Below are 55,934 nucleotides of genomic sequence, written 5' to 3'. Positions count from 1 at the left end.
TACGAGGCCGGCAGCGGGGTCACGATCGCCGCAGGCGTGCGCTATACCGATCTCCATGCGCGCTCGAATGCCTTCCGCAGCCAGGTTACCCCGACCCGCGAGGAAATCGAACCCTATCTGAAGCTGGTCAATGCCGGCGATTTCCTCTCGGATATTCCGGGAGCTTCCCGCGCAGCTTCTTGAGCACAGCGCCGACCTTCGACTATGTCTTCACCCGCGCGCAGGCGGCCGAACCCAACCCCGATCCCAACGGGCGCTCGACCCTGCTGCCCAATCTCCAGCGCGACTATGATTTCAGCGAAAAGACGCTCGCGGGCTATCTGATGGTGTCGGGCGAGGGCGAGCTGGCCGGAGTCCCATATAAGGCCAACGCTGGCGTGCGCATCGCATCGACCCGCCTGTCGGTCGACTCCTACGTCAATGTCGGTGCAGTCAGCACGCTGCGCAACGACAAGAACCGCTATACCAACGTGCTGCCCAGCGCGAACATCGCCTTCAACGTCACCGACGATTTCCTCGTCCGCGTGTCGGGTTCGCAGACGATGCAGCGTGCCTCGATCGCCGACCTTGCGCCCTCGACCTTTTTCAATGCGACCAATTTGTCGGTCACCGGCGGCAATGTGAATCTCGAGCCGCCGATCGCCACGCAGGCCGATATCAGCTTCGAATATTATACGGGGAAAAGCTCGCTGATCTCGGGCGCCGTATTCTACAAGGACGTCAAGAATTTTATCGCGAGCTTCGTCACCAGCGGAATCGACACGACGCTCGACCCGCAGGGCCGCGAACTGACCTTCTCGCGTCCCGAAAATCTGGCGAGCGCTAAGATCAAGGGGTTCGAGATCGGCATCCAGCAGTTTATGGATTTCCTGCCCTCGCCGCTCGACGGTTTCGGCGTGATCGCTAACTACACCTATTCGGATGCCGAGGATAATGCCGGTTTCCCGCTCGTCGCGGTGTCGAAGAACAGCTACAACCTCGTCGGCCTGTATGAAAAGGGCCCCTTTTCGGCGCGCATCGCCTATAATTACCGCGACGAGGCGGTGTTCGAGTTTTCGCAAGGGCGACCGAGCTTCATCGGCGCGCGATCGCAGCTCGACGCGCAGGTCGGGCTCGACATCACGAAAAATATCGCGCTGTCGCTGCAGGCGCAGAATCTGCTGCCCAAGAAATCGGCGACGAGCGAATATAGCAATTTCAACACAACGGCGCTCAACAGCTACGCGTTGTCCGAGCGGCGTTTTTCGGTCGGCGTGCGCGCGAAATTCTAAAGAGGTCCCGGCATGACGGCGCCCCGCGATTCATTGGTCGTGCGCCGTCATGCCAACGGGCCCGTAAGGAGTATGACGGGTGAAGCTTTCGGTTGATCGGCGCGCGCGCCGCGTTTCGGTTGTGGCGCTGGGCGCGGCGCTGATTTTTCCCACTCAGGCGCAGCCGGCGAAATTGCCCAAGATCCTGTCGGACCCGGCGACCGCGGCGGCGAACCCGCTGCCCGATTTCAGCTATGCGGGCTATGGCTTCGGCCTTGCACCTCTTCCCGCAGATGCTGGGACGGTCATCGAGGTCACCGACCATGGCGCGATCCCCGACGACGGGCTCGACGATAGCAAGGCCGTGCTCCGCGCGCTCGCAGCCGCCAATGCGGTGAAGGGCAAGGTCACGCTGCGTTTCCCAAAGGGGCGTACGCAGATCACCGAGGTACTGCGCATCACGCGCAGCGACATCATTCTCGACGGCGCGGGCGATGGGCCGGGCGGCAGCGAACTCTGGTTCCCGCGCCCGCTCAAGCTGATCGACAAGAGCCACGATTATGACGAATTGCGCGCCTATCTGGTGCGCGAAAAAAAACAGCAGGTCGAACCCGAGCATAATATCGATTATCTTTTCACCGAATATACGTGGGCGGGCGGGATGATCTTTGTTGCGCCCGAGGGCAGCCGCCCGGTCTCCTACGACGGGACGAAAGATGTCCGCGATCCGGTGCTCGCAAATGGCGTATCGGGCAGGCAGTTCGGCCGGACGCTGACGGTCGACAATGCGGCGAAGCTCAAGGTCGGCGATGTCGTGCAGCTGCAATGGTTTTCGATCGACGGACCGAAGAGCAAGATTCTCGTATCGCTATACGGCGACACCGACCTGCCGATCGGTTCGCACCATTGGACCTTCCCGAACCGGCCGGTGGTCGCGCAGGCGACGCGGATCGTGGCGATCCGGGGCAAGACGGTGACGCTCGGCGACCCCTTGCTCCACGATGTCCGGGCCGATCAGCCTGCGGTGATCGCCGATTGGCGGCACCTGACCAATGTCGGCATCCAGAATCTGCGACTGCAATTCCCAGAGGCGCCGGCGTTCGGCCATCATCTGGAACAAGGTTATAACGGCGTCTATATGACCGGCGTGTTCGACGGCTGGATTCGCGGGCTGACGATCGACCGGGCGGACAGCGGCATCCTCACCGACAATGCGGCAAGCCTGACGATCGCCGGCATCAGGACGACGGGCGACCGCCGTGCGCATTATTCGGTGCATGTCGGCGCGGTCCACAATGTGCTGGTCAAGGATCTGAAGGTCGAAAATCCGGTCGTCCACCCGGTCAGCATCAATACGCGCTCGACGCGGTCGGTGTTCCTGCGCTCGTTCGTCTACGCGCAAGCGGTCATCGACCAGCACAGTGGGTCGAACCACCAGAATCTGTTCGACCAGGTCGAACTGCACATCGACCCGAAGCCGGGTAAGGACGGCTGGCATTATCAGCTCTGGGTCGGCGGCGGCGCGCCATATTGGAAACCCGGGCACGGGCTCTACAACACGCTGTGGAACGCGAAGCTGGTGATGCCGGGTAGCGTGCCCCCCGATGCGGCGGTCGCGATCACGAGCGGACTCGAAGGTCCGGGCGAACGGATCGTCGGGCTGCACGCGAACCGCAAGATCAGCGTAAGCTATAATCCAGCGCCCTATATCGAGGGGACGGGGCACGCCGTTGACGCTGTGCCCTCGCTCTACGACTATCAGCTCGCGCGCCGGCGGCGCTAAGGATCAGCGCCTCGGCGGCGCGGCGACCGACTGGCGTTCGACGAAAGTCGAGGCAAGAACATTGTCGTCGTCGCTCCCGCCCTTGGCGCCGGGGCCCAGAAAATCGGGGACCAGCGTCTGCGCGGCGCGGATGCCCATCTCGCGGATCGGCCAGCGCACCGTGCTGAGCGCGGGCCAGATATGCGTTGCGGTTGGGCTGTCGTCGAAACCGATGATCGACAGTTCGCCGGGCACCTTGATGCCCTTGCCATGCGCGACGCTCATCACCCCCGCCGCCATCTCGTCGTTCGAGCAAAAGACCGCGGTCGGCGGCGCGGACAGCGATAGCAGTGCCTCGCCCGCCTCGATCCCGGCGGTGTAGCGATAGTTGCCCGGCGCGAAAAATTCGGCAGGAAGGTCGAGCCCCGCCTCGGCGAGCGCCTCGCGGAACCCCTCCTCTCGCTCCGCGGCCGAGCGGAAGCCGACGGGACCACGCACGAAGCCGATGCGGCGATGGCCGAGCGCGACCAGCCCGCGCACCGCTTCGGCGACGACTTCGCGGTCGTTTGACGAGATGCAATGTTTCGTATCGTCGATCCGCGCCGAGCCGATGCGGATATAGCGTACGCCGAGGTCCTCGCAGAGGGCCGCGAGATCGTCATTCTCCGAAATCGGCGGCAGCAGCATCGCGCCGATCGGACGCTGCTTTTCGAGGAAGGTGCGGACATCGTCGAGCATCTTGTCCGACCCGCGGTCGACCGGGCGGACGAGCAGCGCGAGGTCGCTGTCCTTGATCGCGTCAAGGACGCCGCGCTGGAAATTGAGCACTGTCTGCGCATTCGGATTGTCGTGGAGCAGCGCGATCAGGAAGTTGCGGCGAAAGGCAAGCGCGCGCGCCTGCGGATTGGGGACGAAGCCCAGCTGTTCGATCGCCTTTTCGACCGTCGCGCGCGTTTTCTCGGTCAGAAATTCCGAGCGGTTGATGACCCGGCTGACAGTCTTTTTCGAAACCCCGGCAAGCGCCGCCACGTCATTGATCGTCGGCTGCTTGCCCCCCGGCCCCTTGCCTGGCCCCTTGTCCTGTGACGCCATATTCCGTCTTTCCCCTGCAAGCCCCTGGCCAGGCTCGCGCTTTCCATGCTGATGGGCGCTCGATCAGCTAAAATCAACCGCCCGACGGGGGTGTCAACACCTCTTGACACCGGTTACCATCAAATCTAGCAAGGCCACAAGCCCGAAATCTTGAGCGAGGATGCCCCCATGTTTTCGAAGACCTATTACGCCACCCATCCCGTGATGATGGAGGAGGTGTCGAACGCCGAACTGCGCGATCGCTATCTGATCCAGAACCTGTTCCGTACAGGTGAGTGCGTCCTCAACTATACGCACGCCGACCGTTTCGTGATCGGCGGCGTTGCCATCGGCAGTGCGCCGGTCAAGCTGCCCGCCCAGACCGAGCCGCCTTCGGCCGCGGGCCACCCGTTCCTTGAACGCCGCGAACTCGCGATCGTCAATGTTTCGGCGGTGGAAGGCACCGTCACGGTCGACGGCGAAAGCTTCACGCTCGGCAACAAAGATTGCCTCTATGTGACGATGGGCGCCAAGGACGTCGAGTTCGCGGGCGAAGGCGCACGCTATTATCTGGCGTCGTGCCCCGCGCACAAGGCGTTCACGACGCGCAAGCTGGGTATCGCCGATGCCAATGCGCTCGACCGCGGCAGCCTCGCCGAATCGAACGAGCGCACAATTTACCAGCTCGTCATCCCCGGCGTGTGCGACAGCGCGCAGCTCGTGATGGGCCTCACCGTGCTCAAGGAAGGCAGCGTTTGGAACACGATGCCGCCGCACATCCACGAGCGCCGCAGCGAGATCTATTTCTATTTCGAGCTCGACAATGTCGACACCGACCGCGTCATGCACTTCATGGGAGAGGGCGAGGCGACGCGCCACATCGTCATGCAGAACGAGGAAGCGGTGATCTCGCCGCCCTGGTCGATCCACATGGGTGCGGGCACCAAATCCTATGCTTTCATCTGGGCGATGGCGGGCGAGAATCAGGATTATACCGACATGAACGTCCTCGATATCTGCCAGCTGAGCTAGAGCCGCCCTTGCCGCTTTCGTCATCCCGGACTTGATCCGGGATCCATTGGCGAAGGGAGTGCATCAGATCATGGACCCCGGATCAGGTCCGGGGTGACGAGGATAGACGAACGATGCAACTATTCGACCTGACAGGCAAAGTCGCGCTGGTCACCGGCGCCAACACCGGCATCGGACAGGGGATCGCGCTCGCGCTCGCCGGGGCGGGCGCCGATGTCGCCGCCGCAGGCCGCTCGCCCGCCGACGAAACCGTCGGCAAGGTTCGCGGGCTCGGCCGCCGGGCCAAGAATTTCGCCGCCGACCTGTCGAGCGTCGGCGCGGTGCAACCGCTCGTCGACGCGGTACTCGCCGAGTTCGGGCGCATCGACATCCTCGTCAACAACGCCGGCATCATCCGCCGCGCCGATGCGGTCGACTTCACCGAGGCCGATTGGGATGCGGTGATGGACACCAATCTGAAGACGCTCTTCTTCCTCTGCCAAGGCGTGGGCCGTCACATGATCGCGCGCGGTTCTGGCAAGATCATCAACATCGCCTCGATGCTGACCTTTCAGGGTGGCATTCGCGTGCCGAGCTATACTGCGTCGAAATCGGGGGTCGGCGGGCTTACCAAGCTGCTCGCGAACGAATGGGCGGCAAAGGGCGTGCAGGTCAATGCGATCGCGCCGGGTTATATCGCAACGAACAACACCGCCGCGCTTCAGGGCGACGAGACGCGCAACCGCCAGATCATGGAGCGCATCCCGGCGGGTCGCTGGGGCGATCCGGCCGACATCGGCGGCGCCGCGGTGTTCTTGGCGTCCTCGGCGTCGGACTATGTGCAGGGTCATATCCTCGCGGTCGATGGCGGCTGGCTGGCGCGATAACGATAATGGATCGCCCTCCGCGACAAAAAGGGGGTGAGCGGGGAGTGAAATGACCGAAGGCCGCCTTGTCTTTTTCGGCGAACTGCTGATCCGCCTGACCGCGCCCGGTAACGAGCTGCTCATGCAGTCGTCATCGTTGTCGCTCCACGTCGGCGGTGCCGAGGCGAATGTCGCGATCGGGCTCGCGCATCTGGGCCACGACTGCGCGATGATCAGCAAGGTTCCTTCGAACGCACTGGGCCGCGGTGCGGTGGCGGCGGTGCGCGGCGCGGGCGTCGATTGCACCGCCGTCACGCTTCATCGGGGGCGCATGGGCCTCTATTTCCTGAGCGTGGGCGCCGGGCTCCGGGCTTCGGAGATCGTCTATGATCGTACCGGGTCGAGCTTTGCGGCGACGGGACCCGAGGATTATGACTTCGATCGCCTGCTCGCGGGCGCCAGCCTGCTCCACCTCTCTGGAATCACCCCCGCGCTCGGTCCGCGTTCGGCCGACGCCGCGCTCGCCGCAGCGCGCGCGGCGAAGCGGCTCAGGGTGCCGATCAGCTTCGACGGCAATTACCGCGCGATGCTGTGGGAGGCGTGGGACAGCGACCCGCGTTCGGTTCTGACGGAATTGATCGGCAACGCCGACATTTTGTTCGGCAACCACCGCGACCTGTCGCTGGTGCTGGGCAAGGCGTTCAGCGGCGATGGCGAAGACCGGCGGCGCGAGGCAGCCGAGGCCGGTTTCGCGGCTTTTCCCGGCCTCCGGCTCATCGCATCGACCGCGCGGCACACCGTTACCGCCGACCATCACCGCATCGCGGCGCGCGTCGACCTTCGCGATGCTTGCCACCAGACCGCCGAAATCGACGTCACCGGCATCGTCGACCGGATCGGTGCCGGCGATGCCTTTGCTGCTGGGGTGCTGCACGCGTATCGCTCGGGCGGCGATGCCGGGGCGATGGCCCAAAGCGGCCTCGCTCTCACCTGCCTCAAACATTCGCTGCCGGGCGACGCGAGCCGTTTCGGGCAGACCGATATCGATGCGTTTCATGGCGGCGGGCTCGATGTCCGGCGATAGGTGGACGCGGCGGACGCGGCTGACCGCAGGCGCGGCTTCTACGGCGGCGCTTATTCGACCGGCAGCGTTACCGATCCCGCCGATGTCGGGGGTCCCGGCGTTTCGATCGCCGCCTTCAGCGACCCAAGACCGTCGGCCGCGTGGGTCGTGACGCGCTATAACTGGCCGTTGCGTCCGCGCGGCATTTGCGCCGCCGGGCCGACCGCACCGGGGAAAGGAAATTTGTCGTACATCTGATATCCGCTTGCTTTTGACACCGGTGTCTCTTACACCCTGCCGCGGAAGAGGGAAATGAGAAAGATGCTGGCGACAAGCGATCAACAGAATGTGGCGCGTGCATTGATCGACGCGCGTGCGGGAAAGACACCGCTTACCGCCTATCCCGGCGCGATGCCACAGACGATGGCCGACGCCTATGCGATCCAGGACAGCGCGATCGCCTATGATGGTCGCCGCATCGGCGGGTGGAAGGTCGGGCGAATCGCCCCCGACCTCGTCGATCGTTATGGCGGCAACCGCCTGACCGGACCGATCTTCGCCGACGAGATTTTCGATGGCGCCGACGAACCGGCGATGCCCGTCTATGCCGGCGGCTTTGCCGCGGCCGAGGCTGAGATACTTCTGTGCTTCGGCGACGTCGGCACAGGCGATTATGATATCGACAGCGTAAAGGGCTGTATCGCCGACGTCCGCACCGGCATCGAGATCGCAAGCTCGCCCTTTCCCGAAATCAACCGCCACGGTCCCGCGGTCACCGCGTCGGATTTTGGTAATAACAAGGGGCTGATCCTCGGCTCGTCGATCGCCGGCTGGCAGGACGCCGACCTGATCCGCATGCCGGTCGAAATGGCGATCGACGGCGAGACGGTGGGCGCGGCGACGATGGAGGCCATGCTCGACGGTCCGTTCGGATCGGCGCTGTTCCTGATCGAAATCCTGCGCGCGCGCGGTATCGCGATCCCGCCGGGGACCTGGGTGTCGGCGGGCGCGATCACCGGCATCCATGAAATCAGGCCCGGCCAACGCGCCGAAGCGCTGTTCGACGGAAAAATCCGCGTCGGCTGCTCGATCAAAAGCTACTAAAGCAAAATTACGGGAGAGGATTATGGCACAGGCATTCGCGGACGGAGGGACGGCGGCGCCGGTGCCGAAGTCGGGGCGTTACCGCTGGCTGATCGTCGCTGTGCTCTTTGCCGCGACCACGGTCAACTATATCGACCGCACCATGCTCGGCCTGCTCGCCCCGACGCTCGGGACTGAGCTGGGTTGGAGCGAGAATGACTATGGCAACATCGTCACCGCCTTCCAGGCCGCCTATGCCTTGGGCTTTCTTCTCATGGGCTGGCTGATCGACCGCTTCGGGCCCAAGGTCGGCTATGCGATCGCCATCTCGACCTGGACCGTCGGCCATATCGCACACGGTTTCGCGTCGTCGGTCGTCTCCTTCATGATGGCGCGGGTCATCCTTGGGGTTGGCGAGGCGGGGCATTTCCCGTCGGTCGTCCGCGCGTCGAGCGAATGGTTCCCGCAAAAGGAACGCTCCTACGCGATCGGCTGGGTCAACAGCGCGACGACGATCGGCGTGATCCTGACCGCGCCGACGATCGCGCTGTTCATGGTCTGGATGGGCTTCGACTGGCGCGAGACCTTCATCTACACAGGGGCTTTCGGGGTCCTGCTGCTGATTCTCTGGCTCTGGCTCTACAGCAACCCGCGCGAAAGCGGGAAGGTCAGCGACGCCGAACTCGCATGGATCGAGCATGATCCGCCCGAAAAGATCGAGCGCCTCGGCTGGGGCGCGATCGTCACCAAGCGCGAAGCCTGGGCCTATTCGATCGGCAAGTTCCTCACCGATCCGGTCTGGTTCCTGATGCTGTTCTGGCTGCCCAAATATTTCAGCACCACCTATGATGTCGATTTGAAGGTCGTCTTGCTGCCGATGATCATCATGTATCTGCTGTCCGACGTCGGCAGCATCCTCGGCGGCTGGGTGTCGTCGAAGCTGATCCAGTCGGGGCACAGCGTCAATTTCGCGCGCAAGGCGACGATGCTCGGCGCAGGCTGCTGCGTGCTGCCTTTGCTGTTCGTCTCGGGGCTCGACAATATGTGGCTCGCGGTGGTGCTGATTGGCATCGCGCTCGCCGGGCACCAGGCCTTTTCGTCGACGATCCTGTCGATCCCGCCCGACATGTTCCCGAAACGCGCGGTCGGTTCGGTGATCGGGCTCGGCGGTTTCATGGGCGGCGTTGGCGGCATGATCATGGCGAAATCGACCGGGCTCGTGCTCGACGCGACCGGTGGCAATTATACGCTCATCTTCGCCGCCTGCACCACCGTCTATTTCCTCGCGGTGTTCGCGGTCCATATCCTCAGCCCGCGCCTCGCGCCGGTCACCGTCGAAAGCGCAAAATAGCGCCATGCCGCGCCCGTTGCTGCTCTCCCCCGACCGCCTCTTTCCGTCCGATCCGGCGCAGCGCGACATCGCGCGCCGGCTCTACAGGGAGGTGGCCGGGCTGCCGATCGTCAGCCCGCACGGGCACACCGACCCGAGCTGGTTCGCGGGCAATGCGCCTTTCGGCAATGCGGCCGAGCTGCTGCTGCATCCCGATCACTATGTTTTCCGGATGCTCTATTCGCAGGGCATATCGCTGGACGCCCTCGGCATCCGGAACGCCGCGGCGGACCCGCGCGAGAGCTGGCGGCTGTTCGCGCAGAATTATCACCTGTTTCGCGGTACCCCGAGCCGCATGTGGATGGACTGGGTGTTCGCCGAAGCCTTCGGCTTCGAGGTGCAATTTTCGGCCGAGACGTCGGATCTCTATTACGACCGGATCACCGAAGCGCTCGCGACCGATGCCTTCCGCCCGCGCGCCTTGTTCGACCGTTTCGGGATCGAGGTGATCGCGACGACCGAAGGCCCGCTCGACACGCTCGAACATCATGCCGTGATCCGCGCCGCCAATGCCAGCGGCGAATGGGCGGGGCGCGTCATCACCGCCTATCGCCCCGACCCGGTGATCGATCCCGAGTTCGAAGGCTTTCGCGATAATCTGAAGCGCTTCTCCGATCTGTCGGGCGAAGACGCCTTCTCCTATGCCGGCTATCTCGCCGCGCACCGAGGTCGCCGCGCCTTCTTCGCCGAAATGGGCGCGACCTCGACCGATCATGGTCACCCCACCGCCGCGACCGCCGACCTGTCGGTCGCGGAGGCCGAGGCGCTGTTCGATCGTGTCACCGGCGCCGAAGTCAGCGCCGCCGATGCCGAGCTGTTCCGCGCGCATATGCTGACGGTGATGGCGGGGATGAGCCTCGATGACGGGCTGGTGATGCAGATCCACCCCGGCGCCTTCCGCAACCACAACCGCTGGCTGTTCACCCATTACGGCCGCGACAAGGGCGCCGATATCCCGACCGCGACCGACTATGTCCATGCGCTGCGCCCGTTGCTCGGACGCTATGGCAATGAAGCGGCGCTGACGATCATCCTCTTCACCCTCGACGAGACGAGCTATGCTCGCGAACTGGCGCCGCTCGCCGGCCATTATCCGGCGCTGAAGCTTGGCCCTGCGTGGTGGTTCCACGACAGCCCCGAAGGAATGCGGAGGTTCCGCAGCCAGATGACCGAGACCGCGGGCTTCTACAACACGGTGGGCTTCAACGACGACACGCGCGCTTTCCTGTCGATCCCCGCGCGCCACGACGTCGCGCGCCGCATCGACTGCGGCTTTCTGGCCGGGCTCGTCGCCGAGCACCGGATGGAAGAATGGGAGGCCGCCGAACTCGCGGCCGACCTCAGCTACAATCTCGCCAAGGCCGCGTACAAGCTGTGAGGCTGTCGGCTGAAGCGCCGATCCCGGCGTCGGTGCAGGCGCCGGGTTACGACCGCGCGGCGCAGGCGGCGGGTATCGTCCATATCGGCATCGGCGCGTTCCACCGCGCGCATCTGGCGGTCTATACCGACGATGCGATGGCCGCAGGCGACCGCGACTGGGGCATCATCGGCGTGTCGCTCCGCTCTCCCAACGTCGCCGCGCAGTTGAACCCGCAAGACGGGCTGTACACCGTCAGCGCGCGCAGCGCCGCAGGGACCGGGTTGCGCCTGATCGGCGCGGTGCAAAGAGTGCTCGTCGCGGCTGACGACCCGCAAGCCGTGATCGACGCCATCGCCGCGCCGACGACGCATATCGTCAGCTTCACCGTCACCGAGAAGGGCTATCTGCGTGGTCCCGACGGCGCGCTCGATCTGGATGCGGCCAAGGGCGTGTCGAGCCTCTATCGCTTCGTCGGCGCCGGACTTGCCACGCGCAAGGCGGCGGGCTTGCCGGGGCTGACCTTGCTCAGCTGCGACAATCTCGCGAACAATGGCACGGTGCTGCGCCGGCTGATGCGCGAATATCTCGCCTCGGACCATCCGGATCTCGTCGACTGGTTCGACGCGCAGTGTCGCGTCCCCGCGACGATGATCGACCGCATCGTCCCCGCGACGACCGACGCCGACCGGGCGACCATCGAATCCGCGCTTGGCGCGCGCGACGAGGGCGCGGTGGTCACCGAAGCCTTCAGCCAGTGGGTGATCGAGGATGATTTCGCCGGCCCGCGCCCGCGCTGGGAGAATGTCGGCGCCGAACTCGTTGCCGACGTCGCGCCGTACGAAACGGCGAAGCTGCGCATGCTCAACGGCGCGCACTCGGCGCTGGCCTATATCGGGCTGGGGAAAGGACATGACTATGTCCATAAGGCGATACTCGACCCCGAAATTCGCCCGCTCATCGAACGACTGATGCGCGATGAAGCCGCGCCGACGATCGACGCCGCGCCGGGACAGGATCTGGCGGGCTATGCCGATGCGCTGCTCGACCGCTTCGCCAATCCCGCACTCGACCACCGGCTGATCCAGATCGCGATGGACGGCAGCCAGAAGATCCCGCAGCGCTGGCTCGAAACGCTGGCGTGGCATCAGCGGCGCGGGGCGCGCTGCCCATCGATCGAAGCTGCGATCGCGGCGTGGATCGCCTTCTTGCGGAGTGACCATCCGGTCGACGACCCGCTAGGCGACAAGCTGCGGGCCGCAGCAGCAGGCCCCTACGCGATCGAGCGGATATTCGGCGACGGGGGGCTGGTCGCGTCGGCGTGGCGTCCGGCCTAGGCCGGCACCAGCAATCCCCTGCTCTCCCTTACCTCGCCGTCCAGCCATTCGATAAACGCGCGGATGCGCGGTTGCGGTGCGACGTCGCGGTGGAGCGCGAGCCAAAAGGCGCGCGCGATCGCCTGATCGGGCCGCACGCGCACCAGCCCGGGATCGCCTGCGGCGAGGAAGCAGGGGAGCACGCCGACTCCCGCGCCGCCTGCGATCATCCGTCGTTGCGCGAGGATCGACGACGAACGCACCGTCGCGCGCAGCCCCGGCTCGATCTCGCCCAGATAGTCGAGTTCGGGCGCGTAGAGGATGTCGGGCATATAGCCGATGACGGGGATGCCGGTGCGCAACAGCGGCGCAGCGGCGACCGCTTCGTGCCAGTCGGGCCGGTCGGCCGGTGCGTAAATGCCGAGGCTGTAGTCGGAAAGTTTGCGCGTGATCAGCGGGCCCTTGCGTGGCCGCGCGAGCAGCACCGCCATATCGGCTTCGCGCCGCGACGGATTCAAAAAGCCCGATGAGGCGACAAGGTCGATCTCGAGCTCGGGATGCGCCGCGACGAAGCGCCCGAGCCGCGGCGCGATGAAACTGTTGCCGAAACCTTCCGACACGCTCACCCGCAATTGCCCCGACAATCCCGACCCGCCTGCGCGTACCGAATGGATGCGCGCCGCTGCCGCCGCCATCGCTTCGGCGTGTGGAACGAGCGCCCGGCCTGCTGCGGTCAGAACGAAACCCGTCGGCGTGCGTTCGAACAAGGTCTGGCCGAGCGAGGCCTCGAGCGCGCTGACGCGGCGGCTCACGGTCGTCGCATCGACTTGCAACGCCGCCCCGGCGCGCGCGAGGGTGCCGTGGCGCGCGACGAACAGGAAATATTGCAGCCTATCCCAGTCCATAAGCTGCAAATATGCAGGATAATCCTGCAAGTCTATCCCTTGCAATCGCCTCGCAACTCGGCTGTTGCAACGACAACATCTTATGGGAGACTCGGATATGCGACAGATCGACCATCATATCGCCGGCGGCGCGGGGGGCGGCAGCCGCTTCGGCGATGTCCTCGACCCGAATAATGGCGGCGTACAGGCGCAGGTCGCGCTCGGCGATCGCGCTATCCTCGACCGTGCCGTCACCGCCGCCAAGGCCGCACAGCCCGCCTGGGCCGCGACCAACCCGCAGCGCCGTGCGCGCGTGATGTTCGAATTCAAGCGCCTCGTCGAAGCGAACATGAACCAGCTCGCCGAAATGCTCTCGGCTGAACATGGCAAGGTGATCGCGGACTCGAAGGGCGACATCCAGCGCGGGCTCGAAGTCATCGAATTCTGCTGCGGCATCCCGCATGTTCTGAAGGGTGAATATACGCAGGGCGCGGGGCCCGGCATCGATGTCTATTCGATGCGCCAGCCGATCGGCATCGGGGCGGGCATCACCCCGTTCAACTTCCCCGCGATGATCCCGCTGTGGATGGGCGGCGTCGCGACCGCGACGGGCAATGCCTTCATCCTGAAACCCAGCGAGCGCGACCCGTCGGTGCCAGTCCGCCTGTCGGAACTCTTCCTCGAGGCCGGGATGCCCGAAGGCATTTTCCAGACCGTCCACGGCGACAAGGAAATGGTCGACGCGATCCTCGACCATCCCGATATCGGCGCGGTCAGCTTCGTCGGCTCGTCGGATATCGCGCATTATGTCTACAACCGCGGCGTCGCGAACGGCAAGCGCGTGCAGGCGATGGGCGGCGCGAAGAACCATGGCATCGTGATGCCCGATGCCGATCTCGACCAGGTCGTGAACGACCTCACCGGCGCCGCCTTCGGCTCGGCGGGCGAGCGCTGCATGGCGCTGCCGGTCGTCGTTCCCGTCGGCGAGGACACCGCGAACCGCCTCCGCGAAAAACTCGTCCCCGCGATCGAGGCGCTGCGCGTCGGCGTGTCGACCGATGCCGAGGCGCATTACGGCCCTGTCGTGACGCAGGCGCATAAGGAAAAGGTCGAAGGCTGGATCGCGAAATGCGCCGACGAAGGCGCCGAGCTCGTCGTCGACGGCCGCGGCTTCACCTTGCAGGGCCATGAAAAAGGCTTCTTCGTCGGGCCGACCCTGTTCGACCATGTCACGACCGACATGGAAAGCTACAAGGAAGAAATCTTCGGCCCGGTGCTCCAGATCGTCCGCGCCCCCGATTTCGAGACCGCGCTCGAACTGCCGTCGAAGCACCAATATGGCAACGGCGTCGCGATCTTCACCCGCAACGGCCACGCGGCGCGCGAATTCGCCGCGCGCGTCAATGTCGGGATGGTCGGCATCAACGTGCCGATCCCGGTGCCCGTCGCTTATCACAGCTTCGGCGGCTGGAAGCGTTCGGCGTTCGGCGACACCAACCAGCACGGCATGGAAGGCGTGAAATTCTGGACCAAGGTCAAGACCGTTACCGCGCGCTGGCCCGACGGGTCGCCCGACGGCGGCAACGCCTTCGTCATTCCGACGATGGGTTGATCGGCACGCGCCGATGAAACCCATGCGCCGGGTCGGACATTTCTCCGTGCGAAGGAGAGTGACGATGATGCGATGGACGATGCCCGCCGCGATCCTGCTGCTTGCCGCGTGCAGCGGCGGGCAGGACGAGGAATCGGGGCCTGAGGACAGCGCCGCGATCAGCCCGCTGGAAAAGGCCGAGCGCCCGGCCCCCGCCGACACGCCAGCCGCCCGCGCTGAGATCGAGGCCCCCGCCCCGGACGAGTCCGGCGCTGGCGTAGATGGCGACACGATCCCGCCCGCTATCCGCGGCCGCTGGGCGCTGAAGGTCGCCGACTGCAAGGCGCGGAAGGGCACCGACCTGACTGCGCTGACGATCGATGCGGCGAACCTGCGCTTCTACGAATCGCACGGCGAATTGGCGCGGGTTCGCGAGAGCGACGCCGGCCGCATCGTCGCCGATTACAAATTCAGCGGCGAGGGGGTCGAATGGGATCGCCGGATGCAACTCGAACTTGCCGACGGCGGCAAGACGCTCGTTCGCCGCGACGAGGGCGATGGTGCCGCCGCCGGACCGATGCGCTATACGCGCTGTACCTGATGTGAAAAGGGAGACTTAAGATGGACATTCGCCTGATCGCAATCGCCGCCCTCCTGCCGCTCGCCGCCTGTACGCAGGAACGGCCGCCCGTCGAATCGACCCCGACCCCGCCCGAAGCCGAAATGACGTGCAAGGCCGATGCGGCGCAATCCTATGTCGGCCAGACCGCGACCCCCGACCTTGGCGGTGCGATCCTGAAAGCCGCCGGCGCGCGCACGCTGCGCTGGGGTCCGCCGCGCTCGGCGATGACGATGGATTACCGCGTCGACCGCGTGAACGTGATGTACGACGACGCCTACAAGATCACGCAGGTCACTTGTGGCTGATTCCAGCCGTCGCAATCACAGCTCGGCCTCCCCCTTCGAACCGGTCTACGGCTACAGCCGCGCGGTTCGGGTGGGGAACCGCATCGACGTCGCGGGCTGCGCGCCGATCGAACCCGACGGCAGCTCGACCCCCGGCGATGCGGCGGCGCAGGCCGCGCGCTGCATCGCGATCATCGGCGAAGCGCTCGAAGCGCTTGGCGGCAGCTTCGCCGATGTCGTGCGCACGCGAATGTACATCACCGACGCCGCCGATGCCGACCTAGTCGGGCGGGCGCACGGATCGGCATTCAAAAATGTCCGACCGGCATCGACGATGCTGGTTGTGCCCGCGCTGATCCGCCCCGAATGGAAAGTCGAAATCGAAGCCGAAGCCATCATCGAGAAATGACTATGACCGACCAGTTCCAGCTTACCGACGACCAGCTCGCCATCCAGGATATGGCGCGCAAATTCACCGCCGATCGCATCACGCCCCATGCTGCCGAATGGGACGAGCGAAGCCATTATCCGGTCGATGTGTGGAAGGCCGCGGGCGAGCTCGGCTTTGGCGCGATCTACGTTGCCGAGGAATCGGGCGGCATCGGGTTGGGGCGGCTCGAGGCGGCGCTGATCATGGAGGCAATGGCCTATGGCTGCCCCGCGACCAGCGCCTATATCTCGATCCACAATATGGCGACGTGGATGATCGACCGCTTCGGCGGCGCGGCGATCAAGGAGCGATTCCTGCCGAGCCTTGTCAGCATGGACAAGATCGCGAGCTATTGCCTGACCGAACCGGGTTCCGGCTCCGATGCCGCGGCGCTCAAGACCACCGCGCGGAAAGACGGCGATCATTATGTGCTCAACGGCACGAAGCAGTTCATCTCGGGCGCCGGGGTCAACGACCTCTATGTTTGCATGGTCCGCACCGGCGAGGAGAAGTCGAAAGGCATTTCCTGCCTTGTCATCGAAAAGGATACGCCGGGGCTCAGCTTCGGCGCCCCCGAAAAGAAGCTCGGGTGGAATGCCTCGCCCACCGCGCAGGTGATCTTCGAGGATTGCCGCGTGCCGGTCGAAAATCTCGTCGGCGCTGAGGGCGACGGCTTCCGCTTCGCGATGGCGGGGCTCGACGGCGGGCGTCTCAACATCGGCGCCTGCTCGCTCGGCGGCGCGCAGCGCTGCCTCGACGAAGCGATCGCTTACACCAAGGACCGCCAGCAGTTCGGGCAGCCGATCGCCGATTTCCAGAACACCCAGTTCATGCTCGCCGACATGGCGACCGATCTCGAGGCGGCGCGCGCGCTGCTCTACATGGCGGCCGCCAAGGTCACCGCGAACGCCCCCGACAAGTCGCGCTTCTCGGCGATGGCGAAGCGGCTCGCGACCGACAATGGCAGCAAGATCGTCAACGACGCGCTGCAATTGTTCGGCGGTTACGGCTATCTGCGCGACTATCCGATCGAGCGCTTCTGGCGCGACCTGCGCGTCCATTCGATCCTCGAAGGCACCAACCAGGTGATGCGGATGATCGTCGGAAGGGATTTGTTGCGCCAATGACCGAAGATGTATTGATCTCGACCGACGGCCGCACCGGCCGCCTGTCGCTCAATCGCCCCAAGGCGATCCATGCGCTCAACCTGGTGATGTGCCAGGCGATGATCGACGCGCTCGTCAAATGGCGCGGTGACGATGCGATCGAGGCCGTCATCATCGACCATAGCGAAGGCCGCGGTTTCTGCGCCGGGGGCGACATCCGCATGCTCGCGGAAAGCGGGGCAAAGGACGGGGTCGAAGCGCGCGCCTTCTTCCACACCGAATATCGCCTCAACCACCTGCTCTTCACCTATCCCAAACCCGTCGTCGCCTTCATGGACGGGATCACGATGGGCGGCGGGGTCGGCATTTCGCAGCCGGCGAAGTACCGCGTCGCGACCGAACACACGCGCTTTGCGATGCCCGAAACGGGGATCGGTCTGTTTCCCGATGTCGGCGGCGGCTGGTACCTGCCGCGGCTCGAAGGCCGCGTCGGGCAATATCTGGCGCTGACCGGCGCGCGGCTCGACGGGACGGAGTGCCTCGCGCTCGGCCTCGCGACGCATTATCTACCATCCGAAAAGCTCGGCGAGGCGAAAGAGCGCATCGCCGCGCATCCCGACCGCATCGGCGGCATCTTGGGCGAGTTGTCGGTCACGGCACCGCCCGCCGACATCACCTTGCATATCGACAAGATCAACCGGCTGTTCGCCAGCGACACCTATGAAGAGATTCTCGCCGCGCTCGAAGCCGATGGCGGCGAATGGGCGACCAAGCAACGCGACACGCTCGGCACCAAAAGTCCGCAGACGTGCAAGGTTGCGTTGCGCCAGCTCAAGGAAGGCGGCGAGATGCACGATTTCGCGGCCGAGATGACGCAGGAATATGCGATCGGCAGCCGCGTCGTTCTGATGCACGACTTTCTCGAAGGCGTGCGCGCGCTGATCGTCGACAAGGACAATAGCCCGAAATGGGATCCGCCGACGCCCGAAGCCGTCACCGACGACTGGATCGACGCAATCTTTGCGCCGCTCCCCGAAAACGAGAAATGGACCCCTCTCACCTAGCTCGTCACCCCGGACTTGATCCGGGGTCCAGGCGGCCATGGATGCCGGATCAAGTCCGGCATGACGAAAATCCGGAGAATAGCGAATGACATACGAAACCCTCCTCGTCGAAACGCGCGGCGCCGTCACGCTGGTGACATTGAACCGCCCGCAGGCGTTGAATGCGCTTAATTCGGGCGTCCTCGACGACCTGATCGCGGCCTTCGCCGCCTTCGAGGCCGACGACAGCCAGCGCTGCGCCGTCCTCACCGGTTCGGGCGACAAGGCGTTCGCGGCGGGCGCCGACATCAAGGAGATGGCCGACAAGCCGGCATCCGACTTCTACCTCGAAGACTTCTTCTCGAAATGGACGAGCGATTTCGTGAAGAAAGTCCGCAAGCCGTGGATCGCCGCGGTCAATGGCTTCGCGCTCGGCGGCGGCTGCGAACTCGCGATGATGGCCGACTTCATCATCGCCAGCGACAAGGCCAAATTCGGCCAGCCCGAAATCAAGCTCGGCGTCGCGCCGGGCATGGGCGGATCGCAGCGGCTCACCCGCGCGATCGGCAAGGCGAAGGCGATGGAAATGTGCCTGACTGGCCGGATGATGGATGCCGCCGAAGCCGAACGCTCGGGCCTTGTGGCGCGCGTCGTGCCGCATGATACGCTGGTTGAGGAAGCGGTGAAGACCGCCACGACGATCGCGGCCATGCCGCCGATGGCCGCGATGGTGAACAAGGACATGGTCAACGCAGCGTTCGAAACCACGCTCGACCAGGGGCTGATCTACGAACGCCGCCTGTTCCAGATCCTCGCCGCGACCGAGGACAAGGCCGAAGGCATGGCCGCGTTTATTGAGAAACGTGAGGGCCAATGGAAAGGGCGCTGATCGTCAGCGCCGGCCTGTTCGGTTTCGGCCTCTTGTTCTGCTGGCTGGCTTTTCTCAGCTGGCGCCATCGCAGCGACGAGCCGATTAGCCTGTTGGAAGCTGGAATATTAAAGGTGACGGGTGAGGAGCCGCTTCCTCGGACGCGGCTCGATAGGTGGCTCCAAGGCTTCCAACTCGTAATGATGGCAATCTTTGGTCCGTTGATGGCCCTTCTAGGCGGGTACGGACTCCTTTCGGAATTGGGTGCATTATGAAAATCGCATTTATCGGACTCGGCAATATGGGCGGCGGGATGGCCGCCAACCTCGCGAAGGAAGGCCACGAAGTCCGCGCCTTCGACCTCAGCGAAGAGGCGCTGGTGCGCGCCGTGGAAGCGGGCTGCACCCGTGCTGCGTCTGCTGCCGACGCCGTCACCGGCGCCGAGGCGGTGGTGACAATGCTCCCTGCGGGCAAGCATGTCGCAGGCGTCTATGAAGGCGATGTCTATCCCAACGCCGCACCCGGCACGCTGCTCCTCGACTGCTCGACGATCGACGTCGCGACCGCGCGCGCGAACATCGAGGCGGCGACCGCCAAGGGGCTCGTGGCAGTCGATGCGCCGGTGTCGGGCGGCATCGCCGCGGCGAATGCGGGCACGCTGACCTTCATGGTCGGCGGCACCGAAGAGGGCTTTGCGCGCGCCGAACCGATCCTCGCCAAGATGGGCAAGGCGGTGATCCACGCCGGCGATGCGGGCGCCGGACAGGGCGCGAAAATCTGCAACAATATGCTGCTCGGCGCCTCGATGGTCGCGACGTGCGAAACGCTCGCGCTCGCGCAGAAGCTGGGGCTCGATCCGCAGAAATTCTTCGACATCGCGAGCGTGTCTTCGGGGCAATGCTGGTCGCTCACCAGCTACGCGCCGCTGCCGGGCGTCGGGCCGACGACCCCGGCCGACAATGATTACAAGGGCGGTTTCGCCGCGGCGCTGATGCTCAAGGATCTGCGTCTCGCGATGGAAGCGGCGGCGAGCGTCGATGCCGATGTGCCGATGGGGGCAAAGGCGCGCGAGCTGTATGAGGCGTTTGTCGAAGCCGACAAGGATGGCCGCGACTTTTCGGCGATTATCCAGATGTTGCAGGGCTGATCGTCAGCTTAGGGGTGGAAAGCGGCCGTCGGTTCCGCCCCCTCGTCACCCCGGACTTGATCCGGGGCCCATGACCTCGACGCCGCGATGGATCCCGGATCAAGTCCGGGATGACGAAGAAACAGTGTCCGCAATCGGTCGAATCCTGCCGTCCCGCCCGCATCCGCACGCTCAGTAAAAGTCCGCCGTTTCTCCGCCGTCGCGGCGTTCGGTGCGATGCACCTGCGTCGGTGCCTTGCGCGGCCCGCTACGCACCTCGATCCGCCCGTCGACCCGCCGGACCTCGGCAGACGACACTATCCGCGCCCGCGCCACCGCGACCGCCGTCACCTGCGGCGTCGCGACGGGCGCGGCAGCCGGCGCGCTTCCGGCGAGCAGTAGGACGGCGAGGGCGGACATGGCGTTCATGCTCTGCCGTAACGGCAGGTCTTGCCAGCGCTTTAACCCTGAATCGCAAGTTTTTGCTTATGCCTGCGGCGCTCGCGGGGCAGAAGAAAGGCCGCCTGCCCCGCGGTGGGACAGACGGCCTGCTGATGGTAATCGAAAGCCGGTTTAAAAGCCCGACTTCGCCTCGGCCTTTTCTTTCAGCAACGGCGCGATTTCGAACCCGTGATTTTCCAGCGCCGCGACAATCTTGTCGGTGCCTTCCAGCCCCGCCCAGAACATCGGGCCGCCGCGATAGACCGGCCAGCCATAGCCATAGATCCACACGACATCGATGTCCGACGCGCGTTGCGCCTTGCCTTCGGACAGGATCAGCGCGCCTTCGTTGACCATCGGATACAGCGTGCGTTCGATAATCTCCTGGTCGGTGATCTCGCGCTTCTCGACGCCTTCCTTCTGACGGAACTCCTCGATGATTTCGGCGACGCGCGGGCTTTCCGACGGCTGGCGCTTCTCGTCATAATCGTAGAAACCCGCCTGCTTCTTCTGGCCCCAGCGGCCTTCGGCGGCGAGCGCGTCGCGGATGCTTTCGATGCGGTTGGGGTCGCGGTGCCAGCCGATGTCGACGCCGGCAAGGTCGCTCATCTGGAACGGCCCCATCGGCATGCCGAATTCGACATGAACCTTGTCGACCTGCGCCGGGGTCGCGCCTTCGAGCAGCAGCTTCATCGCCTCCATCTGACGCGGCTTGAGCATCCGGTTGCCGATAAAGCCATCGCACACGCCCGCGACCACCGCGACCTTGCCGATCTTCTTGCCGATCGCCATGGCAGTGGCGAGCGCGTCGGGCGCGGTCTTGTCGCCGCGCACCACTTCGAGCAGCTTCATGACATTGGCGGGCGAGAAGAAGTGCATGCCCAGCACATCGCCGGGGCGGCTCGTCGCCGTCGCGATTTCGTCGATGTCGAGGTAGCTGGTGTTAGACGCGAGGATCGCGCCGGGCTTCGCAATCTTGTCGAGCTTGCCGAAAATGTCCTTCTTGACGTCCATATTTTCATAGACCGCCTCGATGATCAGGTCGCAGTCGGCGAGGTCGTCCAGCTCAAGCGACGGGGTGATCAGCCCCATCATTTGATCGACCTGTTCGGGCTTGAAGCGGCCCTTGGCGGCCGAGGCATCGTAGTTCTTGCGCACGACGCCGAGCCCGCGGTCGAGCGCGTCCTGCTGCATTTCGACGATCGTGCACGGGATGCCCTTTTGCAAAAAGTTCATCATGATGCCGCCGCCCATCGTGCCGGCGCCGATGATGCCGACCTTTTTGACGTCGCGCAGCTGCGTGTCCTTGGGCAGGCCGTCGATCTTCGCCGCCTGGCGTTCGGCAAAGAAGATATGGCGCTGCGCCGCCGACTGGCTGCCGAACATCAGCTTCATGAACTGCTCGCGCTCGAACGCCAGACCCTCCTCGAAGGGCAGCCGCGTCGCGGCTTCGACGCAGGCAAGGTTGGCATAGGGCGCCTCAAACCCGCGCCAGCGCTTGGCATTCTTCGCCTTCAACTGCTCGATCACCGCGACGTCGCCGAACACCGGGCGTTCGCGCGTCGGGCGCGGGCCGTCGGCGATCTTCGCGCGCGCAAAGGCGATCGCGTCGGAGGCGAGGCTGTCTTCGCCCGCCAGCTCATCGACGAGGCCCATTTCCTTCGCCTTGGGTGCCGGAACGGGATCGCCGGTCGAGGTCATCGTCGCCGCGGCTTCGACGCCGACGATTCGCGGCAGCCGCTGCGTGCCGCCCGCGCCGGGGAGCAGGCCGAGCTTCACTTCGGGCACGCCGAGCTTCGCCGAGGGAACGGCGACGCGGTAGTGGCAGACAAGCGCGGTCTCCAGACCGCCGCCGAGCGCGGTGCCGTGGATCGCGGCGACGACGGGCTTCGATGCGGCTTCGATGCTGTTGAGCACCGCGTTGAAATCGGGACCGCGCGGCGGCTTGCCGAATTCGCTGATGTCGGCGCCCGCGATAAAGGTCGCGCCAGCGCAGCGCAGCACGATCGCCTTGACGCTGTCGTCGGCGAGGGCGGCGGTGAAATTATCTTCCAGCCCCTGCCGGACGTGCCAGCTCAGCGCGTTCACGGGCGGATTGTTGACGATGATGACGGCAATTTCGCCGTCCTTTTCCATCGTGACGGATACGGGGGTGTCTTCGGTCATGGGAGAACTCCTTGGGTCTGGATGTCAGTCATCAATCGCGGCGTGGATCAATGTCTTGACCTCGCGCCGCACGGGATAGGTGGAGGAGGGCATCAACTGGGTCATGAACACCATGCAGATTTCCTCGACCGGATCGACGAAGAAGCCGGTCGAAAACATGCCGCCCCAGTAAAAATCGCCCGCCGAGCCCGGAATGCCCGTGCGCGCCGGGTCGAGTGTCACCGCAAAGCCGAGCCCGAAGCCGACCCCTGCATTCTCGTCCTCGGAAAAAATGCCGACGCTATGCTGGGTCAAATCGCCGCCGCCGACAAGGTGGTTCGACGTCATCAGGTCGAGCGTCTTGCGGCTGATGATCCGCACATCGCCCAGCTTGCCGCCGCCCAGCAGCATCAGGCAGAAGCGGTGATAATCGTCCAATGTCGAGGCGAGCCCGCCGCCGCCCGAATGGAAACTGCGATCCTTCGCCCAGCGGCTGCGCGCGCCTTCGTCAAAGCCCTGCATCTTGTCCTTGGGGCTAAAGGCATAGGCGTCGGCGAGCCGATGCTGCTGGTCGGCGGGGACCTTGAACCCGGTATCGACCATGCCGAGCGGGCCGAAGATGCGCTCCTGCAACACCTGCCCGAAGGGCTTGCGCTCGATCCGCTCGATCACCGCGCCGAGCACGTCGGTCGCCATCGAATAATTCCAATGCGCGCCGGGGTCGAATTGCAGCGGGATTTTCGCGAGATCGGCGATGAAGCTGTCCATCGTATAATCGGCGTCGAAATCGTCGATCCGCGCCTTGCGATACGCGGCATCGACCGGGGTGCGCTCCTGAAAGCCATAGGTGAGGCCTGCCGTATGCCGCAGCAAGTCGACCATACGGATCGGCGACGCGGGTGGGCGCGTTAGGAAGGGGACATTGCCGCCGCCTGCGACGAAGACGCTGGTGTCCTTGAACTCGGGGCAAAATTTGACCAGCGGGTCGGACAGCGCAACCTTGCCCTCCTCGACCAGCATCATGAAGGCGATGCTGGTGATCGGCTTGGTCATGCTTGCAATGCGGAAGATCGCGTCGTCCTTCAGCGCCTCTCCGGGCCGCGCGTCACCGATGCACGACCGATGCGCAATCTCGCCGCGCCGCGATACGAGCGTCGCGGCGTGCGGCAGGCGGCCGGTGTCGACATATTTGGCGGCAAGAAAGGCGGGGATGCGGTCGAGCCGCGTCGTGTCGAATCCGTGGGTCATGCAGCGCTGCCTATCAGTGCGAGGTCTGGCCGAGCAACTGGCGCGTCACCGGATGCGAACTGGTGAGCCCGCCGTCGACCGCGATCGCCTGCCCGTTGACATAGCTCGCCTGATCGCTCGCGAGGAACAGCGCGACATTGGCCAGCTCCTCGGGCTGCGCCGCCCGGCGCAGCGGGTTTAGCTGGCCGAGCTTGTGCGTGACCTCCTTGGCCTTCGCATAGTCGAAGGTCGGCTTGGTCATCCCCGTCTCGGTCAGGCCGGGGCAGACCGCGTTGACGCGCACGCCGCTCGTCGACAGCTGCTGCGCTGCGACCTTGGCGAGGTTGATGACCCCGGCCTTCGACGCCGAATAGGCGCCCGGACCGGCGCCTGAATTCAATCCGGCGACGCTTGCGGTCAGCACGATCGCGCCGCCGCGGCCCTGATCGACCATGGCTTTCCCGGCATGTTTGACCATCAGCGCCGGGCCGATCAAATTGACGCGGAGCGTCTCGGCCCAGGCTGCGGGGTCGAAATCGAAAATGCCGCCCATGTCGCCGATGATCCCGGCGTTGGCGAAGGCGATGTCGAGCCCGCCGAAGCTGTCCTTGGCGGTTGCGACCAGCTTCGCGACATCCGCTTCGACACCCGCGTCGATCTCCAGCGCGACGGCTTCGCCGCCCGCATCCTTCACCATCTGCGCCGTTTCGTGCACCGCAGCGCTCTTGTCGCCGACGACGAGCTTCGCCCCTTCGGCGGCAAAACGCAGCGCGCTCGCACGGCCGATGCCGCTGCCCGCGCCCGTGATGATCGCAACCTTGCCGTCCAACGCGCCCATCATGCGCCTCCTGAAATCGTGGCTCCGCCATCGCACACGATGGTCTGGCCGGTGGTGAATGCCCCCGCCTTGCTGGCAAGGAAGACGGCGGCGCCCGCAATTTCGTGCGGCTCGCCGATCCGCTTCAAGGTCGAGGCCGCGGTCGAGCGCCGCAGATTTTCTTCATTTTCCCACAAAGCACGCGCCATGTCGGTGCGGATCAGCCCGGGGGCAATGCAGTTGACGCGCACGCCGCGCGGGCCGAACTCGACCGAGAAATTGCGCGCGACCTGCATGTCGGCGGCTTTCGAAATCCCGTAAGCGCCGATGATCGGCGATCCTTTCAGCCCGCCGATCGAGCTGATGATCGTGATCGACCCTTCGCCGCGTTCGAGCATTTCGGGTGCGACCATGCTGATCAGCCAATGGTTGGACAGGATGTTATTGTCCATGATCTTGCGGAACTGGTCGTCGGTAATCCCAAGGCCGGGGCCATAATAGGGGTTCGACGCGGCGTTGCAGACGAGCGCGGTGATCTTGCCGAAGACGCGCCGCGTTTCGGCGACCAATATCTCCAGCTCTTGCTTCGACGAGATGTTGGCGCGTACCGGGATCGCCGTGCCCTCGCCGAAGCGCGCGTTGATCTCGGCCGCGGTTTCTTCGCAGGCGTCGGCCTTGCGGCTCGAAATCACGACCTTCGCGCCCTGCTCGGCCATCGCCTCCGCCGTGGCCTTGCCGATCCCGCGCGACGATCCGGTGATCAGCGCGACTTGCCCCGTCATGTCGAACAGGCTCATGCGCCGGCCTTTCGCGCAAAGTCCCACGCCTTTTCGGCGAGCGGACGGACGCGTTCGGACATGTCCTTGGCATGCTGCGACGAGGCGGTGCCTTCGATCACGCGCTTCTTGATGCCTTGGATGATCCCCGCGAGACGGAAGAAATTATAGGCGAAATACCAGTTCATGTCGGGCACGCCGTCGCGTCCGGTGGCGGCGCAATAGCGCTCGACCATCTCGTCGAGTTCGGGAATGCCGAGCGCCTTGCGGTCGAGGTCCGAGACGCCCGAACGACCGCCATTCTCGGTCACCCACGCCATCGCGACATAGGTGAAATCGGCGAGCGGATCGCCGAGCGTCGACAGCTCCCAGTCGAGGACCGCGAGCACCTCCGGCCGGTCCTTCGCAAAGATCATATTGTCGATGCGGTAATCGCCATGGACGACGCTGGTACGCGTCTGCTCGGGCAAGGTCGCGGGCAGCCATTTGATCAGCTGCTCCATCTCGTCCATCGTCTCGGTTTCGGAAAGGCGGTACTGCTTGGTCCAGCGGTCGACCTGGCGGCCGAAATAATTGCCGGGCTTGCCGAAGTCGCCGAGGCCCGCCGCCTCGATATCGACGCTGTGCAGCGCGGCGAGCGTGTCGATCATCGCCTCATAGGTCGCGCGGCGGTTTTCGGGGGTCGATCCCGGCATCGCGCCGTCCCAGATCGTGTGGCCGTCGACCATGGACATCACGTAAAACCAACTGCCGACCACCGAGTCATCGGTGCAGAGGCCATATTGGCGCGCGACGGGGAAACCCATTTTATGGAGTCCCGCCTGCACCTTATATTCGCGGTCGACTGCGTGCGCCGAGGGGAGCAGCGGACCAAAGGGCTTGCGGCGCAGCACATAATTGCCCGACGGCGCCGAAATCTTGTACGTCGGGTTCGACTGGCCGCCGGCGAACTTGCCCTGCGTCAGCGGCCCTTCGAAGCCCTCGACATTCGCTTCCATCCAGGCGGTCAGCTTTGCCTCGTCGAGCACGTCGGCGCCTTCGGGTGCAACGGTGCCGCTAAAGGCCTTCTGGGCGTCGAGCGTCATTGATTGAAAACGATCACCGACCGTGCGGCGTCGCCTTTTTTCATCTTGTCGAACCCGTCGTTGATCCGCTCGAGCGGGATCGTTTCGGCGACGATCGAATCGAGGTCGAGCAGGCCGCGCAGGTAGAAATCGACGAGGCGCGGGATGTCGACCGGGAAGCGGTTGCCGCCCATGATCGCACCCTGCAACTTCTTGCCCGACAGCAGATCCATCGCGGACAGACCGACCTTTTCGGTCAGCGGCATCATGCCGAGAATCGTCGCGGTGCCGCCGCGGCGCAGCGACGCCACCGCGAGGCTAGCCGAGGCCGGGCGCCCGACCGCCTCGATCGCATGATCGACGCCGCCCTTCGATAGCTCGAGGATCTGCTTCGCGGCATCGCCGTCCATCGCATCGACCACATCGGTCGCGCCGAGCTTCATCGCCAGCGCGCGCTTTTCGGGAACCGGATCGGCAGCGATGATGCGCCCCGCGCCGGCGATCTTCGCGGCGTTGATCGTCGCAAGGCCGACGCCGCCGCAGCCGACGACCGCCACCGTCTCGCCCGGCGTTACCTTGCACGCGTTGAAGATCGTTCCCGCGCCCGTCGTCACCGCGCAGCCGATCACCGCGGCGCGGTCGAGCGGCATGTCGGGGTCGATCGCGACGCACGCATGTTCGTGGACCAGCATGGTTTCGGAAAAGGCGCTGAGGTTCAGCATCTGGTTTACCGGCGACCCGTCGGGGCGCGTGATGCGCGGCGCCGAGCCGGCGGCGCGCCGCGTGTCGCCGCCCATGCACAGCGACATGCGGCCGGTGACGCAGAATTCGCAGTGGCCGCAGAAGGCTGAAAGACAGGTAACGACCGCGTCGCCGACCTTCACCGTGCGCACCTCGCTGCCGACCGCCTCGACAATCCCCGCCGCCTCATGGCCGGGGATGGCGGGAAGGGGATGTGGATAGGCACCGTCGATGAAATGCAGGTCCGAATGGCAGAGCCCGCACGCGGCAGTGCGGATACGCACCTCGTGCGGGCCGCAGTCGGCAACGACGACATCCTCGACGGACAGCGGCTTGCCCGGCTCGATCAGGATTGCGGCTTTGGTCATTCAAATCTCCGTATCATCCCCCTCCCGCTTGCGGGAGGGGAGCTTAGCGTGACACCCCGATATCGCCCGACGAAAAGCCCGGATCGCTCGCCTCGCTATGCTTGGCGAATTCGATGCGCGCGATTGCGCGTTCGTGGACCTCGTCGGGACCGTCGGCCAGACGAAGCGTGCGCTGGTGGGCATAGGCCTTGGCGAGCCCGAAATCCTCGCTGACGCCCGCGCCGCCATGCGCCTGGATCGCGTCGTCGATGATCTTCAGCGCCATGTTCGGTGCCTGCACCTTGATCATCGCGATCTCGGCCGCAGCGGTCTTGTTGCCGACCTTGTCCATCATGTCGGCGGCCTTCAGGCACAGCAGGCGCGTCATCTCGATATCGATGCGCGCGCGCGCCAAGCGATGTTCCCAGATGCTGTATTCGGCGACCTTCTTGCCGAACGCGACGCGCGACTGGAGCCGCTTCGCCATCTTGGCGATCGCTTCTTCCGCCACGCCGATCGTGCGCATGCAATGGTGGATGCGGCCGGGCCCGAGGCGTCCCTGCGCGATTTCGAAACCGCGCCCCTCGCCGAGCAGCATCGCCTCCTCGGCGTTGACGCGCACGTCCTTGAGCTCGATTTCCATATGGCCGTGCGGCGCATCGTCATAACCGAAAACGGGCAGGTGGCGCAGGATGTTCACCCCGGGGGCGTCGAGCGGCATCAGCACCATCGACTGTTGCGCGTGGCGCTTGGCGGCAAAGTCGGTCTTGCCCATCACGATCGCGACCTCGCAGCGCGGATCGCCAGCGCCCGACGACCACCATTTGCGGCCGTTGATGACATAGTCGTCGCCGTCGCGTTCGATGCGCGTCTCGATGTTGGTCGCGTCAGACGAGGCGACACGCGGTTCGGTCATCAGGAACGCCGAGCGGATTTCACCGTTCATCAGCCGGCCAAGATATTTGTCCTTCTGCGCCCGCGTGCCGTAGCGGTGGAACACCTCCATATTGCCGGTGTCGGGCGCAGAGCAGTTGAACACCTCGCTCGCGAAACCGACGCGGCCCATTTCTTCGGCGCACAGCGCATATTCGAGATTGGTGAGGCCGGGCCCCTCGAACTCGAACGTCTCGTCGACATGATGATGCGCGGCCGACTTGGGCGGCATGAACAGGTTCCAGATGCCGGCCTCCTTGGCCTCGGCCTTCAGGTCCTCGACGATCTGGATGACCTTCCAGCGATCGCCCGCCTTGTCCTGCTCATAATAGGTCGGTACGGCGGGGCGAACCTTGCGTTCGATGAAGTCGCGCACCCGGTCGCGCCAATAGACCTGCCGGTCGGTGAGATCGAAATCCATCTCCGCATCCTTCCCTTTACGTTCACGTAAACCCTTGGACCGATTCGCCGGCCTTGCCAAGTCCTGCGGTCCGAAAATTACCTCATTTGGTCATGCCGCGCATTTTCGCTTACGGAGCTGCGGCACTCGTTTCGAACGCGGCACCCTCCCGGACCGAAAGGGAAAAGGCCCAAGCGGTCAACAGGCCGAGCGTCAGCGAAATCGCCATATAAGTCAGCGCCAGATCGCTGACGATCTGCGGTGCGATCGTTTGCGGATCGGCGCGTTCGGGAAAGCCGATCGCGCCGAGGATCTGGCCCGACAGGAATATGCCGACCCCCGTTACGCATTTTTGCATGAAGAAATAGCCGGCGTAGAATACGCCTTCCTGCTGCCGTCCGGTGATCGCAAAACTCGCCGTCGTTACGTCCGCCATCATCGACGCCGCGGTGATCATCACCGCGATGCTCGCGGCGGTCGACACGGTGATGAAGGGCAGGATGAACCCCAGCGTCTGCATGGGGGTCAGCACGGGAATCCAGCCGAGGCTGTAAAGGAGATAAGGCGTCATCCCGACGAGCGTGGTGACGACTGCGAGACGGACCGCGGCGCGGGGCTTGCCGTATCGCCGGCCCGCCCATCGCGACACGACCAGCGCCAGCGCGACGCCGCCGAACAGCGAAAAGGCATAGAGGACCTGTTCGGTCGTGCCGAGTTTCCAGACATAGCCCAGCAGATAGTTGGTGAGCGCAAAGGTCACGCCCTGATTGGCAAAAGCGAAGAAGCCGGCCAGCAGGAGGAGCAGGAACGGCCGGAACCGCAGGCATTGGGCCATCTCGCCCAATGTCGGCTGATGCGGTTCGCCGGGCAGCGGCCGTGCATATCGGCGGTGCGTCCCGATCGCCGATACAAGCACTGCCACAAGCATCGTGATTGCACCGGCGACGGCGTAATTGGCATAGTTGGCGAGCGTCATATTGCCGGCCTCGTTGAGCCGGAAGATGCCATATCCCGCTGCGAGGATGATCAGCCCACCCGTCCATCCGAACAGATAGCGCCACCCGAGCACCGCCGTCCGTTCATGATAATCGGGGGTCATTTCGGGCGCGAGCGCGATAGAAGGGACCTCGTTCAGCGACACGCTCATTCGCACCAAAGTGGCAAAGAGCAGCAGATAGCCGAGTTGGACCCATTGCTCGCCTTCGGGCGGCATCCACAGGAACAGCCAAGTCAGCGCGATCGGTATTGCCGAAACATAGAGCCAAGGATGGCGTCGCCCCCAGCGACTGCGGGTCCGGTCCGACAAATGCCCGACCGCCGGATCGATAAAGGCGTCGAGCAGCAGCGCGATCAGCAGCATCAAGCCGACCCAGGCCGCTGGCAGTCCGACGACCTGATTGTAGAAGGTCAGCAAGAAGACCGAAAAGCCGTTGTCCTTGATGCCATAGGCAACCGCACCGAAACCATAGGCGATCTTGGTCGGGGTGGGGACATGGTGGGCGTCGGTCGCCGCGCCTCCACTCACGCGGCGGCTCCGGCTTTCGCCGCTTCCTCCATCGCGAGCAGGGCGTCGAACATGCCCGGCGTTTCCTTGTCCCATGCGTGGCGCTGGCCGATCGTCAGCCCGCCGTCAACGAGCAGGTGCGTACCCGTCATGAAGGAGCTTTCTTCACTCGCGAGGTAAGCGACCGCGTTAGCGATATCCTCGGGCTGGCCGCCACGCGCGACCGGCTGCGCATTCGCGCTCATCTGTGCAATCACGTCGTTCGCCTGCGCCTTGAGTTCGCCCGGCACGTCGAGCGAGGCGGTGAAGATATTGGTGTTGATGAAGCCGGGGCAGATCGCATTCACGCGAATGCCATATTGCGCCAGATCGGTGGCCGCGACCTTGGAGAGGTGCAGCACGCCGGCCTTCGCGACGGCATAGGCGATCGGCGAATAGCCGGCGCCCAGCGCTGCGACGCTCGCGGTGTTGACGATGCTCGCGCCTTTGCGCCCCTTCATATGCGGCGCGGCGTAGCGGATGCCCATCGCGACCGATTTGAGGACGAGGTCCATTGTTCGGTCCCAGCCTTCGGGACTGATTTCGTCGATCGGCGCGCGGTCGCCGCCCGCGGCGGCATTGTTGAACACGATATCGATCCCGCCCGTCTTCGCGGCGGCCTCGTTCATCAGCGCCTCGATGTCGGACGGCTGGGTCACGTCGCAGCGGACAAAATCGATCTTGCCGTTCGATTGTTCGGCGAGCGCGCGGCCGCCCGCCTCGTCGATGTCAGCGGCAAAAACATGCGCGCCTTCGCTCGCCAGTTTCAGCACCGTTGCCTTGCCGATACCCGATGCCGCGCCAGTGACGACGGCGACCTTGCCTGCGAATCGCATATCTCTGCTCCCGTTTTCTTTTGCCACTTAGCTTAGGCGCCAAAGGTGACGCGTCAACGGCGGTCAATCCGACGCTACGGCGCCGTAACGGCAGGGTCGTTTCTCCAAGTTGACGCTTGCGTAAAGTAGCGAAGCGGACGTAGATTTGGGCAAAGAAGAGGAGCCTGAAGATGAGCAATCTGGACGCTTTCCGCACCGAGGTGCGCGAATGGCTGGAGGCAAACTGTCCCGCCGAAATGCGCGAGCCCGTGCGCGACGAGGATGATATCTGCTGGGGCGGGCGGAAATTCAAATTCAAGAATGCCGCCCAGAAAGCGTGGCTCGATGCCTGCGTCGCGAAGGGCTATACCGTACCCGACTGGCCGAAACCCTATGGCGGCGCCGGCCTCACCCCCGAGCAGACCAAGATCCTCAAACAGGAAATGAAGCGGATCAAGGCGCGCTCGCCGCTCGACAGCTTCGGCATCTGGATGCTCGGCCCCGCGCTGCTGCAATTCGGCACCGAGGAGCAGAAGGTCCATTACCTCAACCCGATCGCGCGCGGCGAAATCCGCTGGTGCCAGGGTTATTCGGAACCCGGTTCGGGCAGCGACCTCGTCAGCTTGCAGACCTTTGGCGAGGACAAGGGCGATCATTGGGTCGTCAACGGGTCGAAAATCTGGACCAGCTACGCCGACAAGGCCGACTGGATCTTCTGCCTCGTCCGCACCGACAAGACGAACAAATATCAGGGCATCACCTTCATGCTCTTCGACATGGAAAGCCCGGGCGTCACCACCAAGCCGATCCTGCTGATCAGCGGCAACTCGCCCTTCTGCGAAACCTTCTTCGACGATTTGAAGGTGCCGAAGGATCAGTTCGTCGGCGAGATCAACCGCGGCTGGGACGTCGCCAAATATCTGCTCGGGCACGAACGCGAGATGATCTCGGGCGGCGGCGCGGGCGGCGACATGGTCAGCATCGGCGGCGCCTTTGCCAAGTCCTTCGGCAAGAACGCCGCGGGCGAACTCGACGACCCGATCCTGCGCGCCGAAATGGCGGCGTTCGACGTCGACGTCTTCGCCTATCGCGCGATGGGCGAGCGTTTCATGGACATGTGGAAGACCGGCCGCGCGCACCCCGCATCGTCGAACATGATGAAATATGTCGGCACCGAGCTCAACAAGCGTCGCCACGAACTCGTCATGTCGGGCGGCGGCAGCGAAGCGCTCGAATGGGACAGCGAAGAGACGAAGGGCGGCGCGCGGGCGCGCGGCTGGCTGCGCACCAAGGCCAATTCGATCGAAGGCGGGACGAGCGAAGTCATGCTCAACGTCATCGCCAAGCGTATTCTCGACCTGCCCGGAGCCTGACCCATGCCTTTGTATCACAATGACGACCAGGCGATGCTCAAGGACAGCGTCGCACCCTTCGTGGCCGAACAGGCGCCCGTTTCGCACCTGCGCAAACTGCGCGATACCGCCGACGCCACCGGTTTCTCGCGCGACCTCTGGGCGCAGTTCACCGAAATGGGGCTGCCCGGTATGCTCGTGCCCGAAGCGCATGGCGGGCTCGGCATGGGGCATATGGAAGCGGGCATCGTGCTCGAGGAAATCGGCCGCAACCTGACGCCTTCGCCGTTTCTTGCGACCAGTGTCGGCGCGGTCGCCGCGCTGGCGAAGGCGGGCGGCACGCAGGCGGGGCGCTGGCTCCCGGCGATCGCCAGCGGAGAGGCGATCATCGCGCTCGCGATCGACGAGGGCGCGAAGCACCGCCCCGACCGCATCGCGACAACCGCGACGCGCGCCGGCAACGGCTTCCGTCTCGACGGCAAAAAGAGCTTCGTCCTCCACGGCCATGTCGCCGACATGAGCATCGTCGCGGCCAAGACCGACGGTGGCATCACCCTGTTCGCGGTGCCGAAGGATGCCAAGGGCGTCACTGCCGACCCGCGCCGCCTCGTCGATTCGAGCCTCGCGAGCCATGTCACGCTCGACGGCGTCGAAGTCGATGCCGACGCCGTAATCGGCGAGGTCGATGCGGGTGGCGAGATTCTCGACGCCTTGCTCGCCGCCACCCGCACCGGCGCCGCCGCCGAAATGGTCGGCGTCGGGCAGGGCGCGATGGACATGACCGTCAATTATCTCAAGGAACGCAAGCAGTTCGGCAAGCTGATCGGCGAGTTCCAGGGGCTCCAGCACCGCGCTGCGCATCTCTATGGCGAAATGGAAGTCGCGCGCGCCACCGTGATGAAGGCGCAGCAGTTGCTCGACGAGGGCAGCGAGGGTGCAAAGCTGATGGTTTCGGTCGCCAAGGCCAAGGCCGGCCGCGCCGCCAACCTCGCGGTGCGCGAGGGCGTGCAGATGCACGGCGGCATCGGCATGACCGACGAATATGACATCGGCCTCTATATGAAACGCGACCGCGCGCTCGCCGAATATATGGGCGACGTGCATTATCACATCGACCAGGTCGCGCGGATGAACGGATACTAATCTCACCCCTCCCGCAAGCGGGAGGGGCAGCGAGACTTGCGAGCTTGCTCGCTAGTCGCAGCGGGGAGGGCATTGAGCCCACAAGCCCCACCCCAACCCTCCCCTGAAGGGGACGGAGAAAAAGGATGAGACAATGAACCTCCAAGACATGTTCGGCCTCGACGGCCGCATCGCGCTCGTTACCGGCGGATCGCGCGGCATCGGCAAGATGATCGTCGAGGGCTATCTCGCCGCAGGCTGCGCCCGTGTATACATTTCTGCGCGCAAGACGCAGCAGATCGAGGAAGCCGTCGCCGATTTCGAGACGCGCTACCCGGGCAAGGTCATTGGCCTGCCCGTCGATCTCGCGACCGTCGAGGGCTGCCGCGCGCTCGCCAAGGAACTCGAAGCGCGCGAGGAACGCCTTGACATCCTCGTCAACAATGCCGGCGCGGCGTGGGGCGAACCCTTCGAGGGTTTCCCCGAGGCGGGCTGGGACAAGGTGATGGACATCAACGTCAAATCGCCCTTCTTCCTGACGCAGGCACTGCATGGGCTGCTGAAAGCCGGCGGCACCGCCGACCGCCCGGCCAAGGTCATCAACATTGGCTCGATCGACGGCATGCGCCTCAACCCGTGGGAAACCTATAGCTATCACGCATCGAAGGCGGCGATTCTCTACCTTACCAAGCGCATGGCGGCGCGGCTGGTCACCGACCATATCCTCGTCACCGCGATCGCGCCGGGCGCCTTCCAGTCGGACATGAACAAGGCCGCGCGCGACCATGTCGACGCGGTGGCGAAGAGCATCCCGGTTAAGCGCATCGGCGTGCCCGAGGATATGGCTGGCGCCGCGATCTTCCTCGCGTCGAAAGCGGGCGACTATGTCGTCGGCGACACGATCACCGTCGACGGCGGGCTGGTGCACGGCGATTTGAAGACGAGCATCGACGCTTAAACCCGTCTTCGTCACCCCGGACTTGATCCAGGGTCCCGCTTTTGACGTTGCCAAGGGATGCCGGATCAAGTCCGGCATGACGAACGAGGGACCAATTGACTTAAACTCTCCAAGGTGTATTATGCAACTAATGCACCAAGGAGATTGTCCATGCGTCTCGCGTTCCTGATTCCCCCGATGATGCTCCTCGCCGCCTGCGGGTCGGAAGAGAAGAAGGCGGAGGGGGGCACCGAAGTGTCGATCAACGCCGAGGGCGACGGCGGCGGCGTGCAGATCAAGGCCGGCAAGGACGGCGGTAAGATCAAGATCGGCGGAGAAGGCGGCGGGATCGACATCAATGTCCCCGATTTTGTCGACCTCGATATCGAAAGCGACTTCGACATCGACGAGGTTAAGCTCTATCCGGGCAGCAAGGTGACCAAGGTCGACGTCAACGCGACCGACAAGGACGGCGCCGACAAAGCGACGGTGAAGCTCAGCTTTACCTCACCCGCGGCGCCGGCCAAGGCCGCCGACTGGATGGCCGGCGAATTTGCGAAGAAGGGCGTCGCGGTTACGCGCAGCGGCAACCGGCTCGCTGGCAAGGACAAGGACGGCGACGATTTTCGTATCGATTTTGTTCCCGACGGCGCGACCGCCAAGGGCGAAGTGGTGATCACGAAGGTCTGAGCAAGGCTTTGGTGTGCACCCCGGCGAAAGCGGGGACCCGGAATTCTCAAGCCGCGTCGGGCCCCGGCTTTCGCCGGGAGCACCTATTACCCGCTGTTCCGCAGCGCGGTTGCGATCGCGTTGATCGTGAGCTGGATGCCCTCGGCGATGCGCGGGTCGGTTTCGCCTGCGCGGTGGCGCTTCATCAGTTCGATCTGCAGCAGGTTGAGCGGCTCGATATAGGGCAGCCGCAGCCGGATCGACGCTTCGAGCGCCGGGTTCTTTTCGAGCAGCCGCGTCTGTCCGGTGATTTCGAGCAGCCCGTCGTGTGCGCGGTGCCAGCCGTCCCTGATCCGCCCGAAGATCGCGTCATGCCCGTCGACATCGCTCGCGAGCGCTGCATAGCGCGCCGCGATCCCCATGTCGGATTTCGCGAGCACCATCTCCATATTGCCGAGCAGCGCAGCAAAGAAGGGCGAGCTTTGCGCCATGTCGGCAAGCAGCGCCTTGTCCTCGAACGCCGCGAACGCTTCGCCCGTGCCGTACCAGCCGGGCAGCATCGTGCGCGCCTGCGCCCAGCTGAACACCCAGGGGATCGCGCGCAGATCCTCGATCGCGGTGCTCTTCTTGCGGCTCGACGGGCGCGATCCGATCTTGAGCGTTGCAATCTCGGCGATCGGCGTCATCGCACGGAAGAAATCCTTGAATGCCGGCGTGCCATAGACAAGGTCGCGATAGGCGGCGAAGGCGGTGTCCGATAACGCGTCCATCGCGGTGGTGAAGCGCTCGCTCGCATCGCCGCCAAGGCTCTCGGGCTCGAGGCTCGCAAGCAGGCTTGCCGATACCATCGCTTCCAGATTGGTCGCCGCGCTGTCGATCGTGCCATATTTGGCGGCAATCACTTCGCCCTGTTCGGTGATGCGGATGCGGCCCTGCACCGTGCCCGCGGGCTGCGCGCGGATCGCGGCAAAGGCGCTACCGCCGCCGCGCCCGACCGCGCCGCCGCGGCCGTGGAACAGTTGCATGGCGGTGTCGGCTTCGTCGAACACGGGGGTCAGCGCCTGCGACGCCTGATGCAACCCCCAAGTCGAGGTGAAATAGCCGCCGTCCTTGTTTGAATCCGAATAGCCGATCATCACTTCCTGATGCCCGCGCACCCCGACCTGCGGGCCGATTTCGGGCATCGCGAAATAGCGGCGCATGATGTCGGGCGCGCGGCTCAAATCGTCGATCGTCTCGAACAACGGCACGACCATCAGGTTGCTGGCGCCCGCGTCGGTGCCGCTCCGCCACAGCCCGCCCTCGCGCGCGAGGACATGGACCTCGAGCAGGTCGGACAGATCCTGCGCCATGCTGATGATCCACTGGCAGATCGCGTCGTTGCCTAGCCGCGCGCGCACGTCGGCGGCGGCATGGACGATCGCAAGCTCGCCCGCGGTTTCTTCGCTCCACTCGTGCCACGGCGCGGCGAGCGGACGGTCGCTTTGCAGTTCGGCGGTGAGCAGCGCGACGCGCGCTGCTTCGTCCAGCGCCAGATAATCGTCGCATACGCCCGCGACCTTGAGCAGCTCGGCGAGCACGCGCTCGTGCACCGCGCTGTTTTGCCGCATGTCGAGCGTCGCCAGATGGAACCCGAACACCTCGACCGCGCGGATCAGCCGCCCGAGCGCGCCGATACCCGCAAGCTGCCCCTTGCCGCTCGCCGATAGCCCGTTCGCGATGGTGACAAGGTCGCGGCGGAAGTCGGCGGGGGTGGCATAGGCCTCGCCCTTCAGCGCGCCGGGTCGCGGCGGCGACTTGCCGGTGATCGCCAGATAAGTTGCCGACAGCCGCGCGTAAATGCCCGACAAGGCGCGACGATAGGGCTCGTCGCCGCGGCTCGGCGCGGTGTCGCCGCTCGCCTCGGCCAGGGCCTCGACCGCTTCGGTCACGGGCGCTAGGCTCGACGACACCGACAGTTCGGCGCCGAGCGCATGGACCTGGTCGATATAATGGCCGAGCACCGCCGCGGCGTTGCGGCTGGTCGCCAACCGCAACGTCTCGGCGGTGACGAAGGGATTGCCGTCGCGGTCGCCGCCGATCCAGCTCCCGACGCGCAGGAAAGACGCGGGGCGCGTGCCCAGCTCCTTTTCCCATCGCGCGTAAAGCTTGGGCACCACAGGCAGAAAAACGTCGCGCAAATAGGTCAGCGCATTGTCGATCTCGTCGGCGACGAACAATTTCTGCGTGCGCAGCGGGCGCGTTTGCCACAGGAGAACGACCTGGCGCCGGATCGCTTCCTCGATCACATCGCCTTCGGGCGTTTCGTCGAGGCCGGCGTCGCGCATCCGCATCAGTTCGGCGACGCGGTTCTTGTGGTCGAGCACCGATTTGCGGCGCACCTCGGTCGGGTGCGCGGTGAGCACCGGCGCGACGAGCGAGGCGCCGAGCAGCGCGGCGACCGCGTCATCGTCGATCCCGTCGGCCTTCAGCGTTTCGAGCGCCGCCGCGACCGTCGCTTCGGGTTCGGCCGCGACGCCCTGCCGGTCCTCGGCAAGATTGGCGAGCATTGAGAAGAGCATGAAGCCGCGCACGAAGGAAATCGTGTCATCGAGGCTCAGCGCGTCGAGCCCCGGGTCGATCGCCTCGGCCCCCGCGATGCCGCGGTGCCGATCGACGCTCGACGATCGGATATATTCGGTCTGGCGGAACAATTTGTCGCCGCCATAAGCGCGGATGACGTCACCCAATATCCGCCCGAGATAGCGGATGTCGGGATTTTGCGAGATCTGGATAGGCGGGCCCATGCGCCGCTTGCTGCACCTGCGAAGATGCAGGGTCAAGCCGCGCATAGCTATGCGCGCGTTATATCAGTGCGTTCCGACTGAGCAGGGCGTTTCCGTATCGATCGCCGAGGTGCGATCGAATGTAACAGAATTACGCGGACCGATGCGAATCGCCGGCGACGAGCTATGCCATCACGGGCTGGAAGGGCGGCTGTGCTTCCTTCCCGGCCTCCGGCAGTCGCTCGTTCGGCGGATTTGTCCGACGCCTAACGCGTCCGAACCATGACCAGCGTGCCCATGTCGATCCGCGGGCGGCCATCGAAGGTCACGCCATTATGCGTATCGGTAATGAACATCAGCCGGCCCGATGCGTCGGTGATGCGCGCCGAGACCGAATAGCGGCCGCGCGGGTCGAGCTTCCGCTCGTCGACGGTCAGCGAAAAGGCGAAGGGCACCTGCCGGCCGTCGGCGGTGAACGACTGCTGCGCGATCGTCTTCGACGGCGCGTCCATCAGGCTAACGTCGGCGAGCTGGATTTCGACCTGCGCGGTGGGGGGCAGTGCCATGCGCTCGCGATAGGTGATATTGCCCGTGACCGACACCGGCGCTTCCGACGGCGGCATGATCGTCGCGCAGGCGGCGAGTAGCGGGGCGGCGATTGCACTGACGGCGAGAACGCGGGTGATGCGAACCATGATGTTTCTCCTTTTTCGATGGTTGGCGGGCGCCTAATGCCATCGAGGTGAACCCATGCTGTCGCGCCTGTTGTGTGCCCGTCAGCCTTCCAGTTCAACGTCCCAATAGAGCCAGTCGATCCAGCTTGTGTGCAGATAATTGGGCGGAAAGGCGCGGCCATTGTCCTGCAGCTGCCAGCTCGTCGGGCGCCACGGTTGGCGATAGAGCGGCATATGCGCCTGTTGCGGCGTGCGGCCGCCTTTTTTCAGGTTGCACGGCGCGCACGCGGTCGCGACATTTTCCCATGTCGTGCGCCCGCCCAGGCGTCGCGGCACGACATGGTCAAAGGTCAGATCCTTGCCCGACCCGCAATATTGGCACGCGAAACGGTCGCGCAGGAACAGATTGAAGCGCGTGAATGCCGGATGCTCCGACGGCTTCACATATTGGCGTAGCGCAATGACGCTGGGGATCGGCATCGTCCGCGTCGGCGAATGGATTTCGCGCTCGTAATTTTCGACGATGGTGACGCGGTCGAGGAAAACGGCCTTCACCGCGGTCTGCCAGGGCCAGAGGCTCAGCGGATAATAGCTCAGCGGCGTGTAATCGGCGTTGAGAACGAGCGCCGGACAGCTATCGGGATGCCGGGCAAGATCGGGATGAAACATGGCTTGGTAACGCTGCCCCCATTTCTTCACGGGATGGCGCGCCACTGCCTCCCGCGCGTGACACCATCATTACATGCCGCATCAGATTCTGGCGTCAAGGGGCTTCTGCCCGCAAGATATGGAATGATTGCCTTTGACTCGCCACAGCATATGGATTCATTGCGATGACCATGCTGACCCGTTTCGCCCCGAGCCCGACCGGCGAGTTGCACCTCGGCCATGCCTATAGCGCGGTTTTGGCGCATGACGCGGCGCGTGCGGCGGGCGGGCGTTTTCTGCTGCGCATCGACGATATCGATGGCAGCCGTTCGCGCGAGGATTATGTCGCGGCGGCGCTTGCCGACCTGGCGTGGCTCGGCCTCGACTGGGACGGCGATCCGCTGCGCCAGTCGGACCGGCTCAGCGATTATGCCGCTGCGCTCGATCGGCTTCGGGCGCAGGGCCTTGTCTATCCCTGCTTCTGTACCCGCGCCGATATCGCCGCCAGCCTGTCGGCGCCGCACGGTCCGTCGGGTGCGATCTATCCCGGCACCTGCCGCAATCTGCCCGCGGTCGAACGCGAACGGCGCATGGCGGACGAGCCGCATTGCTGGCGCCTCGACATGGCGCGCGCTGCCGCGCTGGCGGGCGAGCTTGCGTGGGATGAGGCGGGGCAGGGGCACCGCGTCGCCGACCCCGCCGCGCACGGCGATATCGTCCTCGCGCGCAAGGATGCACCCGCCTCCTATCACCTCGCAAGCACGCTCGACGACGCGGCTATGGGGATAACGCACGTCGTTCGCGGCGCCGACCTAGTCGCCTCGACCGACGTCCACCGGCTGCTGCAGGCGCTGCTCGGGCTGCCGACGCCGATCTACCGCCATCACGCACTCGTCTGCGGCCCCGACGGCAAAAGGCTCGCCAAGCGCGATGCCGCGGCGTCGTTGAAATCGCTGCGCGAAGCGGGCATCGATGGCCGTCGGCTCGCCGCCGATCTGGCGGTCGACAGGCTTCCTGCTGGCTATTCACTGCAAAATCCCTAAATAGAGGCTATGGAAATCCTGCTCGTCCTTGGCGTCGTGATCGCCGCCGGCTTCGTCCTCTTCTCGCTCGCGCGGGGGCTCTTCTATTTCTCGCAAGGGCACAAGGCCCAGATGGACGGCACGGTTCACGAGAATCAGGTGATGCAGAACAAGATGATGATGTCGCGCGTCAAATGGCAGGCGATCACGATCATCCTGCTCGTGCTGATCGGCTTGCTCGCCGCGGGCAGCTAAGCTGCGGCGATGGTCAAACTCAACAAGATCTACACGCGCACCGGCGACGACGGCACCACCGGCCTCGTCGACGGTTCGCGCATTGCCAAGTCCGACGCGCTGATGGCGGCGATCGGCGACGTCGACGAAGCGAACAGCGCGGTCGGCATCGCCGCCGCCGCGCTCGATCCGGCGAGCGACGAGGCCGCGATGCTCACCCGCATCCAGAACGAGCTGTTCGACCTCGGCGCGGACCTTGCGACCCCGCCCGACATCCAGTTCGGTTTCGGCCCGCACGACATGGCGCTGCGCATCGTGCCCGGCCAGATCGCTAGGCTGGAGGACGAGATCGATGCGATGAACGTGGCGCTGGGTGCGCTCAAAAGCTTCATCCTCCCCGGCGGCACAGAAGCCGCCGCCCGGCTTCACCTCGCGCGCACGGTGACGCGCCGCGCCGAACGCGCGGGCGTGGCAGCGGGGGCGGAACGCGACCTCAACCCGCTCGCGCTCGCTTATCTCAACCGCCTGTCGGACCATCTCTTCGTGCTCACACGCCACCTCAACGCCGCCGCGGGTGGCGACATCCTCTGGAAACCCGGCGCGACGCGTTGATTTCGGTCGCCTCGCGAAGGCGCGAGACGAACAATGTTCCCTTAATGTTCTAGACTTTGCCTCGCGCTGTAACCATAATCAGGTGAACCGCGAAACCGAATCGCACCTCGGGGGATTGTCTTAGCATGGCCAGCCGCACTGACGCTTCGACCCGCACCGACCCGATCGAGGCGCTGACCCGCCGCTTCGCTGCGACGCGGAGATTGTCGCTCGATCTTGTCGCGATGCTTTCCGACGCCGACGCCAGCGCGCAATCGATGCCCGACGCCTCGCCCGCCAAATGGCACCTTGCCCACACGACATGGTTCCTCGAAACCTTCGTCCTGCGCGATCATGTGCCGGGCTACGCGCTTTTCGACACGCGTTACCCCTATCTTTTCAACTCCTATTATGAAGCCGAAGGCCCCCGCCACGCCCGCCCGCATCGCGGCCTGCTGACGCGTCCGTCGCTCGAAGACGTGTGCGTCTGGCGCGCACATGTCGACGCCGCGGTCCAGAACGCGCTGCCCGATCTTCCGGCGAGCGCGCTGGCACTGATCGAGCTGGGCATCCATCACGAGCAGCAGCATCAGGAATTGCTGCTCACTGACATCAAGCATCTTTTTGCGCAAAACCCGCTCGGCCCGGCGGTGTGGGACACGCCGATCACGCGTGAAGTTCGGCAGTTTTCCGCCATGAATTGGGTCAAGGGTGCCGAAGGGATCGTCGCGATCGGCAATGGCGGTGGCGGCTTCGCCTTCGACTGCGAGGGACCGCGCCACGAAGTGCTGCTGACGCCGCACGCGCTCGCGAACCGCCCGGTCAACAACGGCGAATGGCAGGAATTCATCGCCGACGGCGGCTATCGCACCCCCTCGCTCTGGCTCAGCGACGGCTGGGCATGGGTGCAGGCCGAGGCTGTCGAAGCGCCCGCCTATTGGCGCGAGGGCCGGAACTTCACCCTCGCCGGGTGGCGCGAGATCGAACGTGCCGCGCCGGTGACGCACATCAGTTTCTTCGAGGCCGATGCCTTTGCGAGCTGGGCCGGCGCGCGGCTGCCGACCGAACAGGAATGGGAAGCGGCGGCTGCCTCCTTCGATTCCGCCGACGGGCAGCAACTCGATGCCGCCGGTGCGGTCCAGCCCCTGCCTGCGGTCGATGACATAGGGCTGCAACAGATGTTCGGCAGCGTGTGGGAATGGACCGGCAGCGCCTATCGCCCGTACCCGGGTTTCCGCGCCGCGCCCGGCGCGGTCGGCGAATATAATGGCAAGTTCATGAGCGGCCAGTTCGTGCTCCGTGGCGGCAGCTGCGCGACGCCGCGCGGCCATATGCGCGCGTCGTACCGCAATTTCTTCTATCCTCACCAGCGCTGGCAGTTCACTGGCCTGCGCCTAGCGAAAGATCTTTGACCATGGGTGTTGTGCGCAACCTTCGTCAGGTTTCGGCGGATGACGCGGGCGTCGACATCGCCTTTCGCGCCGACGTCCACGCTGGACTGTCGCAAGATCAAAAGGCAATTCCCGCGCGCTGGTTCTACGACGCGACCGGTTCGGCGCTGTTCGAAGACATCACGGCGCTCCCCGAATATTATCCGACGCGCAGCGAAACCGACCTGCTGACGCGCCACGCCGCGGACATTGCCGCGGCGATCGGGCCGGCGCGCGCGGTCGTCGAACTTGGCTCGGGCAGCTCGACCAAGACCCCGTTGCTCCTCGATGCGATCGACCCCGCCGCCTATGTTCCGGTCGATATTTCGGGCGATTTCCTCCGCGACAGCGCAGAGGCGCTCGCGGAGCGCTTTCCCAGGCTCGCTATCTATCCGGTGGAGGCCGACTTTACCCAGCGCGTCGAATTGCCGCGCGAAATATGCGCGCTCCCGAAACTTGGTTTCTTCCCGGGGTCGACGATCGGGAACATGGTGGCGCGAAGCGCGATCGACCTGCTCCGTAACTGGCGTGCGGCGCTCGGCGACGGGTCGCTGATGCTTATCGGTATCGACCGGATCAAGGACATCGGCATACTCGAAACCGCCTATGACGATCCGGCGGGAGTGACGGCGGCGTTCAACCTTAACCTTCTCGAACGGATCAACCGCGAACTCGGCGGCGATATAGCGGTCGAGAATTTCAGCCATCGCGCGGTCTGGGACGATGTTCACGCGCGCATCGAAATGCACCTCGTCGCCGCCTGCGAAATGGATTTCACGATCGACGGCCACGCCTATCATATGGCGAAGGGCGAGACGATCCATAGCGAAAACAGCCATAAATATGGACCACGCGACGCAAACCTGCTGCTCCGCGCCGGCGGCTGGACCCCGATTGCGACATGGGACGATGCCGAGCCCGCCTTTGCGCTGATCCTCGCGAAAGCGACCGAGTTCCGCTCGGCACCCTGACGCTCTGCCCTTGACGCGAGGGCCGCAAGCCGTAGGGGCACGGGCAAGGCTTCCAGCGAAAGGGCATATCATGATCGTCGGCGTTATCGGTGCGGGACAAATGGGTGCGGGAATTGCGCAGGTTTCGGCGGGCGCCGGCCACGACGTTCTCCTGTCCGACATCGACATCACGCGTGCCGAAGCCGGCAAGGCCGGCATCGCCAAGGCGCTCGCCCGGCTGGTATCGAAAGAGAAGATGACGCAGCCCGATGCCGACGCGCTGCTCGCCCGCATCGCACCCGTCGCCGACCATGCCGCCTTCGCACCCGCCGACCTGGTGATTGAGGCGGCAACCGAGCGCGAAGAAATCAAACGCACGATCTTCGCCAGCGTCGGCCAGCATCTCTCGGCCACCGCGATCCTCGCGTCGAACACCAGCTCGATCCCGATCACGCGCCTCGCGCAGGCCGCACCCGATGCGGCGCGCTTCATCGGGGTGCATTTTTTCAACCCGGTGCCCGTGATGGGCCTGATCGAACTGATCCGCGGCCTCGCGACGAGCGACGATACGCTGTCGAAAGTCGAAGCCTATGGCCGCGGTCTTGGCAAGGAGATCGTCCACGCCAACGACGCCCCCGGTTTCATCGTCAACCGCGTGCTGATGCCGATGATCAACGAAGCGGTGTTCGCGCTCGGCGAAGGCGTCGCGACGATGCAGGATATCGACGCCGGCTGCCGGCTTGGTCTCAATCACCCGATGGGACCGATCACGCTCGCCGACTTCATCGGTCTTGACACCTGCCTCGAAATCATCCGCGTGCTCTACAGCGGCACCGGAGATCCGAAATTCCGTCCCGCGCCCCTGCTTGTCCAATATGTCGATGCCGGCTGGGTAGGGAAAAAGGCCGGGCGCGGCTTCTACGACTGGACGGGCGAGGCACCCGTGCCGACGCGGTGAGCGGTTTCGACGCCGCGACCCTTGCCTTTTACGCGGCCGAAGCGCCGGTCTATGCGGCATCGGGGCCGTCGGGCGTTTCGCGCCACCTGGACGCCTTCCTCGACCGATTGCCGCAAGGCGCGGCGATCCTAGAACTCGGGTGCGGTGGCGGGCGTGACGCCGCGTATATGATCGCGCGCGGTTTCGCGGTCGAGCCGACCGACGGCACGGCCGAGATCGCGGCACAGGCCGAAGCTCGGCTGGGAAGGCCGGTCCGCGTCATGCGCTTCGGCGAACTGGCGGCTGCCGACCGCTACGATGCGATATGGGCGTCGGCCAGCCTGCTTCATGTGCCGCGCGGCGATCTGCCGGACGTCCTTGCGCGCATCCATCGCGCGCTGAAGCCCGGGGGGCTGCACTTCGCGAGCTACAAGGGCGGAGGATGCGAAGGGCGCGACCGTTTCGGCCGCTATTTCAACTATTTTTCTCGCGAGGAACTCGAGGCCGTGTATCGTGGATCTGCGCGCTGGGATGGTCTCGATCTCGCTGAAGGTATTGGCGGCGGCTATGACGGCGTGCAAGGGCCGTGGGTTCAGATCACCGTCCGCCGCCCGGTATAACACCGCCGATGGAGCCGAAAGCCGTCGTGCGCGTTATGTCCGCAAGATGATAGGGGATAATATGCTCATGCGTGACAAGGCCTTATTCGTTCTGGCGGCAGTGTTGCTGGCCGGAACCGCCGCTGCCAACGCCCAGCAGGGCGCACCGGAAGAATCGACGATCAAGGACACCGCCAACGAGGTGACCGAGCCGTTTGACGGCAAGGAGGTCCCGCCGAAATTGCTGGCGATACAGGAGAATCCCTATTCGCTCGACGGGATGGGAAAATGCGCCGCGATCATTCGCGAAGTTACCGAACTGAACGATGTTCTGGGCGCCGACGTCAACGAACAGGTCGACAAGAGCCGGGCGAAGAAGCGCGAGGAAACCGCCGGTCGTGTTGCCGGGACGGTTGCCGGCTCGATCATTCCCTTTCGCGGGCTGATCGGCGAGGTAACCGGCGCCAACGCCGAAAGACGGCGATACGCACTTGCCGTCTACGCGGGAACCGTGCGCCGGGGCTTTTTGAAAGGCGTGGGGCTCGAGCGCGGCTGCAAGGCCCCCGCCCGCCCCTGATCGCCTCCGTCAGAGCGGGGTGTAGACGATCCGGCAGCTTTCGGGCGCCGAGCGCAGCGCGGTGTTCCACGTCACCTCGTTGCCGTTCCGCTGGAGCCGCGCGCCCTTCCGGCTTTCATAGACCGCGCCGCCCGTCGATGGCGTCTGTTTCAGCACCATCGAGCCCCTGCCGTTGACGCGCACGATCGCCGTGTTGCCGACATAGTCGACCTTCAGCTTCGTACCGCGGTCGCAGTCGTAGCTGGTGCCGGTGTTGCGTGGCACCGACGAACAGGCGGCGAGAGCGAAGAGCGCGACGGCAGCCGTAAAAACCCTGATCGTCGTCATTCTCGCATCCCCCCTAATAACCCGACCGGACGCAGAGCACGTCGGCGAGATAGACTCGCCCGTTCACCGTTTCCATATGTTCGCGGGCCGACCCGTTCCAGCCGATGGAGCGACACCAATTGTCGGCCGCCTGCGCGGCGCAACTGGCGGTTGCCGACCCCCTCGCGCAGGCAAGGACGCGATAGTTGCGCTCGGACGGCTGCGTATGGAATTCGGCGAAATTGCCGCGTGCGACCTGATCATTGGCGGGCGGGCCGGGGTTCCAGCCGCCGCCCGCCGGCCGCATCGACTGGACGGTCATTCCGCGCAGGACAGTGTTGAGCATCGGCGTATCGCGTTCGACGGTGCGGCACCGGCCGCGATAGCGCGTCCTTTCGCACAATTCCCAGCGTCCATGGGGCACGCGGATCGAATTGACCGGCCAGCTGAGGCCGAGGTTCGGCTTTTCCTCGCCGATGAAAACCGCGGGGCCGCGATAGCCCGCGTCGCGATAGATGGTGGCTTCGGGGGGGCGGTACCGCTCGGTCTCGGCGGTCTGGGCATAGGAGTCGGCGAGGAACCCCGCTCCGACCGATGCCGCTACCGCGGCCAGAATCGACAAACGATAAGCGGTTTTCATCACAGCCTCCCATTTTGCAAACGCGACCCGGGATTCGTTATGTTCCGAGTTTACGGCATTCGTGGATGGCTTGCAAATTCTCCCAATTCCGTCAGCGCGACGGCCGGCGGTGCGTCATGGCGCCGTTTCGGGCGGCGGCGCGGGCGCGACGTCCGGCGCGGTGGCCGGGACGGCGGGAACGGCCGGTGCGGGCTTGGCGAGCGGTGGCGCAATGCCGAGCATCAGCCCGGCAAGCGCCGCCGACATCAGGTTCGACAGGCTGCCCGCAAGCAGCGCCTTGAGGCCGAGCTTGGCGATCATCGGGCGCTGGTTCGGCGCAAGCCCGCCGGTCACCGCCATCTGGATCGCGATCGAGCTGAAATTCGCAAAGCCGCAGAGCGCAAAGGTCGCGATTGCGACCGCCGCCATCGACATTTCGCCCTGCGCCCGGCCAAGATCGATGAAGGCCACGAATTCGTTGAGCACGACCTTGCTGCCGAACAGCCCGCCCACGGTCGCGCTTTCCTCCCACGGCACGCCCATCAGCCACATGACGGGGCGGAAGACCGCGCCGATAATCGCCTGAAACGACAGGCTTTCATAGCCGAACCAGCCGCCGATCCCGGCCAGGATGCCGTTGGCGAGCGCGACGAGCGCGACGAAGGCCATCACCATCGCGCCGACCGCGACCGCGAGCTTGACGCCGGTCTGGGCGCCCTGTGCCGCCGCCATGATGATGTTCGCGGGCTTTTCCTCGTCATGGCTCGCCTCGGGCATCACGACGGGTTCGATGCCGATATCCTTCGGATCGTCGGGCATCATGATCTTCGCCATCAAAATGCCGCCAGGTGCCGACATGAAGCTCGCGGCAAGCAGATAGGGCAGGAGGTGCGGGCCGATCATCCCCGCATAAGCGCCGAGGATCGTCCCCGCGACGCCCGCCATGCCGACCGTCATCACGGTGAACAGCTGCGGCGGCGTGAGGCCCGCGAGATAGGGCCGGATGACGAGCGGCGATTCGGACTGACCGACAAAGATGTTCGCCGCCGCGCCCAGGCTTTCAACCTTGGTGATGCCGGTGACCTTCTGAATCGCCCCGCCGACCCATTTGATGATCAGCTGCATGATGCCGAGATAATAGAGCACGGAGATGAGCGAGGCGAAGAAGATGATGACGGGCAGCGCACCGATCGCGAACACTGCCTTGCCATAAGGCGCTTGCGTCAGAACGTCACCGAACAGGAAGCGTGTGCCCTCGTCGGCATAGCTCAGGAGGTTCGACACCCCGTTCGACATCGCCTGAATCACCGCGCGCCCCCATGGCGTGCCGATCACCAGCACGGCGAAACCGGCCTGGAGCAGGAAGGCGGGGATAACGATGCGCGGGCGAATCCAGCGCCGGTTCGACGAAAAAAGCACGGCAATCGCAAGCAGTGCGACGATGCCGAGCAGTCCGATCAGGCGTTCCATAATATAGCTGCGTCCCCCGCAAGTTTAATGGGCCTGTCTAGCGGGCTTTGGCGCCGGGGCAAGGGCCGCGCGGCATGGGGCGGGCTGGCAGCCGTCCGGGGACCGTCGCCGGATTGCGCCTGCAGCCGGCGCAATTTCTTTCGAAAGGTCATGAAGGTCACGCCACGTACCCCTCCATTTTCGCTGCCGGTGCGGATCGCGGAAACGCCCAAAGCGCAATGAAGGATGGAATGGCTGGCATGATCATCGGGCGATCGTATGCGGCGCGAATATGTAGGACAGCAAAAAACGGCGGCCGGTTCGGCGACCGAAGAGACGTCGCTTTCATGAAAGGACGAGCGCCCCGTCCGCGCAATAGCCATCATTTCGCGGTCTTTCCAGCGCCGGCAAAAGCGATTAAGCGGCCTCGATGGAAAATAGCTCTTCGCGCGTGATCGCGCCCTCGTTGCTGCTGTTCGCAATCCTCTACGGCGGCATGGTTCCGCTCGGCGGGTTCCTGGGGGCAAAGCAGGTGGCGCTCGGTCCGCTGGCGGTCGAGGCAGGGATTTTCCCTTTCCTCACGCTGATCGCGATTTCGAGCGGCATCGCCGAACTCCATGGACGTGTCGTGGCTGACAGGCTGGTGCGGCTGGGCTTCATCCCGCTTATCCTCGCGATCATCCTGACGGTGTTCGTGCTGCAGTTGCCGACCGACGAGGGCATGTACGAGCCCGCCAAGGAAGCCTTCCCGATCATCGTCGGACAGGGCTGGCGGATGATGGCGGCAGGTATTCTTGCCTATGGGGTGTCGGTCAGCCTCAACGTCTGGCTCTTTTCGCGAATGACCGCGAACAACGGCCGATTGCTGCCCTTGCGTGGTTTCGTTGCCGCGGCGCTCAGCCAGATCATCGACACGTTGATCTTCATTACCGTCAGCTTTTATGGCGTCCGCCCGATCGGCGACCTGATGCTCGGGCAGATGATCGCCAAGGTCGTGCTGTCGGCAGTGATGGTGCCGCTGCTGGTGATGGCGGTGGTCGCGATTGGCCGCCGCCTCGATGCAAAGACCGCCGGATGATGCCTGTGACCGATCCCTCGAACATGCCCGACCTGCTTGCCAAGGCCGAAACGCTCGTCGAAGCGCTGCCCTATCTGCAGCGCTATGCCGGCGAGACCTTCGTGATCAAATATGGTGGCCACGCGATGGGCGACCCGGAGGCGCAGCGCGATTTCGCCGAGGATGTCGTGCTGCTGAAAGCCGTCGGCATCAACCCTGTCGTGGTGCACGGCGGCGGACCCCAGATCGGCCGGATGCTGAAACAGCTCGGGATCGAATCGACCTTCGTCGGGGGGCTGCGCGTCACCGATGCCGCGACCGCGGAAGTCGCCGAAATGGTCCTGGCGGGCAAGATCAACAAGGAAATCGTCAGCTGGATCGCGGGACTCGGCGGCCGCGCGGTCGGCATTTCGGGCAAGGACGCCAATCTCGTCCTCGCCGAAAAGGTCCGGCGCACCGAACCCGACCCCAATTCGGGGATCGAGCGCCATGTCGACCTCGGCTTTGTCGGCGAACCCGTCGCGGTCGATCCGACGATCCTGACCAATTTGACGAACGACAATTTCATTCCGGTCGTCGCGCCCGTCGCGCTCGGCGCCGACGGTGCGACCTATAATATCAACGCCGACACGATGGCGGGCGCCATCGCGGGGGCGCTCGGCGCGAAACGCTTTTTCCTGCTGACCGACGTCGCGGGCGTGCTCGACAAGTCGGGCGCACTGCTGACCGACCTCGACCGCGCGGCGATCGATGCGCTCAAGGCCGACGAGACGATTACCGGCGGGATGATCCCCAAGGTCGAAACCTGCGTGGCCGCAGTCGATGCGGGAGTCGAGGCGGCGGTCATCCTCGACGGACGTATCCCGCACGCGATGCTGCTGGAAATTTTCACCACAAGGGGTGCGGGGACGCTCATTCACCGCTAAAAGCGCTTTTCTCGACCTTCTGGCCGGAGCCCCCAATGTATCTGATGTTTCTTCAAATTCTGTCGATCCTGCTCAACATCCTGTGGTGGATCATCATCGTGCAAGCCGTGATGTCATGGCTGATCGCGTTCAACGTCATCAACACGCACAATGATTTCGTGAACCAGCTCTGGCAGGTCCTCGAGAGGATTACCGAGCCCCTCTACCGCCCCTTCCGCCGCATCATGCCCGATTTCGGCGGGCTCGACCTGACGCCGATGGTCGTGCTGATCCTGATCATCATCCTGCAGGGACCGGTGATTTCCTATCTCTATACGCTCGGTATGAACAGCGGGGCGATCTGACATGGCCGATGACGCGCGCGTAATCGACGGCAAGGCGTTCGCCGCGGGGCTGCGCGCGCGGATCGCCGCGGCGGTTCCGGCATTCGAGGCGGCGACCGGCCGCGCACCCGGCCTCGCGGTGGTGCTGGTCGGCGACGATCCGGCGAGCGCGGTCTATGTCGGCTCGAAGGGCAAGGCGACCGTCGCGGCGGGCATGGCGAGTTTCGAACATCGCCTGCCCGCAAGCGCGACGCAGGCCGAGGTCGAAGCCTTGCTGCGCCAGCTCAATGCCGATGAAGCGGTCGACGGAATCCTGCTGCAATTGCCGCTGCCCGGCCATCTCGACGAACAGGCGGCGGTGGCGGCGATCGACCCCGAAAAGGACGTCGACGGGTTGACCCCGGTCAGCGCAGGGCGACTTGCGCTCGGTATCCCGGGCATGGTGCCGTGCACCCCCTATGGCTGTCTGCTGCTGCTTCAGGACCGGCTCGGCGACCTGTCGGGCAAGGACGCGATCGTCGTCGGCCGCTCGATCCTCGTCGGCAAACCGATGGGCCAATTGCTGCTCGGCGCCAATTGCACGGTGACGATGGCGCACAGCCGGACGAAGGACCTGCCGGCGCTTGTCCGCCGCGCCGACATCGTCGTGGCAGCGGTCGGCCGCGCCGAGATGGTCAAGGGCGACTGGATCAAGCCTGGCGCGATCGTGATCGACGTCGGCATCAATCGCCTGCCGGCGGGCGAGGGCGAAACGAAGGGCCGGCTGGTCGGCGACGTCGACTATGCCGCAGCGGTGGGGGTCGCCGATGCGATTACCCCGGTGCCCGGCGGCGTCGGCCCGATGACGATCGCTTGCCTGCTGCGCAACACGCTTGTCGCCGCGCACCGGCGTGCGGGGCTTGCCGATCCGGAGGGTTTTTGATGCGTATTTGGCCGGTCGCCCTTGTCGCTGCGTCGATGCTTGCGAGCTGCGCGGCCCCGCATGACGAATTCCGCAATCGGCCGCTCGCCGCGAACCCCAGCGCTTTCGTGGCGGCCGAAATCGGCTTTGCCCGGCTCGCGCAAGAGAAGGGGCAATGGACGGCGTTCCGCGAAACCGCGCATCCCGATGCCGTCATGTTCGTGCCCGAGCGCGTCAAGGCGGAAGGCTGGCTGAAATCGCAGAAGGACCCGGCCGAGGCGGTGAAGTGGCAACCGCACGCCGTCTATGTCAGCTGCGACGGCAATGCCGGCGTTACGACGGGCGCCTGGCAAAAGGGTCCGGCGCACGGCTATTTCACGACGGTTTGGCTCCGCGACGAAAAAGGCCGGATTCGCTGGGCTCTCGACCATGGCGACGCCCTGACAACGCCGCGCGAGGCGCCCGATTTCATCGCGTCGAAACTTGCGACGTGCGGGTCGCGGCCGGCGGTGCCGATCGAGGCGGGCGGCGAGGGCGAGGATATGGCGGTCGGCCTGTCGGCGGACCAGACGCTGAGCTGGACCTCGACCGTTCGTGCCGACAAGTCGCGCCGCATCACCATCCGTTTGTGGGACGGCAAGACGATGGCGACCGTCATCGACGACCAGGTCGCGGCGCCCAAACAGCCATGATCGACCTTTTCATCTCGGCCTTTGTCACGCTGTTCGTCGTGATCGACCCGCCGGGCTGCGCGCCCATCTATGCCAGCCTGACGGGCGGCGCGAGCGCGCAGCAGCGCCGGTCGATGGCGATCCGTGCGACGATTATCGCGGGCCTCATCCTCGTTTTCTTTGCGATGTTCGGCGAAGCGCTCTTGAGCTTCCTTCACATCGATCTCGACAGTTTCCGCATCGCGGGCGGAATCATGCTGTTCATCATCGCGATCGACATGGTGTTCGAAAAGCGCACCGAACGCCGCGAGCAGCGCGCCGAAAAGGTGATGGCAACCCCCGAGATCGAAGATGTGTCGGTGTTCCCGATGGCGATGCCGATGCTCGCCGGCCCGGGGTCGATCGCCTCGGTGATGCTGCTCGTGTCGCAGAACAACGGGCTCGAGCGGGCATTCGTGATCTTTGGCGCGCTGCTGCTCGTGCTGCTGCTGACGCTCGCCGCGCTGCTTGCCGCCGGGCCGCTGATGCGGCTGATCGGCAACAAGGGCGAGGCGGTGATCACCCGCCTGCTCGGCGTCTTGCTCGCCGCGCTCGCCGCGCAGTTCGTGATCGACGGGCTCAAAGCAAGCTTCGCCAGCCTGGGATAAAAAGGGGCGCCGCCTTTCGGCGACGCCCTTTCTTTTCCACGGGAATGGAACCTTGTTACCGCGCCGCGTTGACGTCGGCCTGTGTGACCGGCGCGATGCGGATTTCGACGCGGCGGTTGCACTGATAATCGGCCTCGCTGCGTTCGGGCGCGCATTTCAGCTGCGATTCGCCGTAACCGAGCGTCGCCATGCGCGCGCGCTGGATGCCGCGACCGGCAAGATAGTCGGCGACCGACGCGGCACGGCGTTCGGACAGACCCTGGTTGTAGCTGTCGCTGCCGGTCGAATCGGTGTGGCCATAGACGTCGATATAGGTGCTCGGATATTCGGCGAGCGTCGAGGCGACATTATCGAGCGCGCTGCGGAACTGCGATTTGACCATCGCGCTGTTGAGATCGAAGGTCACGTCGCCGGGCATGTTGAGCACGAGCTGGTCGCCCTGGCGTTCGACGTCGATGCCGGTGCCCGCGGTGCGTTCGCGCAGCTTCTTTTCCTGCTGGTCCATATAGTAGCCGACGCCCGCACCGGCGACCGCGCCGATGCCTGCCCCGACGATTTCTTCGGTCCGGCTGTTGCGGCCGCCGATCAGGTCGCCGAGCAGATAGCCGCCAAGCGCGCCGCCGACGCCGCCGATCGCGGCCTTCGATATTTTCCGTTCGCCGGTCACGGGGTCGGTGACGCAGCCGGTCAGCGCGATCGCGCCGATGCTGGTCAAAATGGTGAGCTTGATCGTCCTGCTAGTCATTTTTCGCTCCCTTTATCGCGCGGATGCCTTTGGCTTCCGGCATCCCGCGCCTGTGTGCCGATAACATATGGCCGGCGATCTGGTTCCCGAATTCGGCTGAATGATCGCTGAGCCTCCCGTTCAGCCGTGCGCCATTGTGCAATGCCGCGGCTTTCGCTTATAGGGAGAATATGACCGAAGCTGACAGGGGCCGGGCGCCGACGCGCCGTACGACCGCCCGATGACCCCTTTTCCCTGGTCGGATGTCGTGATCATCCTGATCCTCATCCTCTTCAATGGCGTTTTCGCCATGTCCGAACTCGCGATCGTTTCGGGGCGCGACCCCCGGTTGCAAGCGGCCGAAAAGCGCGGCAGCCGCGGCGCGAAGATTGCGCGCCAGCTGGCCTCCGATCCCGGCCGCTTCCTGTCGACGGTGCAGGTCGGGATCACGCTGATCGGCGTGCTGACAGGCGCCTATTCGGGCGCGAGCCTGGGCCAGCCCGTCGCCGACCGGCTGGCCGCCTGGTTCAGTCTCGAGGCGGAGACGGCGGAGGCGGCGGGGTTCGCCGCGGTGATCGCGCTGACCACCTATTTCTCGCTGATCGCCGGCGAACTGGTGCCCAAGCAGTTTGCGCTGCGCTCGCCCGAACGGATCGCGATCTTCATGGCGCCGCCGATGTACTGGCTGGCGCGCGTCGCCGCGCCGCTCGTCTGGCTGCTCGACAATAGTTCGGGCCTCGTCTTTCGCCTGCTCGGGCTCAATCGCGAATCGGAAGATCGCGTCACCGCCGAGGAGCTGCACCTAATCGTCGCCGAAGCGTCGAAGTCGGGCGTGATCGAGGAAAGCGAGCGCGCGATCATTTCGGGCGTCGTACGCCTGGCCGACCGTCCGGTGCGCGAGGTGATGACGCCGCGCAAGGACGTCGACTGGATCGACGTTTCGCTCGACGCGCGCGCCGTCCGCGACAAGCTGGTCGAAACGCCGCACAGCCGCCTGCCGGTGGCGCGCGGGTCGGTCGACGATATCGTCGGCGTGGTGCAGGCGCGCGATATCGCGGCGGCGCTGTTCCGCGGCGAGGCGATCGACCTGGAGCAATTGATGCGCCCGGCGAAGGTCATCCACGACCAGATCGACGCGATGGACGCGCTCGAGGGGTTGCGCGCGGCCGAAGTGCCGATGCTGCTCGTCCATGACGAATATGGCCATTTCGACGGGCTGGTGACGCCCGCCGACCTGCTTTCGGCGATCGCGGGCGAATTCGCGTCGGACCAGGATATCGGCAGCGAGCCCTTCGTCGTCGAGCGCGACGACGGCAGCCTGCTCATCGCGGGATCGATGCCCGCCGACCAGATGGCCGAGCGGCTGGGGATCGAACTGGGCGAGGACCGCGATTATGCGACCGCGGCGGGGCACGTCCTCGCGATCCTCAAGCACCTGCCGACCGAGGGCGAAAAATTCACCGACAGGGGCTGGCGCTTCGAGATTGTCGACATGGACGGGCGCAAGATCGACAAGCTGCTCGTCACCGAATTGTCGAAGCCGAAGGACGGCGAGGACGAATAGGCAGGGCTTAAAGCCGCAAAAGCCCCGCATTGGCGCCTTCAAAATATGTCCTTTGAGGCTGCAAGTGGCGCGAGAGGGGCTGGAGGAATAGGATGTGCCGGCGCGCCGGCGGGGTGTTCTGTTCCATCGACCAGCTTGAAGCACGATCGGATAATGTAGGAATGCGTTATTCAAACGTCTGCCATGGGGTGGGGAGCGACCGTCGGTTCCGCCCTCTCGTCACCCCGGACTTGATCCGGAGACCATGACTTCGACGCCGCGACGGATCCCGGATCAAGTCCCGGAGGACGATGGGTCGAATATGCTCCCCGTGACGCAGCCAAGGGGCGGATTTTTATGTCCGCTCCCGCGGTCGTCGGCCGCCGTTAAAGCTCCCCGCCGAGCGCGCCATATTTTGCCTCGAAGCCGGCCTTGTCGCCGCGCGCGAGATAGCCCGCCTGGTCGACGATATTGTCGCGCGCAATGCGGCCCTGGAAGGCACCGAGCTGTGCGTCGATGCGGGCGATGTCGGCTTCGGTCCAGTCGGCGATCTGTTGGAAGCTGGTGACGCCGAGACCGCTTAGCAGCACCGCGAGCTTGGGGCCGACGCCTTTGAGCAATTGCAGATTGTCGGGGCCGGTTTTGGCGGGGGTCGGTGCAGGCTTTGCCGCAGGCGGCGGCGGGACGGTCGGTTCTTCGGGGATCGCGGCCGTTTCAGCCGGCTTGGGCTTTGCGGCCGCCTTTTTGGGTGCGGCCTTGGTCGCCGCCTTTGCTGGCGGCTTGGCAGCGGCTTTCTGCGCCGCGTCCCTGGCCGCGGGCTTCTTGGCGGCGGGCTTGGGTTTCGACGTCGGGGCCGGGGCTTCGGCGGCGGGTTCAGGCGCGGTAATCG

The 55,934-nt window shown here is 64.9% G+C and carries 59 protein-coding genes (1 of these 59 running past the window's edge); 39 read left to right on the top strand and 20 right to left on the bottom strand.

Annotated features, from left to right (window positions below):
- The 3 genes from ATE71_RS11595 to ATE71_RS11585 form a co-directional block, all read left to right on the top strand.
- Positions 1–183: the 3' portion of a TonB-dependent receptor plug domain-containing protein gene (locus tag ATE71_RS11595; protein WP_058803462.1), read on the top strand. It extends 1,281 nt beyond the left edge of the window; only the last 183 of its 1,464 coding nucleotides appear in the window; its start codon lies off the left edge, out of view; the stop codon is at positions 181–183.
- Positions 180–1,271, top strand: coding sequence for a TonB-dependent receptor domain-containing protein (locus ATE71_RS11590; protein WP_058803461.1), 1,092 nt, complete (start codon positions 180–182; stop codon positions 1,269–1,271). The genes ATE71_RS11595 and ATE71_RS11590 overlap by 4 nt, the downstream gene beginning before the upstream one ends.
- A 79-nt stretch (positions 1,272–1,350) precedes the next feature.
- Complete coding sequence (locus tag ATE71_RS11585; protein WP_058803460.1) at positions 1,351–3,033, top strand: hypothetical protein; 1,683 nt, start codon at positions 1,351–1,353, stop codon at positions 3,031–3,033.
- 3 nt (positions 3,034–3,036) lie between these two features.
- On the opposite strand, the gene ATE71_RS11580 is transcribed toward ATE71_RS11585, so the two are convergent.
- Positions 3,037–4,104, bottom strand: a complete 1,068-nt coding sequence (locus ATE71_RS11580; RefSeq protein ID WP_058803459.1) for a LacI family DNA-binding transcriptional regulator — start codon at positions 4,102–4,104, stop codon at positions 3,037–3,039.
- A 168-nt stretch (positions 4,105–4,272) separates the two neighbouring features.
- Here ATE71_RS11580 and kduI point away from each other — a divergent pair, with 168 nt between their 5' ends.
- From kduI to ATE71_RS11540, 8 genes are all read left to right on the top strand, one after another.
- On the top strand, positions 4,273–5,115 hold the full coding sequence (gene kduI / locus ATE71_RS11575) for a 5-dehydro-4-deoxy-D-glucuronate isomerase (protein ID WP_058803458.1): 843 nt from the start codon (positions 4,273–4,275) through the stop codon (positions 5,113–5,115).
- Between the two features lie 113 nt (positions 5,116–5,228).
- Complete coding sequence (gene kduD, locus ATE71_RS11570) at positions 5,229–5,981, top strand: 2-dehydro-3-deoxy-D-gluconate 5-dehydrogenase KduD (RefSeq protein ID WP_058803457.1); 753 nt, start codon at positions 5,229–5,231, stop codon at positions 5,979–5,981.
- A 49-nt stretch (positions 5,982–6,030) separates the two neighbouring features.
- Positions 6,031–7,044: a sugar kinase gene (locus ATE71_RS11565; RefSeq protein WP_058803456.1), complete on the top strand. Its 1,014-nt coding sequence runs from the start codon at positions 6,031–6,033 to the stop codon at positions 7,042–7,044.
- Positions 7,045–7,281 (top strand): hypothetical protein, encoded by a 237-nt coding sequence (locus ATE71_RS11560; RefSeq protein ID WP_058803455.1) that lies wholly within the window; start codon positions 7,045–7,047, stop codon positions 7,279–7,281. It abuts the gene before it with no gap.
- Between the two features lie 54 nt (positions 7,282–7,335).
- On the top strand, positions 7,336–8,127 hold the full coding sequence (locus ATE71_RS11555; protein WP_321164277.1) for a 2-keto-4-pentenoate hydratase: 792 nt from the start codon (positions 7,336–7,338) through the stop codon (positions 8,125–8,127).
- 22 nt (positions 8,128–8,149) lie between these two features.
- Entirely contained in the window at positions 8,150–9,457 is a 1,308-nt protein-coding gene (locus ATE71_RS11550; protein ID WP_058803453.1) for an MFS transporter, read from the top strand.
- A gap of 4 nt (positions 9,458–9,461) precedes the next feature.
- Positions 9,462–10,874 carry a glucuronate isomerase gene (gene uxaC, locus ATE71_RS11545; RefSeq protein ID WP_058803452.1) on the top strand — a complete coding sequence of 471 codons (1,413 nt, stop codon included), beginning with the start codon at positions 9,462–9,464 and terminating at the stop codon, positions 10,872–10,874.
- Positions 10,871–12,190, top strand: coding sequence for a mannitol dehydrogenase family protein (locus ATE71_RS11540; protein ID WP_235587989.1), 1,320 nt, complete (start codon positions 10,871–10,873; stop codon positions 12,188–12,190). The genes uxaC and ATE71_RS11540 overlap by 4 nt, the downstream gene beginning before the upstream one ends.
- Here the strand turns inward: ATE71_RS11540 and ATE71_RS11535 are convergent.
- Entirely contained in the window at positions 12,187–13,074 is an 888-nt protein-coding gene (locus ATE71_RS11535; RefSeq protein ID WP_058803451.1) for a LysR family transcriptional regulator, read from the bottom strand. The genes ATE71_RS11540 and ATE71_RS11535 overlap by 4 nt on opposite strands.
- A gap of 97 nt (positions 13,075–13,171) precedes the next feature.
- On the opposite strand from ATE71_RS11535, the gene ATE71_RS11530 reads away from it, so the two are divergent.
- From ATE71_RS11530 to mmsB, 9 genes are all read left to right on the top strand, one after another.
- Entirely contained in the window at positions 13,172–14,665 is a 1,494-nt protein-coding gene (locus ATE71_RS11530; protein WP_058803450.1) for a CoA-acylating methylmalonate-semialdehyde dehydrogenase, read from the top strand.
- Positions 14,666–14,729: 64 nt separating this feature from the next.
- Entirely contained in the window at positions 14,730–15,245 is a 516-nt protein-coding gene (locus ATE71_RS11525; RefSeq protein WP_058803449.1) for a hypothetical protein, read from the top strand.
- 20 nt (positions 15,246–15,265) lie between these two features.
- Positions 15,266–15,571: an I78 family peptidase inhibitor gene (locus tag ATE71_RS11520; RefSeq protein WP_058803448.1), complete on the top strand. Its 306-nt coding sequence runs from the start codon at positions 15,266–15,268 to the stop codon at positions 15,569–15,571.
- Positions 15,564–15,959: a RidA family protein gene (locus tag ATE71_RS11515; RefSeq protein WP_058803447.1), complete on the top strand. Its 396-nt coding sequence runs from the start codon at positions 15,564–15,566 to the stop codon at positions 15,957–15,959. Before ATE71_RS11520 ends, ATE71_RS11515 begins: the two co-directional genes overlap by 8 nt.
- 2 nt (positions 15,960–15,961) lie before the next feature.
- Entirely contained in the window at positions 15,962–17,107 is a 1,146-nt protein-coding gene (locus ATE71_RS11510) for an acyl-CoA dehydrogenase family protein (protein ID WP_058803446.1), read from the top strand.
- A complete protein-coding gene (locus tag ATE71_RS11505; protein ID WP_058803445.1) occupies positions 17,104–18,150 on the top strand; it encodes an enoyl-CoA hydratase/isomerase family protein in 1,047 nt (348 codons plus the stop codon). Before ATE71_RS11510 ends, ATE71_RS11505 begins: the two co-directional genes overlap by 4 nt.
- 85 nt (positions 18,151–18,235) lie before the next feature.
- Positions 18,236–19,018 carry an enoyl-CoA hydratase-related protein gene (locus ATE71_RS11500; RefSeq protein WP_058803444.1) on the top strand — a complete coding sequence of 261 codons (783 nt, stop codon included), beginning with the start codon at positions 18,236–18,238 and terminating at the stop codon, positions 19,016–19,018.
- On the top strand, positions 19,003–19,272 hold the full coding sequence (locus ATE71_RS11495; protein WP_058803443.1) for a hypothetical protein: 270 nt from the start codon (positions 19,003–19,005) through the stop codon (positions 19,270–19,272). Before ATE71_RS11500 ends, ATE71_RS11495 begins: the two co-directional genes overlap by 16 nt.
- On the top strand, positions 19,269–20,144 hold the full coding sequence (gene mmsB, locus ATE71_RS11490) for a 3-hydroxyisobutyrate dehydrogenase (RefSeq protein ID WP_058803442.1): 876 nt from the start codon (positions 19,269–19,271) through the stop codon (positions 20,142–20,144). The genes ATE71_RS11495 and mmsB overlap by 4 nt, the downstream gene beginning before the upstream one ends.
- Positions 20,145–20,315: 171 nt before the next feature.
- Here the strand turns inward: mmsB and ATE71_RS11485 are convergent, their stop codons facing one another.
- The 10 genes from ATE71_RS11485 to ATE71_RS11440 form a co-directional block, all read right to left on the bottom strand.
- Positions 20,316–20,543: a hypothetical protein gene (locus ATE71_RS11485; RefSeq protein WP_235587988.1), complete on the bottom strand. Its 228-nt coding sequence runs from the start codon at positions 20,541–20,543 to the stop codon at positions 20,316–20,318.
- Positions 20,544–20,696: 153 nt separating this feature from the next.
- Positions 20,697–22,730: a 3-hydroxyacyl-CoA dehydrogenase NAD-binding domain-containing protein gene (locus ATE71_RS11480; RefSeq protein WP_058803440.1), complete on the bottom strand. Its 2,034-nt coding sequence runs from the start codon at positions 22,728–22,730 to the stop codon at positions 20,697–20,699.
- A 24-nt stretch (positions 22,731–22,754) separates the two neighbouring features.
- The gene (locus ATE71_RS11475) at positions 22,755–23,957 is read right to left on the bottom strand and encodes a serine hydrolase domain-containing protein (protein WP_058803439.1); all 1,203 of its coding nucleotides are present in this window, start codon (positions 23,955–23,957) and stop codon (positions 22,755–22,757) included.
- A gap of 13 nt (positions 23,958–23,970) precedes the next feature.
- Positions 23,971–24,774 (bottom strand): SDR family NAD(P)-dependent oxidoreductase, encoded by an 804-nt coding sequence (locus tag ATE71_RS11470; RefSeq protein WP_058803438.1) that lies wholly within the window; start codon positions 24,772–24,774, stop codon positions 23,971–23,973.
- The gene (locus ATE71_RS11465) at positions 24,774–25,550 is read right to left on the bottom strand and encodes an SDR family NAD(P)-dependent oxidoreductase (RefSeq protein ID WP_058803437.1); all 777 of its coding nucleotides are present in this window, start codon (positions 25,548–25,550) and stop codon (positions 24,774–24,776) included. The genes ATE71_RS11470 and ATE71_RS11465 overlap by 1 nt, the downstream gene beginning before the upstream one ends.
- Positions 25,547–26,614, bottom strand: a complete 1,068-nt coding sequence (locus ATE71_RS11460) for a phosphotransferase family protein (RefSeq protein ID WP_058803436.1) — start codon at positions 26,612–26,614, stop codon at positions 25,547–25,549. Before ATE71_RS11460 ends, ATE71_RS11465 begins: the two co-directional genes overlap by 4 nt.
- The gene (locus tag ATE71_RS11455; protein ID WP_058803435.1) at positions 26,611–27,702 is read right to left on the bottom strand and encodes a Zn-dependent alcohol dehydrogenase; all 1,092 of its coding nucleotides are present in this window, start codon (positions 27,700–27,702) and stop codon (positions 26,611–26,613) included. Before ATE71_RS11455 ends, ATE71_RS11460 begins: the two co-directional genes overlap by 4 nt.
- Before the next feature lie 43 nt (positions 27,703–27,745).
- Positions 27,746–29,035, bottom strand: a complete 1,290-nt coding sequence (locus ATE71_RS11450; protein ID WP_058803434.1) for an acyl-CoA dehydrogenase family protein — start codon at positions 29,033–29,035, stop codon at positions 27,746–27,748.
- A gap of 109 nt (positions 29,036–29,144) precedes the next feature.
- Positions 29,145–30,539 (bottom strand): MFS transporter, encoded by a 1,395-nt coding sequence (locus tag ATE71_RS11445; protein ID WP_058803433.1) that lies wholly within the window; start codon positions 30,537–30,539, stop codon positions 29,145–29,147.
- A complete protein-coding gene (locus tag ATE71_RS11440) occupies positions 30,536–31,393 on the bottom strand; it encodes an SDR family NAD(P)-dependent oxidoreductase (RefSeq protein WP_058803432.1) in 858 nt (285 codons plus the stop codon). Before ATE71_RS11440 ends, ATE71_RS11445 begins: the two co-directional genes overlap by 4 nt.
- A gap of 170 nt (positions 31,394–31,563) precedes the next feature.
- Between ATE71_RS11440 and ATE71_RS11435 the strand changes: the two genes are divergently transcribed.
- The 4 genes from ATE71_RS11435 to ATE71_RS11420 all read left to right on the top strand — a co-directional run bounded on the left by ATE71_RS11435 (position 31,564) and on the right by ATE71_RS11420 (position 35,473).
- Entirely contained in the window at positions 31,564–32,745 is a 1,182-nt protein-coding gene (locus ATE71_RS11435; RefSeq protein WP_058803431.1) for an acyl-CoA dehydrogenase family protein, read from the top strand.
- Between the two features lie 3 nt (positions 32,746–32,748).
- The gene (locus tag ATE71_RS11430; RefSeq protein WP_058803430.1) at positions 32,749–33,867 is read left to right on the top strand and encodes an acyl-CoA dehydrogenase family protein; all 1,119 of its coding nucleotides are present in this window, start codon (positions 32,749–32,751) and stop codon (positions 33,865–33,867) included.
- A 133-nt stretch (positions 33,868–34,000) separates the two neighbouring features.
- Entirely contained in the window at positions 34,001–34,804 is an 804-nt protein-coding gene (locus ATE71_RS11425) for an SDR family oxidoreductase (protein WP_058803429.1), read from the top strand.
- Positions 34,805–34,954: 150 nt separating this feature from the next.
- Complete coding sequence (locus tag ATE71_RS11420) at positions 34,955–35,473, top strand: hypothetical protein (RefSeq protein WP_058803428.1); 519 nt, start codon at positions 34,955–34,957, stop codon at positions 35,471–35,473.
- Positions 35,474–35,559: 86 nt separating this feature from the next.
- On the opposite strand, the gene ppc is transcribed toward ATE71_RS11420, so the two are convergent.
- The 3 genes from ppc to ATE71_RS11405 all read right to left on the bottom strand — a co-directional run bounded on the left by ppc (position 35,560) and on the right by ATE71_RS11405 (position 39,560).
- The gene (gene ppc / locus ATE71_RS11415) at positions 35,560–38,238 is read right to left on the bottom strand and encodes a phosphoenolpyruvate carboxylase (RefSeq protein WP_058803427.1); all 2,679 of its coding nucleotides are present in this window, start codon (positions 38,236–38,238) and stop codon (positions 35,560–35,562) included.
- A 245-nt stretch (positions 38,239–38,483) separates the two neighbouring features.
- Complete coding sequence (locus tag ATE71_RS11410) at positions 38,484–38,912, bottom strand: YbaY family lipoprotein (RefSeq protein WP_058803426.1); 429 nt, start codon at positions 38,910–38,912, stop codon at positions 38,484–38,486.
- Positions 38,913–38,993: 81 nt separating this feature from the next.
- On the bottom strand, positions 38,994–39,560 hold the full coding sequence (locus ATE71_RS11405) for an HNH endonuclease (protein ID WP_037553138.1): 567 nt from the start codon (positions 39,558–39,560) through the stop codon (positions 38,994–38,996).
- Positions 39,561–39,730: 170 nt separating this feature from the next.
- Between ATE71_RS11405 and gluQRS the strand changes: the two genes are divergently transcribed.
- From gluQRS to ATE71_RS11365, 8 genes are all read left to right on the top strand, one after another.
- A complete protein-coding gene (gene gluQRS / locus ATE71_RS11400) occupies positions 39,731–40,582 on the top strand; it encodes a tRNA glutamyl-Q(34) synthetase GluQRS (RefSeq protein WP_082665179.1) in 852 nt (283 codons plus the stop codon).
- 9 nt (positions 40,583–40,591) lie between these two features.
- The gene (locus ATE71_RS11395; RefSeq protein ID WP_058803424.1) at positions 40,592–40,816 is read left to right on the top strand and encodes an HIG1 domain-containing protein; all 225 of its coding nucleotides are present in this window, start codon (positions 40,592–40,594) and stop codon (positions 40,814–40,816) included.
- Positions 40,817–40,825: 9 nt separating this feature from the next.
- A complete protein-coding gene (locus tag ATE71_RS11390) occupies positions 40,826–41,407 on the top strand; it encodes a cob(I)yrinic acid a,c-diamide adenosyltransferase (protein ID WP_058803423.1) in 582 nt (193 codons plus the stop codon).
- Positions 41,408–41,532: 125 nt separating this feature from the next.
- The gene (gene egtB, locus ATE71_RS11385; RefSeq protein ID WP_058803422.1) at positions 41,533–42,798 is read left to right on the top strand and encodes an ergothioneine biosynthesis protein EgtB; all 1,266 of its coding nucleotides are present in this window, start codon (positions 41,533–41,535) and stop codon (positions 42,796–42,798) included.
- Positions 42,799–42,800: 2 nt separating this feature from the next.
- On the top strand, positions 42,801–43,787 hold the full coding sequence (egtD, locus tag ATE71_RS11380; protein ID WP_058803421.1) for an L-histidine N(alpha)-methyltransferase: 987 nt from the start codon (positions 42,801–42,803) through the stop codon (positions 43,785–43,787).
- 70 nt (positions 43,788–43,857) lie between these two features.
- Positions 43,858–44,724 carry a 3-hydroxyacyl-CoA dehydrogenase NAD-binding domain-containing protein gene (locus tag ATE71_RS11375; protein WP_058803420.1) on the top strand — a complete coding sequence of 289 codons (867 nt, stop codon included), beginning with the start codon at positions 43,858–43,860 and terminating at the stop codon, positions 44,722–44,724.
- Positions 44,721–45,323, top strand: a complete 603-nt coding sequence (locus ATE71_RS11370; RefSeq protein ID WP_058803419.1) for a class I SAM-dependent methyltransferase — start codon at positions 44,721–44,723, stop codon at positions 45,321–45,323. The genes ATE71_RS11375 and ATE71_RS11370 overlap by 4 nt, the downstream gene beginning before the upstream one ends.
- Entirely contained in the window at positions 45,235–45,879 is a 645-nt protein-coding gene (locus ATE71_RS11365) for a hypothetical protein (protein WP_235587987.1), read from the top strand. Before ATE71_RS11370 ends, ATE71_RS11365 begins: the two co-directional genes overlap by 89 nt.
- 9 nt (positions 45,880–45,888) lie before the next feature.
- Here the strand turns inward: ATE71_RS11365 and ATE71_RS11360 are convergent, their stop codons facing one another.
- The 3 genes from ATE71_RS11360 to ATE71_RS11350 all read right to left on the bottom strand — a co-directional run bounded on the left by ATE71_RS11360 (position 45,889) and on the right by ATE71_RS11350 (position 48,274).
- Positions 45,889–46,206, bottom strand: a complete 318-nt coding sequence (locus tag ATE71_RS11360; protein WP_058803417.1) for an MliC family protein — start codon at positions 46,204–46,206, stop codon at positions 45,889–45,891.
- Between the two features lie 13 nt (positions 46,207–46,219).
- Complete coding sequence (locus ATE71_RS11355; RefSeq protein WP_058803416.1) at positions 46,220–46,825, bottom strand: beta/gamma crystallin-related protein; 606 nt, start codon at positions 46,823–46,825, stop codon at positions 46,220–46,222.
- Positions 46,826–46,939: 114 nt separating this feature from the next.
- Positions 46,940–48,274 carry a NupC/NupG family nucleoside CNT transporter gene (locus tag ATE71_RS11350; protein WP_058803415.1) on the bottom strand — a complete coding sequence of 445 codons (1,335 nt, stop codon included), beginning with the start codon at positions 48,272–48,274 and terminating at the stop codon, positions 46,940–46,942.
- A 409-nt stretch (positions 48,275–48,683) separates the two neighbouring features.
- Here ATE71_RS11350 and ATE71_RS11345 point away from each other — a divergent pair, with 409 nt between their 5' ends.
- The 6 genes from ATE71_RS11345 to ATE71_RS11320 are packed head-to-tail and all read left to right on the top strand — an operon-like array spanning position 48,684 to position 52,778.
- Positions 48,684–49,331 (top strand): queuosine precursor transporter, encoded by a 648-nt coding sequence (locus ATE71_RS11345; protein WP_058803414.1) that lies wholly within the window; start codon positions 48,684–48,686, stop codon positions 49,329–49,331.
- Entirely contained in the window at positions 49,328–50,236 is a 909-nt protein-coding gene (argB, locus tag ATE71_RS11340) for an acetylglutamate kinase (protein WP_058803413.1), read from the top strand. The genes ATE71_RS11345 and argB overlap by 4 nt, the downstream gene beginning before the upstream one ends.
- Before the next feature lie 35 nt (positions 50,237–50,271).
- Positions 50,272–50,580, top strand: coding sequence for a YggT family protein (locus tag ATE71_RS11335; RefSeq protein ID WP_058803412.1), 309 nt, complete (start codon positions 50,272–50,274; stop codon positions 50,578–50,580).
- Between the two features lies 1 nt (position 50,581).
- The gene (folD, locus tag ATE71_RS11330) at positions 50,582–51,481 is read left to right on the top strand and encodes a bifunctional methylenetetrahydrofolate dehydrogenase/methenyltetrahydrofolate cyclohydrolase FolD (protein WP_058803411.1); all 900 of its coding nucleotides are present in this window, start codon (positions 50,582–50,584) and stop codon (positions 51,479–51,481) included.
- Positions 51,481–52,152 (top strand): hypothetical protein, encoded by a 672-nt coding sequence (locus ATE71_RS11325; RefSeq protein WP_058803410.1) that lies wholly within the window; start codon positions 51,481–51,483, stop codon positions 52,150–52,152. Before folD ends, ATE71_RS11325 begins: the two co-directional genes overlap by 1 nt.
- Positions 52,149–52,778 carry a MarC family protein gene (locus ATE71_RS11320; protein WP_058803409.1) on the top strand — a complete coding sequence of 210 codons (630 nt, stop codon included), beginning with the start codon at positions 52,149–52,151 and terminating at the stop codon, positions 52,776–52,778. The genes ATE71_RS11325 and ATE71_RS11320 overlap by 4 nt, the downstream gene beginning before the upstream one ends.
- 55 nt (positions 52,779–52,833) lie before the next feature.
- Here ATE71_RS11320 and ATE71_RS11315 read toward each other — a convergent pair whose 3' ends face one another.
- Positions 52,834–53,523: an OmpA family protein gene (locus tag ATE71_RS11315; RefSeq protein ID WP_058803408.1), complete on the bottom strand. Its 690-nt coding sequence runs from the start codon at positions 53,521–53,523 to the stop codon at positions 52,834–52,836.
- Positions 53,524–53,743: 220 nt separating this feature from the next.
- On the opposite strand from ATE71_RS11315, the gene ATE71_RS11310 reads away from it, so the two are divergent.
- The gene (locus tag ATE71_RS11310; protein WP_058803407.1) at positions 53,744–55,066 is read left to right on the top strand and encodes a hemolysin family protein; all 1,323 of its coding nucleotides are present in this window, start codon (positions 53,744–53,746) and stop codon (positions 55,064–55,066) included.
- Between the two features lie 365 nt (positions 55,067–55,431).
- On the opposite strand, the gene ATE71_RS11305 is transcribed toward ATE71_RS11310, so the two are convergent.
- The coding region (locus ATE71_RS11305; protein ID WP_414892803.1) for a hypothetical protein at positions 55,432–55,934 on the bottom strand (503 nt) is incomplete at its 5' end.

Source organism: Sphingopyxis sp. H115, assembly GCF_001468465.1.
In the GTDB taxonomy this organism is placed as follows: Bacteria; Pseudomonadota; Alphaproteobacteria; order Sphingomonadales; family Sphingomonadaceae; genus Sphingopyxis.
Note: the sequence above shows the minus strand (reverse complement) of the source record. Positions and strands in the feature narration are given on the sequence as shown.

Bases quoted from the DNA above. Each gene is read 5' to 3' on its own strand.
- ppc (WP_058803427.1), bottom strand. From the start codon at position 38,238: ATGGGCCCGCCTATCCAGATCTCGCAAAATCCCGACATCCGCTATCTC.
- ATE71_RS11360 (WP_058803417.1), bottom strand. From the start codon at position 46,206: ATGACGACGATCAGGGTTTTTACGGCTGCCGTCGCGCTCTTCGCTCTC.
- argB (WP_058803413.1), top strand. From the start codon at position 49,328: ATGATGCCTGTGACCGATCCCTCGAACATGCCCGACCTGCTTGCCAAG.
- ATE71_RS11350 (WP_058803415.1), bottom strand. From the start codon at position 48,274: ATGGAACGCCTGATCGGACTGCTCGGCATCGTCGCACTGCTTGCGATT.
- ATE71_RS11440 (WP_058803432.1), bottom strand. From the start codon at position 31,393: ATGCGATTCGCAGGCAAGGTCGCCGTCGTCACTGGCGCGGCATCGGGT.
- ATE71_RS11535 (WP_058803451.1), bottom strand. From the start codon at position 13,074: ATGGACTGGGATAGGCTGCAATATTTCCTGTTCGTCGCGCGCCACGGC.
- ATE71_RS11505 (WP_058803445.1), top strand. From the start codon at position 17,104: ATGACCGAAGATGTATTGATCTCGACCGACGGCCGCACCGGCCGCCTG.
- ATE71_RS11465 (WP_058803437.1), bottom strand. From the start codon at position 25,550: ATGAGCCTGTTCGACATGACGGGGCAAGTCGCGCTGATCACCGGATCG.
- ATE71_RS11420 (WP_058803428.1), top strand. From the start codon at position 34,955: ATGCGTCTCGCGTTCCTGATTCCCCCGATGATGCTCCTCGCCGCCTGC.
- egtB (WP_058803422.1), top strand. From the start codon at position 41,533: ATGGCCAGCCGCACTGACGCTTCGACCCGCACCGACCCGATCGAGGCG.
- ATE71_RS11335 (WP_058803412.1), top strand. From the start codon at position 50,272: ATGTATCTGATGTTTCTTCAAATTCTGTCGATCCTGCTCAACATCCTG.
- ATE71_RS11495 (WP_058803443.1), top strand. From the start codon at position 19,003: ATGGAAAGGGCGCTGATCGTCAGCGCCGGCCTGTTCGGTTTCGGCCTC.
- ATE71_RS11355 (WP_058803416.1), bottom strand. From the start codon at position 46,825: ATGAAAACCGCTTATCGTTTGTCGATTCTGGCCGCGGTAGCGGCATCG.
- ATE71_RS11405 (WP_037553138.1), bottom strand. From the start codon at position 39,560: ATGTTTCATCCCGATCTTGCCCGGCATCCCGATAGCTGTCCGGCGCTC.
- ATE71_RS11430 (WP_058803430.1), top strand. From the start codon at position 32,749: ATGCCTTTGTATCACAATGACGACCAGGCGATGCTCAAGGACAGCGTC.
- ATE71_RS11460 (WP_058803436.1), bottom strand. From the start codon at position 26,614: ATGACGCTCGACGCCCAGAAGGCCTTTAGCGGCACCGTTGCACCCGAA.
- ATE71_RS11365 (WP_235587987.1), top strand. From the start codon at position 45,235: ATGGTCTCGATCTCGCTGAAGGTATTGGCGGCGGCTATGACGGCGTGC.
- ATE71_RS11310 (WP_058803407.1), top strand. From the start codon at position 53,744: ATGACCCCTTTTCCCTGGTCGGATGTCGTGATCATCCTGATCCTCATC.
- ATE71_RS11450 (WP_058803434.1), bottom strand. From the start codon at position 29,035: ATGGATTTCGATCTCACCGACCGGCAGGTCTATTGGCGCGACCGGGTG.
- ATE71_RS11525 (WP_058803449.1), top strand. From the start codon at position 14,730: ATGATGCGATGGACGATGCCCGCCGCGATCCTGCTGCTTGCCGCGTGC.
- ATE71_RS11485 (WP_235587988.1), bottom strand. From the start codon at position 20,543: ATGTCCGCCCTCGCCGTCCTACTGCTCGCCGGAAGCGCGCCGGCTGCC.
- ATE71_RS11395 (WP_058803424.1), top strand. From the start codon at position 40,592: ATGGAAATCCTGCTCGTCCTTGGCGTCGTGATCGCCGCCGGCTTCGTC.
- egtD (WP_058803421.1), top strand. From the start codon at position 42,801: ATGGGTGTTGTGCGCAACCTTCGTCAGGTTTCGGCGGATGACGCGGGC.
- ATE71_RS11500 (WP_058803444.1), top strand. From the start codon at position 18,236: ATGACATACGAAACCCTCCTCGTCGAAACGCGCGGCGCCGTCACGCTG.
- ATE71_RS11480 (WP_058803440.1), bottom strand. From the start codon at position 22,730: ATGACCGAAGACACCCCCGTATCCGTCACGATGGAAAAGGACGGCGAA.
- ATE71_RS11455 (WP_058803435.1), bottom strand. From the start codon at position 27,702: ATGACCAAAGCCGCAATCCTGATCGAGCCGGGCAAGCCGCTGTCCGTC.
- folD (WP_058803411.1), top strand. From the start codon at position 50,582: ATGGCCGATGACGCGCGCGTAATCGACGGCAAGGCGTTCGCCGCGGGG.
- uxaC (WP_058803452.1), top strand. From the start codon at position 9,462: ATGCCGCGCCCGTTGCTGCTCTCCCCCGACCGCCTCTTTCCGTCCGAT.
- ATE71_RS11530 (WP_058803450.1), top strand. From the start codon at position 13,172: ATGCGACAGATCGACCATCATATCGCCGGCGGCGCGGGGGGCGGCAGC.
- ATE71_RS11375 (WP_058803420.1), top strand. From the start codon at position 43,858: ATGATCGTCGGCGTTATCGGTGCGGGACAAATGGGTGCGGGAATTGCG.
- ATE71_RS11550 (WP_058803453.1), top strand. From the start codon at position 8,150: ATGGCACAGGCATTCGCGGACGGAGGGACGGCGGCGCCGGTGCCGAAG.
- ATE71_RS11580 (WP_058803459.1), bottom strand. From the start codon at position 4,104: ATGGCGTCACAGGACAAGGGGCCAGGCAAGGGGCCGGGGGGCAAGCAG.
- ATE71_RS11470 (WP_058803438.1), bottom strand. From the start codon at position 24,774: ATGGGCGCGTTGGACGGCAAGGTTGCGATCATCACGGGCGCGGGCAGC.
- ATE71_RS11435 (WP_058803431.1), top strand. From the start codon at position 31,564: ATGAGCAATCTGGACGCTTTCCGCACCGAGGTGCGCGAATGGCTGGAG.
- ATE71_RS11345 (WP_058803414.1), top strand. From the start codon at position 48,684: ATGGAAAATAGCTCTTCGCGCGTGATCGCGCCCTCGTTGCTGCTGTTC.
- ATE71_RS11315 (WP_058803408.1), bottom strand. From the start codon at position 53,523: ATGACTAGCAGGACGATCAAGCTCACCATTTTGACCAGCATCGGCGCG.
- ATE71_RS11320 (WP_058803409.1), top strand. From the start codon at position 52,149: ATGATCGACCTTTTCATCTCGGCCTTTGTCACGCTGTTCGTCGTGATC.
- ATE71_RS11390 (WP_058803423.1), top strand. From the start codon at position 40,826: ATGGTCAAACTCAACAAGATCTACACGCGCACCGGCGACGACGGCACC.
- ATE71_RS11425 (WP_058803429.1), top strand. From the start codon at position 34,001: ATGAACCTCCAAGACATGTTCGGCCTCGACGGCCGCATCGCGCTCGTT.
- ATE71_RS11565 (WP_058803456.1), top strand. From the start codon at position 6,031: ATGACCGAAGGCCGCCTTGTCTTTTTCGGCGAACTGCTGATCCGCCTG.
- ATE71_RS11325 (WP_058803410.1), top strand. From the start codon at position 51,481: ATGCGTATTTGGCCGGTCGCCCTTGTCGCTGCGTCGATGCTTGCGAGC.
- ATE71_RS11555 (WP_321164277.1), top strand. From the start codon at position 7,336: ATGAGAAAGATGCTGGCGACAAGCGATCAACAGAATGTGGCGCGTGCA.
- gluQRS (WP_082665179.1), top strand. From the start codon at position 39,731: ATGCTGACCCGTTTCGCCCCGAGCCCGACCGGCGAGTTGCACCTCGGC.
- ATE71_RS11475 (WP_058803439.1), bottom strand. From the start codon at position 23,957: ATGACCCACGGATTCGACACGACGCGGCTCGACCGCATCCCCGCCTTT.
- ATE71_RS11520 (WP_058803448.1), top strand. From the start codon at position 15,266: ATGGACATTCGCCTGATCGCAATCGCCGCCCTCCTGCCGCTCGCCGCC.
- kduI (WP_058803458.1), top strand. From the start codon at position 4,273: ATGTTTTCGAAGACCTATTACGCCACCCATCCCGTGATGATGGAGGAG.
- ATE71_RS11410 (WP_058803426.1), bottom strand. From the start codon at position 38,912: ATGGTTCGCATCACCCGCGTTCTCGCCGTCAGTGCAATCGCCGCCCCG.
- kduD (WP_058803457.1), top strand. From the start codon at position 5,229: ATGCAACTATTCGACCTGACAGGCAAAGTCGCGCTGGTCACCGGCGCC.
- mmsB (WP_058803442.1), top strand. From the start codon at position 19,269: ATGAAAATCGCATTTATCGGACTCGGCAATATGGGCGGCGGGATGGCC.
- ATE71_RS11510 (WP_058803446.1), top strand. From the start codon at position 15,962: ATGACCGACCAGTTCCAGCTTACCGACGACCAGCTCGCCATCCAGGAT.